Annotated in this window: 50 protein-coding genes and 1 pseudogene (1 of these 51 running past the window's edge); 23 read left to right on the plus strand and 28 right to left on the minus strand. The window is 71.0% G+C overall.

Annotation, left to right across the window (positions count from 1 at the left end; all coding sequences use genetic code 11):
- From QP090_RS17215 to QP090_RS17245, 7 genes are all read right to left on the minus strand, one after another.
- Positions 1 to 750, minus strand: partial view of an MFS transporter gene (locus QP090_RS17215; RefSeq protein WP_285939928.1) — the 5' portion only. Its footprint begins 528 nt before the window's first position; only the first 750 of its 1,278 coding nucleotides appear in the window; it begins with the start codon at positions 748 to 750; its stop codon lies beyond the left edge, outside the window.
- Positions 747 to 2,009 (minus strand): ATP-grasp domain-containing protein, encoded by a 1,263-nt coding sequence (locus tag QP090_RS17220; protein WP_285939929.1) that lies wholly within the window; start codon positions 2,007 to 2,009, stop codon positions 747 to 749. The genes QP090_RS17215 and QP090_RS17220 overlap by 4 nt, the downstream gene beginning before the upstream one ends.
- A gap of 253 nt (positions 2,010 to 2,262) precedes the next feature.
- Complete coding sequence (locus QP090_RS17225; RefSeq protein ID WP_285939930.1) at positions 2,263 to 3,372, minus strand: hypothetical protein; 1,110 nt, start codon at positions 3,370 to 3,372, stop codon at positions 2,263 to 2,265.
- The gene (locus tag QP090_RS17230; RefSeq protein WP_285939931.1) at positions 3,365 to 4,861 is read right to left on the minus strand and encodes an iron-containing redox enzyme family protein; all 1,497 of its coding nucleotides are present in this window, start codon (positions 4,859 to 4,861) and stop codon (positions 3,365 to 3,367) included. Before QP090_RS17230 ends, QP090_RS17225 begins: the two co-directional genes overlap by 8 nt.
- A complete protein-coding gene (locus QP090_RS17235; RefSeq protein ID WP_285939932.1) occupies positions 4,858 to 5,967 on the minus strand; it encodes a 50S ribosomal protein L11 methyltransferase in 1,110 nt (369 codons plus the stop codon). The genes QP090_RS17230 and QP090_RS17235 overlap by 4 nt, the downstream gene beginning before the upstream one ends.
- A 98-nt stretch (positions 5,968 to 6,065) precedes the next feature.
- A complete protein-coding gene (locus QP090_RS17240; RefSeq protein ID WP_285939933.1) occupies positions 6,066 to 6,491 on the minus strand; it encodes a Rieske (2Fe-2S) protein in 426 nt (141 codons plus the stop codon).
- A 200-nt stretch (positions 6,492 to 6,691) separates the two neighbouring features.
- Entirely contained in the window at positions 6,692 to 8,086 is a 1,395-nt protein-coding gene (locus tag QP090_RS17245; protein WP_285939934.1) for an iron-containing redox enzyme family protein, read from the minus strand.
- A 653-nt stretch (positions 8,087 to 8,739) separates the two neighbouring features.
- Here QP090_RS17245 and QP090_RS17250 point away from each other — a divergent pair.
- From QP090_RS17250 to QP090_RS17275, 6 genes are all read left to right on the plus strand, one after another.
- Entirely contained in the window at positions 8,740 to 9,036 is a 297-nt protein-coding gene (locus QP090_RS17250; RefSeq protein WP_285939935.1) for a YiaA/YiaB family inner membrane protein, read from the plus strand.
- A gap of 121 nt (positions 9,037 to 9,157) precedes the next feature.
- Entirely contained in the window at positions 9,158 to 10,060 is a 903-nt protein-coding gene (locus tag QP090_RS17255) for a hypothetical protein (protein ID WP_285939936.1), read from the plus strand.
- A complete protein-coding gene (locus QP090_RS17260) occupies positions 10,057 to 11,949 on the plus strand; it encodes a hypothetical protein (RefSeq protein ID WP_285939937.1) in 1,893 nt (630 codons plus the stop codon). The genes QP090_RS17255 and QP090_RS17260 overlap by 4 nt, the downstream gene beginning before the upstream one ends.
- Positions 11,950 to 12,105: 156 nt before the next feature.
- On the plus strand, positions 12,106 to 14,097 hold the full coding sequence (locus QP090_RS17265) for a WD40 repeat domain-containing serine/threonine protein kinase (RefSeq protein ID WP_285939938.1): 1,992 nt from the start codon (positions 12,106 to 12,108) through the stop codon (positions 14,095 to 14,097).
- Positions 14,098 to 14,100: 3 nt separating this feature from the next.
- Positions 14,101 to 15,951, plus strand: a complete 1,851-nt coding sequence (locus QP090_RS17270) for a WD40 repeat domain-containing serine/threonine protein kinase (RefSeq protein WP_285939939.1) — start codon at positions 14,101 to 14,103, stop codon at positions 15,949 to 15,951.
- A gap of 55 nt (positions 15,952 to 16,006) precedes the next feature.
- Positions 16,007 to 19,408, plus strand: coding sequence for a DUF4132 domain-containing protein (locus QP090_RS17275; RefSeq protein WP_285939940.1), 3,402 nt, complete (start codon positions 16,007 to 16,009; stop codon positions 19,406 to 19,408).
- Between the two features lie 173 nt (positions 19,409 to 19,581).
- Here the strand turns inward: QP090_RS17275 and QP090_RS17280 are convergent, their stop codons facing one another.
- The 6 genes and pseudogenes from QP090_RS17280 to QP090_RS37825 all read right to left on the minus strand — a co-directional run.
- The gene (locus QP090_RS17280; protein WP_285939941.1) at positions 19,582 to 20,208 is read right to left on the minus strand and encodes a response regulator; all 627 of its coding nucleotides are present in this window, start codon (positions 20,206 to 20,208) and stop codon (positions 19,582 to 19,584) included.
- Positions 20,201 to 21,355, minus strand: coding sequence for a sensor histidine kinase (locus QP090_RS17285; protein WP_285939942.1), 1,155 nt, complete (start codon positions 21,353 to 21,355; stop codon positions 20,201 to 20,203). Before QP090_RS17285 ends, QP090_RS17280 begins: the two co-directional genes overlap by 8 nt.
- A gap of 14 nt (positions 21,356 to 21,369) precedes the next feature.
- Complete coding sequence (locus QP090_RS17290) at positions 21,370 to 22,110, minus strand: ABC transporter permease (protein ID WP_285939943.1); 741 nt, start codon at positions 22,108 to 22,110, stop codon at positions 21,370 to 21,372.
- Between the two features lies 1 nt (position 22,111).
- The gene (locus QP090_RS17295; RefSeq protein ID WP_285939944.1) at positions 22,112 to 23,017 is read right to left on the minus strand and encodes an ABC transporter ATP-binding protein; all 906 of its coding nucleotides are present in this window, start codon (positions 23,015 to 23,017) and stop codon (positions 22,112 to 22,114) included.
- 149 nt (positions 23,018 to 23,166) lie between these two features.
- Positions 23,167 to 23,727: an MmyB family transcriptional regulator gene (locus QP090_RS17300; RefSeq protein ID WP_490393322.1), complete on the minus strand. Its 561-nt coding sequence runs from the start codon at positions 23,725 to 23,727 to the stop codon at positions 23,167 to 23,169.
- Positions 23,725 to 23,853: pseudogene (locus QP090_RS37825) on the minus strand (helix-turn-helix domain-containing protein); the annotation flags it as partial. The pseudogene QP090_RS37825 and the gene QP090_RS17300, both read right to left, overlap by 3 nt.
- A 32-nt stretch (positions 23,854 to 23,885) precedes the next feature.
- Here QP090_RS37825 and QP090_RS17310 point away from each other — a divergent pair.
- Positions 23,886 to 24,644: an SDR family NAD(P)-dependent oxidoreductase gene (locus QP090_RS17310; protein ID WP_285940107.1), complete on the plus strand. Its 759-nt coding sequence runs from the start codon at positions 23,886 to 23,888 to the stop codon at positions 24,642 to 24,644.
- Between the two features lie 49 nt (positions 24,645 to 24,693).
- Here QP090_RS17310 and QP090_RS17315 read toward each other — a convergent pair whose 3' ends face one another.
- Positions 24,694 to 25,089 (minus strand): hypothetical protein, encoded by a 396-nt coding sequence (locus QP090_RS17315; protein WP_285939945.1) that lies wholly within the window; start codon positions 25,087 to 25,089, stop codon positions 24,694 to 24,696.
- A 202-nt stretch (positions 25,090 to 25,291) separates the two neighbouring features.
- Positions 25,292 to 25,672: a VOC family protein gene (locus QP090_RS17320; RefSeq protein ID WP_285939946.1), complete on the minus strand. Its 381-nt coding sequence runs from the start codon at positions 25,670 to 25,672 to the stop codon at positions 25,292 to 25,294.
- Positions 25,673 to 25,971: 299 nt separating this feature from the next.
- Here QP090_RS17320 and QP090_RS17325 point away from each other — a divergent pair, with 299 nt between their 5' ends.
- Positions 25,972 to 26,829 carry a maleylpyruvate isomerase N-terminal domain-containing protein gene (locus tag QP090_RS17325; protein WP_285939947.1) on the plus strand — a complete coding sequence of 286 codons (858 nt, stop codon included), beginning with the start codon at positions 25,972 to 25,974 and terminating at the stop codon, positions 26,827 to 26,829.
- Positions 26,830 to 26,893: 64 nt separating this feature from the next.
- Here QP090_RS17325 and QP090_RS17330 read toward each other — a convergent pair whose 3' ends face one another.
- Positions 26,894 to 27,415: a CHAP domain-containing protein gene (locus QP090_RS17330; RefSeq protein WP_285939948.1), complete on the minus strand. Its 522-nt coding sequence runs from the start codon at positions 27,413 to 27,415 to the stop codon at positions 26,894 to 26,896.
- 281 nt (positions 27,416 to 27,696) lie between these two features.
- Here QP090_RS17330 and QP090_RS17335 point away from each other — a divergent pair, with 281 nt between their 5' ends.
- Positions 27,697 to 28,290 (plus strand): hypothetical protein, encoded by a 594-nt coding sequence (locus QP090_RS17335; RefSeq protein WP_285939949.1) that lies wholly within the window; start codon positions 27,697 to 27,699, stop codon positions 28,288 to 28,290.
- A 76-nt stretch (positions 28,291 to 28,366) separates the two neighbouring features.
- Here the strand turns inward: QP090_RS17335 and QP090_RS17340 are convergent, their stop codons facing one another.
- The 7 genes from QP090_RS17340 to QP090_RS17370 are packed head-to-tail and all read right to left on the minus strand — an operon-like array spanning position 28,367 to position 34,089.
- Positions 28,367 to 28,768 (minus strand): PPOX class F420-dependent oxidoreductase, encoded by a 402-nt coding sequence (locus QP090_RS17340; protein ID WP_285939950.1) that lies wholly within the window; start codon positions 28,766 to 28,768, stop codon positions 28,367 to 28,369.
- Between the two features lie 36 nt (positions 28,769 to 28,804).
- Positions 28,805 to 29,878 (minus strand): histidinol-phosphate transaminase, encoded by a 1,074-nt coding sequence (locus tag QP090_RS17345; RefSeq protein ID WP_285939951.1) that lies wholly within the window; start codon positions 29,876 to 29,878, stop codon positions 28,805 to 28,807.
- A gap of 58 nt (positions 29,879 to 29,936) precedes the next feature.
- Complete coding sequence (locus tag QP090_RS17350) at positions 29,937 to 31,262, minus strand: APC family permease (protein ID WP_285939952.1); 1,326 nt, start codon at positions 31,260 to 31,262, stop codon at positions 29,937 to 29,939.
- A gap of 12 nt (positions 31,263 to 31,274) precedes the next feature.
- Entirely contained in the window at positions 31,275 to 32,798 is a 1,524-nt protein-coding gene (locus tag QP090_RS17355; protein ID WP_285939953.1) for a pyridoxal phosphate-dependent decarboxylase family protein, read from the minus strand.
- 54 nt (positions 32,799 to 32,852) lie between these two features.
- Positions 32,853 to 33,173 carry a hypothetical protein gene (locus QP090_RS17360; protein ID WP_285939954.1) on the minus strand — a complete coding sequence of 107 codons (321 nt, stop codon included), beginning with the start codon at positions 33,171 to 33,173 and terminating at the stop codon, positions 32,853 to 32,855.
- Positions 33,170 to 33,748, minus strand: a complete 579-nt coding sequence (locus QP090_RS17365) for a 3-methyl-L-tyrosine peroxygenase-related protein (protein WP_285939955.1) — start codon at positions 33,746 to 33,748, stop codon at positions 33,170 to 33,172. Before QP090_RS17365 ends, QP090_RS17360 begins: the two co-directional genes overlap by 4 nt.
- On the minus strand, positions 33,745 to 34,089 hold the full coding sequence (locus QP090_RS17370; protein ID WP_285939956.1) for a 3-methyl-L-tyrosine peroxygenase-related protein: 345 nt from the start codon (positions 34,087 to 34,089) through the stop codon (positions 33,745 to 33,747). Before QP090_RS17370 ends, QP090_RS17365 begins: the two co-directional genes overlap by 4 nt.
- Positions 34,090 to 34,821: 732 nt before the next feature.
- On the opposite strand from QP090_RS17370, the gene QP090_RS17375 reads away from it, so the two are divergent.
- The 5 genes from QP090_RS17375 to QP090_RS17395 all read left to right on the plus strand — a co-directional run bounded on the left by QP090_RS17375 (position 34,822) and on the right by QP090_RS17395 (position 40,555).
- Positions 34,822 to 35,187, plus strand: a complete 366-nt coding sequence (locus tag QP090_RS17375; RefSeq protein ID WP_285939957.1) for a nuclear transport factor 2 family protein — start codon at positions 34,822 to 34,824, stop codon at positions 35,185 to 35,187.
- Between the two features lie 261 nt (positions 35,188 to 35,448).
- Positions 35,449 to 37,446, plus strand: coding sequence for a WD40 repeat domain-containing serine/threonine protein kinase (locus QP090_RS17380; RefSeq protein WP_285939958.1), 1,998 nt, complete (start codon positions 35,449 to 35,451; stop codon positions 37,444 to 37,446).
- A 250-nt stretch (positions 37,447 to 37,696) separates the two neighbouring features.
- Positions 37,697 to 38,833 carry a sensor histidine kinase gene (locus QP090_RS17385; protein ID WP_285939959.1) on the plus strand — a complete coding sequence of 379 codons (1,137 nt, stop codon included), beginning with the start codon at positions 37,697 to 37,699 and terminating at the stop codon, positions 38,831 to 38,833.
- Complete coding sequence (locus QP090_RS17390) at positions 38,826 to 39,932, plus strand: hypothetical protein (protein WP_285939960.1); 1,107 nt, start codon at positions 38,826 to 38,828, stop codon at positions 39,930 to 39,932. The genes QP090_RS17385 and QP090_RS17390 overlap by 8 nt, the downstream gene beginning before the upstream one ends.
- Positions 39,929 to 40,555, plus strand: a complete 627-nt coding sequence (locus QP090_RS17395; RefSeq protein WP_285939961.1) for a response regulator transcription factor — start codon at positions 39,929 to 39,931, stop codon at positions 40,553 to 40,555. The genes QP090_RS17390 and QP090_RS17395 overlap by 4 nt, the downstream gene beginning before the upstream one ends.
- 18 nt (positions 40,556 to 40,573) lie before the next feature.
- Here QP090_RS17395 and QP090_RS17400 read toward each other — a convergent pair whose 3' ends face one another.
- The gene (locus QP090_RS17400; RefSeq protein ID WP_285939962.1) at positions 40,574 to 41,773 is read right to left on the minus strand and encodes a JmjC domain-containing protein; all 1,200 of its coding nucleotides are present in this window, start codon (positions 41,771 to 41,773) and stop codon (positions 40,574 to 40,576) included.
- 250 nt (positions 41,774 to 42,023) lie between these two features.
- Between QP090_RS17400 and QP090_RS17405 the strand changes: the two genes are divergently transcribed.
- The 8 genes from QP090_RS17405 to QP090_RS17440 all read left to right on the plus strand — a co-directional run bounded on the left by QP090_RS17405 (position 42,024) and on the right by QP090_RS17440 (position 52,985).
- Positions 42,024 to 42,206 (plus strand): thiomuracin/GE37468 family thiazolyl RiPP peptide, encoded by a 183-nt coding sequence (locus QP090_RS17405; protein ID WP_285939963.1) that lies wholly within the window; start codon positions 42,024 to 42,026, stop codon positions 42,204 to 42,206.
- 69 nt (positions 42,207 to 42,275) lie between these two features.
- On the plus strand, positions 42,276 to 45,014 hold the full coding sequence (locus QP090_RS17410) for a lantibiotic dehydratase (protein ID WP_285939964.1): 2,739 nt from the start codon (positions 42,276 to 42,278) through the stop codon (positions 45,012 to 45,014).
- 1 nt (position 45,015) lies between these two features.
- Positions 45,016 to 46,011 (plus strand): thiopeptide-type bacteriocin biosynthesis protein, encoded by a 996-nt coding sequence (locus QP090_RS17415; RefSeq protein ID WP_285939965.1) that lies wholly within the window; start codon positions 45,016 to 45,018, stop codon positions 46,009 to 46,011.
- A gap of 3 nt (positions 46,012 to 46,014) precedes the next feature.
- Positions 46,015 to 47,118, plus strand: coding sequence for a thiopeptide maturation pyridine synthase (locus tag QP090_RS17420; protein ID WP_285939966.1), 1,104 nt, complete (start codon positions 46,015 to 46,017; stop codon positions 47,116 to 47,118).
- A complete protein-coding gene (locus QP090_RS17425; protein ID WP_285939967.1) occupies positions 47,115 to 48,533 on the plus strand; it encodes a SagB/ThcOx family dehydrogenase in 1,419 nt (472 codons plus the stop codon). Before QP090_RS17420 ends, QP090_RS17425 begins: the two co-directional genes overlap by 4 nt.
- Positions 48,534 to 48,549: 16 nt before the next feature.
- A complete protein-coding gene (locus QP090_RS17430; protein ID WP_285939968.1) occupies positions 48,550 to 50,670 on the plus strand; it encodes a hypothetical protein in 2,121 nt (706 codons plus the stop codon).
- Positions 50,663 to 52,612, plus strand: a complete 1,950-nt coding sequence (locus tag QP090_RS17435; protein WP_285939969.1) for a TOMM precursor leader peptide-binding protein — start codon at positions 50,663 to 50,665, stop codon at positions 52,610 to 52,612. The genes QP090_RS17430 and QP090_RS17435 overlap by 8 nt, the downstream gene beginning before the upstream one ends.
- A 19-nt stretch (positions 52,613 to 52,631) precedes the next feature.
- The gene (locus QP090_RS17440; RefSeq protein ID WP_285939970.1) at positions 52,632 to 52,985 is read left to right on the plus strand and encodes a hypothetical protein; all 354 of its coding nucleotides are present in this window, start codon (positions 52,632 to 52,634) and stop codon (positions 52,983 to 52,985) included.
- A 19-nt stretch (positions 52,986 to 53,004) separates the two neighbouring features.
- On the opposite strand, the gene QP090_RS17445 is transcribed toward QP090_RS17440, so the two are convergent.
- The 3 genes from QP090_RS17445 to QP090_RS17455 form a co-directional block, all read right to left on the minus strand.
- Positions 53,005 to 53,622 (minus strand): response regulator transcription factor, encoded by a 618-nt coding sequence (locus QP090_RS17445; protein ID WP_285939971.1) that lies wholly within the window; start codon positions 53,620 to 53,622, stop codon positions 53,005 to 53,007.
- A gap of 110 nt (positions 53,623 to 53,732) precedes the next feature.
- Entirely contained in the window at positions 53,733 to 54,386 is a 654-nt protein-coding gene (locus QP090_RS17450) for a TfuA-like protein (protein ID WP_285939972.1), read from the minus strand.
- Positions 54,383 to 55,789 carry a YcaO-like family protein gene (locus QP090_RS17455; RefSeq protein ID WP_285939973.1) on the minus strand — a complete coding sequence of 469 codons (1,407 nt, stop codon included), beginning with the start codon at positions 55,787 to 55,789 and terminating at the stop codon, positions 54,383 to 54,385. The genes QP090_RS17450 and QP090_RS17455 overlap by 4 nt, the downstream gene beginning before the upstream one ends.
- 435 nt (positions 55,790 to 56,224) lie before the next feature.
- Between QP090_RS17455 and QP090_RS17460 the strand changes: the two genes are divergently transcribed.
- Entirely contained in the window at positions 56,225 to 56,707 is a 483-nt protein-coding gene (locus QP090_RS17460; RefSeq protein WP_285939974.1) for a hypothetical protein, read from the plus strand.
- 49 nt (positions 56,708 to 56,756) lie between these two features.
- Here QP090_RS17460 and QP090_RS17465 read toward each other — a convergent pair whose 3' ends face one another.
- A complete protein-coding gene (locus QP090_RS17465) occupies positions 56,757 to 56,954 on the minus strand; it encodes a hypothetical protein (protein ID WP_285939975.1) in 198 nt (65 codons plus the stop codon).
- Positions 56,955 to 57,340 lie beyond the last annotated feature (386 nt).

Here is a 57,340-nt window from a genome sequence, read left to right on the forward strand (position 1 = left end):
GGCCGAGCTCTGGATGTAGGCGATCGCGGTCAGGAACAGGCCGAGGACGACGAGCATGAAGCGCCGGTCGGCGAGCACGTGCCGGTAGCCGGGGCGCTCCCCGCCGGTCGCGGCCTTCCCGGCCTCGGCGCCGGTGCCCGCGTCGCGGCCGGAGCCGAGCGCCGCGAAGGCGACGATGCCGAAGGCCAGCGACGCGGCGGCGTCGACGTAGAACAGCAGGTCATAGGACGCGTAGGCCAGCAGGAGGGCCGCGGCCAGCGGGCCGACCGTCGCCCCCACGTTGAACGTGAGCCGCAGCATCGAGAAGACCATGACGTGCCGGTCCTTCGGGGTCAGCTCCACGACCCACGCCATGGCCGCGGGCCGGTACGCGTTCGCGGTCAGCCCCGCCCCGCACGCCACCACGACGGCCACCCACACGTTGGGGACGTGCACCAGGGCCGCGGTGAGGACGGCCGTCCCCGCCATCGAGCCGACGATGACCCACCGGTAGCCGACGCGGTCCGCGACCGCGCCGCCGACCGCGGACCCGGAGATCCGGCCGACCATCAGCGCGGTGAGGACGACGCCGCTCTCCCCGACGCTGAAGCCCCGCTTGGTGAGGAACAGCACCAGGAACGCGTTCAGGAACGCGGCGAGATTGCTGATCAGGTTGCCCACGACCAGGATCCGGACCGGCCCGCTCATCTCCCGCAGCGTGGCCAGGATGGTCGGATGCGGCTCGGCCTGCTGCGGCTTCGCCGGGCTCACGGCGCCGGCTCCAGCGGGGTCCCGGCGAAGGTGAAGAACCGTCCGGTGTCGGCGACGGCCGCGCGGCTCTCCGCGAGCGTCCCGGCGACCGCGATCACGTACCCGCTGCGGGCCAGGCTGCGCGGCGGCAGCCGCACCTGCGCGCCGGGCTGCGTCCCGATCTCCAGCTCGACGACGGGCGGCACCAGGAACTCCGGATGCACCCGCGCCGAGGTGATCTCCATGTCGTACGGCGGATAGCCGAACCTCACCGACGCGGCGAGCAGCGGCCCGGGATGCGCCACCTCCGGCGCCCGGCCCGCGACGGCGTCGGCCGCGGCGAGCGGCGCGTTGACACCGGACGTCAGCCGGCCCAGGTGCGGGATCATCCCGCCGCCGAGCCGGGCGTTGATCTCGATGACGTGCATCGCGCCGCGGCTGAGCTTGAACTCGAGGTGGGTGTAGCCGTCGGCGAACCCGACCGCCTCGTGCGCGCGGCGCGCCAGGTCGTGCACGACCGGGTCGGAGAGCAGCGGATCGTTCGCGTCCACGTCATGGCCGACCTCCTCGAACGCGAACCCGCCCTCCCCGAGGACCTTGCGCGCCACGATCAGCGGCGTGCAGGTGCCCCGGTGCAGCACGCACTCGACGGAGATCTCGGGACCCTCGAGGAACTCCTCGACGATCACGTAGTCCTCGAACTGCCGGATACCGCCCATCCGGACCCCGTCGGTGAGGGCGTACGCCTCGTCCAGGTCCTCCGGCCCTTCGACCTTGCGCACGCCCATGCTGCCGCCGAGGTTGCGCGGCTTGAGGATGAGCGGGTAGCCGATCTCGGCGGCGAACGCGCGGGCCGCGTCCAGGGACGAGACGGCCTTCGACATCGGCTGCGGGAGCCCGGCCTTCCGCAGCGCCTCGCGGGTCGCGCTCTTGTCGCGGCAGCGCGCGACCGCGTCCGGGGTGAAGGTGGTGAGCCCGAGCGCGCCGCTCAGGTGCGCCGCGGTCTCGACATAGACCTCGTCGTAGCAGTAGACCCCGGCGACCTCGTGGTGGTCGGCCACCTCCCGGGCCGCGGCCGTCAGCTTGTCCAGGTCGAGGCAGTCGACCACCGTGTGGCCCTCGATGTAGGGGTCCTCCCAGGTGGGCGGGGCCGGGTTCAGCAGCCACAGCCGGTACCGCGCCGACACCGACTCCAGGATGTAGGCGCGGTAGACCCGGTAGCTGCTCGCGACGAGGAGGAGGAGCGGGCGGTCGTCGCCCGCCGGCGGGCGGTGTGGCATGCGGACCTCGATCGAACTCGGAGGGGCGGAAGTCGGTGGGACTGCGCGGATGGGACTGCGCGGCCGGCGCCGGCCCTGGGCTTGGGCCTGTCTCAAAGTGCCTCGGCCGTCGCGCGAGCGCGTTACCTGGCCGGTGGGGCGATGCCGGAGGCGAGCCCCACCGGCCAGATCGCGAAGCGATGTCGCGCTCGCCCAAGCACGGTCGGCGTCCGAGCCCTGGGCGAGGACGCCGGGCCGGGCTTTGAAACACGGCCTAGTCGGCGAAGTAGTCCTCCAGCCCGCCCCGGCGGCGGACGTCGAGGGTGGCGCAGTGGAAGCCGCCGCCGAACGTGTTGACCGTGCGGAACGGCACCGGGATGGGGGTGAACCCCTCCTTCTCCAGCAGCCGCAGCAGCTCGGTCTCCTGGGCCTCCACGAAGATCCGCTCCTGGTCCAGCATCAGCGTGTTCATCGCGATCCAGCGGCTGCAGAAGTACATCGTCTGGTCGGTGGGGATGGCCGGCTCCGGGCAGGTCAGCACGTCCCAGCCGGCGAACATCTCCGGTAGCTCGGGCACCCGCTCGGGGTTGACCAGGACGCGGCCGGGGCGCAGCGGGACGAACGTGGCGTTGAGGTGCATCGGGTGGTCGTCCACGAACGCCACCTCGTGCAGCCGGAACTCGTCGCCGAGCAGCCGCCGCGTCCACTCGATCCCGAAGCCGTTGGTGACGTGGCTGCGCTGCACCAGGATGTCGCGGCCGAACCGCATGAAGTCGCCCGCGTCCAGCAGCGGCTCGAACTCGGTGATCACCGAGGTCCCGGCCGGGAACGGGTCGTCCGGCGACGGCGGTCCGTCCGGCTTCGCGGCGGCGTAGCCGGGGTTGTAGGAGGCGTCGGTGAGCTCCGGCTTCGGCGCGGCGACCCAGCGGGCGCCGCGCCGGAAGTAGTCCTTGAAGAGCGTGCGGAACGGCTGGGTGGCGAAGTAGTACGACCGCCATGCCATCGTCGCCTCGATGATCCGGTCCCCGGCGACCAGCGCGATGTCGCGCGGGAAGGTGTGCGAGGACCCCCCGGTGGACGACCACTCCGCGGTGCCGAACGGGCGGGACTGGTCGACCGGGTCGGGGCGGCGGACCGTCACCCCCTCGCCCTCCAGGATCGCGACGAACCCCTCGAGCTCGGTGTGGGCGGCCTCGATCTGCGCGGCCGGGAACGCGCCGCCGCCGCCGCGCCGATAGAAGTCCCACGCCTCGGGCGGGACGGTCGCCTCGACGGCGGGGTGCCACGGCGGGACCGCGGCGCCGTCGATGACGCCGACGATCACCTCTTCGAGCGGGTCCCACTCGTTGTAGGAGTGGACCGGGAGCGCGTCGGTCTCAGTCATCGTTGGAGGTCCTCTCGATGGTCCGTACGGTCACGCGGGCCTCGCCGGAGGCCGCCTTCAGTCCGTGCAGCCGGCTCTTCGGCACGAGCAGCACGTCGCCCTTCCCGAGCCGGTGCGGGTGCTCGGTCGCCCACGCGTGCACCTCGACCTCGCCGCCGGTGACCTCGACGAGGGTGTCGGTGTCGCGGACCCCGGTGCTGAACGGGTCGCCGGGCCGCAGCGTGCGGGCCGCGGCGTCGTCGCCGGCCGCGGACGCGAGCCTCGCCCCGGCCTCGGTGTAGGTGTCGAGCGCGTCCGCCCAGGCGATCTGGGCGCGGAAGTCCTCGTCGCCGAGCCGCAGCAGCAGCTTGGTGTCCTCGATCCCGCGCACCAGCTCGGGAATGACGATCTCGCCGTGCGCGCGGGCGAGGCCGAGCAGCAGGTTCTCGTAGGTCATGCGTCCGTGGTGGACGTCGATGTGGGCGTGCTCGTCGCAGTACTTGGCGTCCACCCGGTCGCCGTAGACCGCGCGCAGCATCACGCCGGTGTCGGCGAACCCCTGGGCAAAGAGCCATTCGAGGTAGGTCACCGCGGCCATGTAGCGGAACATGCCGCGGTGGTCCTCGGTGAGCCAGTTGAAGTAGTTCACCCCGACCAGCGAGCTGGGCAGGTAGAAGTTCCAGTAGGCGTGCAGGTCGGTGCGCAGCCCGACGCTGGCCAGCATCTCCTTGAAGATCGTGCTGTGCTTGGCGCCGTAGACCCCGTACCCGAACTCGTCATTGAAGATCTTGAAGAGCTCGGACTGCTCGACGCCGTAGGAGCCGCCGAGGTTGCGCGCCATCGCCGACGCCTCGGTCAGCGCGTCCAGCGCGAGCTGGATCAGGTGCAGGCCCGCGGCCTCCTCCGGGTGCCCGCATTCGGCGATGAGCCGCATGGTGCCGGCCATCGGCGCGCCGGCGTCGACCGCGGGATTGCCGCTGGAGGCGTCCGCGGGCGCCCCCGCCGCGCCGACCTCGGTGAGGAAGTACTCCTGTAACTCCTCCAGGGTCCGCACCTGCGGCGCCGGCACGGCGTCGTCCAGGAAGGAGAACGCGTAGCGCTCCAGGCCCGGCCGGACGACGTCGCGCAGCCGCCGGACCTCGTCGCCGTAGAAGAGGTCGAAGTCCGCCTTGGCGGTGGCCAGCCCGGCGGGCGGCAGAAGGATCATGTCGCTCTCGTAGGCGTTGCACAGCACCCGCCCGGCGATGAGCTGGCCGCTGCCGAGGAACTCCGCCTCGGTGGCCGGGACGGAGAAGTCCCGCGCGCCCGCCCCGGGCGGGCCGATCGGCCGCTGGAAGGGGTTGCCGGTGATGTAGACGTCCGGGGTCGGCTGGAAGATCCGCTGCTCGCAGTACGCCGCGAGCGCGGCGGACACGTCCGCGGCGGGGGCCGCACCGGTGGTGACCATGCCGGTGGCGGCCATGCCGGCGGGGGTGGTGCCGGTGGTGATCGGGCCGGTGGTGATCGTCATTCGGCCGCCTCCTCTGCTTCCTGGCGGACGCCGCCGACGGACACGCCGAACCGCACGCACTCCCCGTCGTGCACGGCCTCCAGCGTCACCGGCTCGCCCGGCTGGACGTGCGGCGGGACGGGCAGGACCTGGATCGCCTGCTTCCAGTGCGAGCCGCGGCCCGGGGCGTTGGTCAGCGTGATGCCCGGCATCAGCTCCATCTCGAACCAGAACGCGAGGGCGTGCAGCTTCCCGGCCGCCGTGGGCCTTACCTGGAACTCGGCCCGGCGCGGTTCCGCGCCGTCGGTGTAGAAGTCGAAGTCGAACACCGGAAGCGGCTCGGAGAGCGTGCGGTGCTCGTGCCGGTCGAGCCGGGAGTCGAAGTACTCCAGCGTCGACAGCCGGTTGAACGGGGCCAGGTCGAAGCCGTACAGCTTGCCCACGTGGTTCTTGCGGTGCAGCGGAGCGCTCTCGACGAGCTGGACGATGATCCGCGCCCGCGACGGCATGATCGTCGCGTCCGGGGTGAGCAGGTGCTCGCGGGCGTGCGCGATCGTGCCGAGGATGCCCTCGCCGAGCAGCCCGCAGTCGACGATCTCGGTGACCAGCAGGCCGGCCCGCCGGGGCAGGTCCGCCGGCACTGACATCCGGGTGGACATCTTGGAGACGACGCCGACCGCGTCGTCGTACCCGGCCACGCGGACGACGCGGGCGGTGGTCTCGGCGACGGAGGGCTGGCCCTCGCAGGCCACCACCTGCCGCGCCCCGGCGCGGGCGGCCATCATGGCGAGCAGCCCGGACCCGGCGCCGATGTCCAGCACCAGCGACTCGGGGTCCGCCGCGACCGCGCGCCGGATCGCCACGTCGTACAGCTCGGCGCGCTCCTCGTCGTGCAGCATCTCCCAGTGCCAGCGGGGCACCGCGCGCCGGACGGCCCGGCCGTGGCCGACCAGCGCCTCCTCGTTGTGCCGGTCCAGACCGAGGATGAGCTGGTATGCCTTGGCCGCGTCCTCGTAGCGGCCCTGCTGGTGCAGGTCGCGGCCCCATCGGAGGAACTCGGCGAGCTCCAGGGTGCCGGCGGTGTCCGGTACCGGTTCGATCAGGTCGGATTCGCGTGTCGTCTCCACAATCGTGCCTCCTCGGCTCGGGACTGGCGATGAGTCGGGGCTGGTGACCGCCGGCGCCTCCGGCCGGCGGTGCGGGGACGCGGGGGAGGGGACCGGAGTCATGGGCACGGGGTTCCGGTCGTGGCGGCGTCGCCGGTGGCGGCGCCGGTCGTGCGGGTGTTGGGGCCGCCCGTGCCGTCCGCGCACGGGGCGTCCGGCGGCAGGTTGGCCAGGACCTCCTTGCGGATGACCGAGACCGGCGCGTCCTCGCCCTCCGGGAGCAGGACGACGGCCTCGTCGCCGCTGAGCACCATCGGCAGGCAGGTGCGCTGCACCGCGGCGACACCGACCTTCGTGCCGTGCCACGGGCAGCTGAGCCGCCGTCCGTCCGGGGTCCGGCGGGCGAGGCTCAGCGGCCCGCCCCGGTGCGGGCAGTAGTCGCGGACGAGCAGCCGCCGCCCGTCCGCCTGGAGGATGAAGTAGCGGTCGTGGCCGACCATCACGGTGTTGTGCCGGCTCAGGTCCATGACGATGACGCGGGTCATCGGCTCCTCTTAAATGTCGTTCGGACGATGCTGGGAGTCGTGCGCGCGGGTCATGGCGGGGGGCCTGGACGAGCCCGTGACCTGGGAGCGGGAAGCGGGAGCTGACGAAGGGGCGAACGCGGCAGGGGCATGCGGTGCGGGCGGCGCGCCCTGGACGGAATCGCCGGGCCGCGGGGGCGCCCGGCGGGGGAGCGGGCCGGTCAGTCGCTGGGGGTCACCGTGTGCAGACGACAGACGGCCTCGGGCGACACGGCCTTCACGCCGTAGAGCCGCCCGGCGGGGATCAGCAGCGCGTCGCCGCGGGTCAGCCGCTCGGCCGGGCCGGTGGGCGTCGCGATGAGGTCGGCCTCGCCGCGCTCGATCTCCAGGACCATGGCGTCGTCGTGGCCGCGGGTGCCGAAGGGGCTCTCGGGCGAGAGGACGATCCGGCCGGGCGGCGCGTCCGACGTCGGGGCCGCGCCGGCCAGCTCCCGGTGCCGGGACAGGTCGTCCGCCCACCGGATCTGCGCCGCGGTGTCCTCTTCGAACCAGCCGCCGACAAGCCTCGCCTCGGCGACGCCGCGCAGCAGCTCGGGGACCACGCGCGGGCCGTGCCGGTCGGCGAGGGCCAGCAGCACCTGTTCCTTGGTGATCCGGCCGTGGTGCGCGTCGATATGCGCGTGCTCATCGCAGTAGTGCAGATCGACCGCGTCGCCGAAGATATCGCGGAAGACCTTCACCATCTCAACGAACGCGGGTGCGAAAATTGCCTCGGCATACGTGACCGCGCCCGCGTACCGGAAGAATTTCGCATGGTCGCGGGACAGGTAGTAATAGTAGTTGTTCGTCGCCAGCGGACCGGCGAGATAGAAATTCCAGTAGGCGTGCACATGGGTGGCCATCGCGCGGCTGCGCAGCATTTTCGCGAAGATGGTCGTGTGCTTGGCGTCGTAGACGCCGTAGCCGAACTCGTCGATGAAGATCTTGAACAGCGCGGACTGCTCGGGCCCGTAGGCGCCGGCGAGGTTGCGCGACATGGCGGACGCCTCGGTGAGGCCGTCGAGCGCGAGCTGCACCAGGTAGAGATCGGCGGCGCTCTCCCGGTCGCGGGCCTCGGCGATGGCCTTCAACGCGGGCGACGGGCCGGCCCCGGCCTCGGCCACCACGTGCTGGAAGTAGGCGTCGAGCGCCTCGCGGGTGGTGGCGCCGCTGACGTCGACGGCGTCGTCGAGGCAGCCGAAGGCGAACCGCTCCAGCTCCGAGAGCGAGCCCTCCCGGAGTCCGCGTAACTCGGTGCCGTAGAAGAGGTCGAAATCGTCGTGCAGCTCCGCGAGCCCCTGCTCGGGCAGCAGGACCGTCTCGGCCTCGTAGAAGGTGCCGAGCAGGCGGTGTGCGGCGAGCGAGCGGTGCGCGGACCACTGGCCGGCCGCCGGTGGCCGGTCGAAGTCGGACTCCGCCAGGGCGTCCGGGACCAGCATGCGGCGGTAGGGATTGGGCTCGTGCAGGACCTGGGCGTCACCTCGGAACAGCGGATGGCCGGCGAACGCGCGGACCCGCTGCCCCAGTGTGCCGCCGACTTCCTTGTCGGCCGATGATGCCTGGGACTGGAGTGTCATCTAATTGAACCGTTCACCTGACTACTTCATGGGGTCGGGTGCAGCAAGTGCCTACAGCGCCGATTGTGTCGGCAAGGAACGCAACGGAACGGCCGAAGAATTTGTTGGTCGGGGCGACAAACGTCGCACGGTGGAATGGATCTCTCACCTGCGGTGAGAGCCGAGGTCTTCGGCTGCGGGGCACGTTAACAAAGGGTTCTGTGTTGATCAATGATCGATTCGGTGGCGGTCCGGTCGATGACCATGACACATCGGCCGCCGCCCGCCGGGCCGGGCGATCCGGGCTCCGGCGCCCCCGGTCACCGCCGTGCCCGCGGGAACGCGCCCTCGACCGTCCCGGCACCCGAGTTGACCTCGGTCTTTTGAATGCGCCCCAAGCTCGCCGCGGCGCCGCGACCACGGCGGGAGCGGATCGCAACCGCCGCATGACAGCAGGTCGGCGCGATGGTCAGGAGGAGTGGCCACCGTGCTCAACTCGTGACCGTATCCGGCCGAACGGGACCGCGTTCGCCCTGATCGTCCACCTGCGAGCCGTTCGGTCAGGTGGCGTCCGCGGACAGTGGCCGGCCGGTCACACCCGGGACGAACTACTCACCGCCGCTTGAGCATCCGTGCTCAGGCGCGTTCCCCGCGCGGCCCGCACACTCGATGGCATGACGACACCAGCACCGGTCACGTCCCCGGGGACCACCGCGTTCCTCCTCCAGGCCGCGATCTCCTTCGCCGTCTCCAGCGTCGCCGTCGCCATCGGCGTCTTCTACCTGCCGGTCAGCGGCTGGGTCCGCGCCTTCCTCGCGCTCGGTCTGCTGTACGTGATCACCTCCACCTTCACCCTGGCCAAGTGCGTCCGCGACAAGCAGGAGGACCAGACCATCCACAACCGCGTGGACAAGGCCAGGCTCGACAGGCTGCTGGCCGAGCACGACCCGTTCGCGCAGCCGGTCCCCTGACCCGCTCCCGGGCCGGGGCGACGGCGGGTGGACGGCGGTCGGGCGGCGGCCGTCGCGAGGTTCTTCCAGGTCGACTCGCGGCGCGGCTCGAGTGTCAGTGGCCGGTATTACGATGCGCCGGATGGAATCTGCGGCACTTGAACAGAGACTGCGGGATCATCCCGGTGACCTCGCCGCCTGGCACGCCTATGGCGATCGGCTTCTGGAGCAGGGCGACGCCCGGGGCACGCTGATCCGGCTGGAACAGCGCCGGGCCCGCGTCCGCCCCGCCGACCGGAAGGCCCTGGAGCGCGAGATCGCCGCGCTCGCCGAGAAGGAGCAGCGGGGCTGGGACGCGGCGCTGCCGCAGGGCGTCACCGTTCTGGAGCGCCGGTACGGATTCGCCGCGAAGGTCGCCGTCGAGTGGTCCGAGGACGCTCCCGCGCTGATCGAAGAGGCGCTGCGCGGACGCTTCGTGACCGCGCTCCAGATCACGCCGCCCGTCGGCGACGACGACGTAGAGGAGGACTGGGAGGAGGCATGGGCGGAGCACGACGGTGAGCCGTTCCCGTCGCCGCCCGTCGAGGCCGGCGCGTTCGCGACGCTCGACCTCGGCCGGCTCGTCGAGCTCGACCTCTCCTACTTCCCCCTCGGTACCCCCGGCGCGGAGGCCCTCGCGGCGGCGACCGGAAAGGGCCGGATCGAGACGCTCGACCTGCGGTACTGCGGCCTCGGCGACGCCGGCCTGGCCGCCCTGGCGGCGGCCCCCGACTTCGGCGGCGTCCGGCGCCTGCGCCTCCAACGCAACAGGCTCAGTGCCGAGGGCGTCCGCCCGCTCTGGAGCTTCGAGCGGCTCACCGCGCTCGACCTCCGCTACAACCGGATTGGTGAGAAGGGGACGGAGACCCTGCTCGCGGCGCCGTTCATCGGCTCGCTCACCGAACTGCACCTGATCCGCGCCGACGTCACCGCCGCCGGCGTGACGAGACTGGCCCTCGCCCCGCAGCTCGCGCCCGCGCTGCGCAACTACTGGAGAAGCGTGTGAGCACCGAACTCCGCGACCGGTTCTTCGCCCTGTCGACCGGCCGCGCCGAGGCGGGCGAGGTCGCCCGGTACTGCGCCGAGGTCGACGCCGTCGACGCCGAGCCCGTCGCGACGCTCGACGGGCTCGCGATCTCCTGGCACCCGACCGTGCGGCACAAGGCGGTGCGGTTCGTCGACGCCGAACGGATCGAGGCCGGCGCGCGCGAGCTGTTCGCCCGGCCGAGCGAAGCCGCGCCGCACCTCGCCGCCGTCTTCGTCGATCCGCGCGAGCTGTCGTTCCGCACCTACGAGAACGTCCTTCCGCTGGACCACCTGTTCGAGGACGCCGGGCTCGAGTTCGAGCTCACCGACCGCGAGACGCTCGCGACGGACGCGTACTCCTTCTCGCTGGGGCTTCCGGCCGCCGCCCGCGCCCGGCTCGAGCGCCTCGACTCGCTGGGCCTCTACGTCCCCCCGCTCAACGCCGCATCGCGTGGCGGCGATCGCTTCATCTTCCATTCGGCCCTGCTCGCCGGCGCGCTCACCGAGGCGGTCACCGCGGCGCTGCCGCAGCTCGACGGTTTCTCGCACGTGAACCCCGTGTTCCGCTGCAACCGGTTCGAGCCGGACGACGCCAACTTCCACCGCCACCTCGACACGCCCTACTACGACGCCGCGCGCGGGCACGTCTCCCGCTACACCGTGCTGCTCTACCTCACCGGCGGCTCGGCCGCGCCCGTGCTCGACCTCGCCGGCGGGGCCGCGCTCGAGGAGATCGGGCCTTTCACCTGTGTGATCTTCGACCAGCGGTACGAGCACGAGGGCGCCCCCTACCGCGATGGCCGGAAGGTCTTCCTGCGCACCGAACTCATCTTCACCGATCCGGACGTCACGCACGATCCAGAGATCGGCGCGCTGTTCAGCAAGGCCTGCTACTGGACCGGCGAGAGCGTCTTCGCCCCCGAGCTCGCCCGCCACGCCGACGCCTGCTACGACAAGGTCGCCGCGGCGCACTGGACCGGCCTCGTCCCCGGCGCCCCCCGAGAACCCTTCGTCCACAAGCGGTTCCGCGGCGTGGACTTCGTCGCGAACGGCCACGACTTCTGGTTCGCCAAGGACGAGGGGGTCTCGCTCGCCGAGTGCGCCGCGATCACGCTCCTCGACTACTTCAACTGCAAGCTCGGCGACACCCCCTTCCGCGCCCTCTGCGACGCGGACGTGATCGAGGCCGACGGCACCGCCTGGATCTCCGGGTTCCTCCAGGACAGGCGCGGCGGGTCGGCGGTCACGCCGTTCGACAAGTCCGTCCTCTTCCCCGAGCCGGAGGAGAGAGACGACCTGTGCTGCCCGTTCCATGAGGGGCCCCGGTTCGACGCCACCCGCAACGAGGAGATCGTCGGCCTCTACACGCGCGCCCAGACCTTCGCGAAGGCGCACATCACGCCCGCGCCGATCCTGATGCTCGGCGAGGAGGTGATGCTCGACCCGGACAGGTTCGTCGTCCAGGGGAACCTCATCCACGTCCTCGGCAAGGAGGCGCTCACCCCCGTGAACTTCGCCGCGTGCTGGAACTCCGGCGGCTTCCCTGAGAACTACATCGAGGTCGGGGCCGATGTCGGCGTGGTGCACCTGCTGGTCCCGCCGATCGTCTTCACCGAGTCCGCCACCGGCTACCACCTCCAGTTCGACTTCTTCCGCAACTCCTGGATGGTGAAGCACCGGCAGGCGACGGTTCCCGTCCCCACGATCAACGACCAGGACCCCGAACTCGTGGAAGACGATCCCCAGTCGCCCTGGTTGGACGCCGTCGACCCCGCCCTGGTCGCCGGAGGCCGCCGCGAACGCACCGCCGACCTCTGGTGGGCCGGCGACTCCCCGCTGATCGACGAGCTCTACGACTCCGCCGGCTGAACGCGCCCCGCGTTCACGGCCGAGGGGCCGCCGGGGCCGGCCGGGGCGGCGACACCTCCTTCATGCACTGCGTCACACTCCGTTCGGGGCGCTGTCGAGAGAACACCCATGTCTGCTAGAAATCGGCGAGCCCCCGAGCCCAATGACGGGTGATACATGGAACCCCTGCACCCCGGCGATCCCCGGCAGATCGGCCCCTACCGGCTGGAAGCCCGGCTGGGCGCGGGCGGGATGGGCCAGGTGTTCCTGGGCATCTCGCCCGGCGCCCGCCGCGTCGCCGTCAAGGTCATCCGCGCCGAGCATGCCGAGGACGAGCGGTTCCGGCGGCGGTTCGCCCGCGAGGTCGAGGCCGCCCGCAGCGTCGGCGGGTTCCATACCGCGCAGGTCGTGGACGCCGACCCCGACGCCGTCTCACCGTGGCTGGTCACCGCGTTCATCCCCGGGCCGTCCCTCCAGCAGGCGGTCGCCGAGCGCGGGCCGCTCGCTCCCGAGGCGGTCCGGGCGCTCGCGGCGGGGCTGGCGGAGGGCCTGGCCGCGATCCACGCGTGCGGGCTGGTGCACCGCGACCTCAAGCCCGGCAACGTCATCATGGCGGAGGACGGGCCGAGGATCATCGACTTCGGTGTCGCCCGCGCGACCGACGCGACCGTGCTGACCTCGCACAACGTGGTCGTCGGCACCTACGCCTACATGGCGCCGGAGCAGGTGCTGGGGGAGGCGGCCGGACCGCTCGGCGACGTGTTCTCGCTCGGCTGTGTGCTCGCCTACGCCGCGACCGGCCGCGGGCCCTTCGACGCCACCGCCATCCCGGCGATCGTGCACCGCGTCCTGTATGAGGAGCCGGACCTGTCCGGGGTCCCCGACGACCTGCGCGCCCTCGTCGCCGCGTGCCTCGCCAAGGACCCCGAGCGGCGGCCCACCGTGGACACGCTCATGACCGCGCCGCGGCGCATCGCCGCCCCGGCTCCGGGGCCGGCGCGCACGCCCGTACCGGATGACGCCGCCGGCACGCACGCCAACGCGACGCTCATCGCGACCCGGCAGCAGGACGCCCCGGCCGCCGCCCCGGCCACCGCGCCGATCGGCCCGGCACCGGTCGGCCGCCGGGCGCTGCTCATCGGAGCGGGGGCCGTCGCGGCCGTCGCCGCCGTGGGCGTCCCGGCCGGGGTGTACCTGGCCCAAAGAGACGGGGAGCGGAAGGCCGCCGTGCCGCCCGCGGCCCCGCCCCGCCCCAGCGGCCTGATCTCCCCGACCGGATCGCTCACCGCCGAGAACGTCAAGACCCTGACCGAGGTCGCCATCACCGCCGACGGCCGGACCATCGCCGCCGGCGGCCTGGACAGCACGATCACGCTGTGGGACGTCGGCACCGGCCGCGCCCTGCGCACCATCGACAAGACGGGCTGGGTGAGCGCCCTGGCGTTCAGCCCGAACGGCGAGTTCGTGGCCAGTTCCGCCAGCAACGCCGGCGCCCTGCTCGTCTGGGACGCCGCCACGGGCCGCATCCGGGTGAACGTGCGGACCGGCCAGTTCGGGCTGAACTCGGTGGCCTACAGCCCCGACGGCCGCACGATCGCGGGCGTCAACCCCGACGCGCGGCTCTTCGACGCCGCCGACGGCCGCACGCTGGCGACGTTCGACCTCGGCCACAGCGGCGTCAACGCGGTGGCCTTCAGCCCGGACGGCAAGGTCATCGCGGTCGGGACGGACGGCTTCTACAAGAAGTCCCCCGGCAACACCGTCCAGCTTCTCGACGGCCGGACGCTCCGCAAACGCGGCCAACTCGTCGGCCACACCGAGAGCGTCACCGGCGTCGCGTTCAGCCCCGATGGCAAGCGGGTGGCCAGCAGCGGCGCGGACCAGACCGTACGGATCTGGGACGTCGCCGAACGCCGCGCCGTGCGCGTCATCAAGGCCGGCGAGGCGTCGGTGAAGGACGCGAGATTCTCCCGGGACGGCACGGCCGTTCTCGGTGCCTGCTCCGACCGGACCGTCCGGATGTGGAACCTCGCCACCGGCGCGCTCACCGCGACGCTCGTCGGCCACTCCCAGGCCGTCGAGAGGATCGCCCTCACCCCGGACGGCGGGACCGTGGCGGGTGTGGGCGGCAGCAAGTCCGACGGCTCCGTGACGCTCTGGAAGGTCTGATCCGTGGATCCGCTGCGCCGTGACGACCCCCGGCAGGTCGGCCCCTACCCGCTGGAGGGCCGGCTGGGCGCGGGCGGCATGGGCGAGGTGTTCCTCGGCGCCTCGCCGAGCGGACGCAAAGTCGCGGTGAAGGTCGTCCGCGCCCAGTACGCCGCCGACCCGGCGTTCCGCCTGCGGTTCGCCCGCGAGATCGAGGCCGCCCGCAAGGTCGGCGGGTTCCACACTGCGCAGGTCGTCGACGCCGACCCCGAGGCCGTGTCGCCCTGGATGGTGACCGCGTTCGTCCCCGGCCCCTCCCTGCGGCAGGTCGTGCGCGGCCAGGGGCCGCTCGCGCCGCACGCGGTCCGCGAACTGGGCCGGGGGCTGGCCGAGGGGCTGGCCGCGATCCACGCGTGCGGGCTGGTGCACCGCGACCTCAAGCCCGGCAACGTCATCATGGCCCCCGACGGCCCCCGGATCATCGACTTCGGCATCGCCCGCTCGACCGACGCGACCGCGCTGACCTCGACCGGGGCGGTCGTCGGCACGTTCTCGTTCATGTCCCCCGAGCAGGTGCGCGCCGACGTCACCGGCCCGGCGAGCGACGTGTTCTCGCTCGGCTGCGTGCTCGCCTACGCCGCGCTCGGACGCGGCCCGTTCGACGCGGCGACCATCCCGGCGATCGTCCACAAGATCGTCGGGGCGCCGCCGGACCTGGCCGGCCTCACCGCCGATCCGCATCTGCACGACCTGATCGCCGGCTGCCTGGAGAAGGCCCCCGAGCGGCGGCCGACCGTCCAGGACGTCCTGACCGGGCTGACCGCCGGTCCGCCGGGACGGCCGGGCCGGTCGCGCGGGCCGTCCCGCCGGGCCGTCCTGCTCGGTGGGGCGGCCGTCGCGGCGACCGCCGCCGTGACCGTCCCGGCGGTCCTGCTGTGGCCCTCGGACGCGCCCGCCGCCAGGCGGCGGAACGCCCCGAAGACGCCGATCGGCACGCCCACCGCGGTCACCCTGCCGAGTTCGGAGGTCGCCGTGTCGGACCTGGTGTTCTCCGCCGACGGCAGGACCCTGTGGGGTGCGGGATTCTCCTCGATCCTGCGCTGGGACCTGTCCACCGCGCAGGTCGTCTCCCGTAAGACGAGCGACACCAAGACCTACCGGCGGCCCATGGTGTTCAGCCCGGACGGCAAGACCCTCGCCACCGGCGGCGAGGCCGGGGGCGTCCACCTCTGGGACGTGGCGTCCGGGCGGGTCCGCAAGTCCTTCGCCAAAGCGCGGAACGTCGAGATGCTCGCGTTCAGTCCGGACGGCCGGTCACTCGCCGTCAGCGACGGAAATGGACCGCAGTACGTCCAGATCTGGGACACCGTCACCGACAAGTCCGTCTCGATGAAGACCGACTACTACGCCGACGTGCTGGCCTTCTCACCGGACGGCGGGACGCTCGCGGGCGTACGGGGCCTGTCCGGGCGCTTCACCTTCTGGGACGTCTCGACGGGCAAGGGCGCCGAGAACTCGGCCGAGAGCGCGAGCGAGATCCCCAGCCTCGCCTTCAGCCCGGACGGGAAGACCATCGCGGTCTCCAACGGCACCTACTGGGCGATCGAGCTCCGAAGCACGTCCGACGGCTCGCTGGACACCACCCTGAAGGGCGTCGACGGTGCCGTCCAGGCCCTGGCGTTCAGCCCGGACGGCGACACCCTGGTCAGCGCCGACGAGAAGAACGTCCGGCTCTGGCACGTCCCGACCCGGCGCAACACCGCGACGCTTCCCGGCGACGCCGACGATGACCAGGTCGTGGTGTTCGCCCCGCACGGGCAGAGCTTCGCCACGACGGGCGGCTCCGGGACGACCCGCCTGTGGACGTTCGCCTAGCGTTCTACACCGTAGGGCGGCGGTTTGTCGGATGCCTGCCCTACGGTGTGGCGCCATGAGCGATGAACGCCCCCCGGCGCGGGACGAGGACGTCCTGGTACTTCCGTCCGAGTTGCGGCGGCGGCTGCACCCGCGGCGAGGCGGCCACCCCGGCCCGGCGATCAAGATCGACAAGACCGCCGCGGAGTGGCTGCTGGAGCAGCGGGAGCACGTGCCGGACCCCGCTTCCCGGATCGCCACGGGCGCGTCCGATCCGGATTGGGCGGCCGGCGCGCGGCGCTATCTGGCCGGCGAGGCCGACCCGGTGGGCGCGGCGGCGGTCGCCCTGATCCCGTGGAAGATCCACTGCACGGCTCCCGGCAGCGGGGACGGCTACGACTGGGCCTGGGAGGGGAGTCCCGCGACGGGAAGGTGGGTGAAGAAGTGGGCGAAGAACCGCGGCCTCACCGATGAGCGCGCCTTCCCACCCCCGGAGGGTGGCGAGGAGGACTGGGTCCGGGGCGACTACGGCGGCTGGTCCAGAGGGGGGACCGTCTCCGATTCGCTGAAAAAGCTTCAGCGCGGGTTCGTGGACGCCTGGAGCGCCGAGCACGGCGTGGTGTTCGCGGCGTGCGCGCTGGTCGAGCTGAGCACGGCCGCGGCGACCTGGGTCGGTGACGCGAAGGTGCGGTTCCAGGCCGGGAAGAAGCTCTGGCTCGGCCAGGAGGCCGGAAGGCGCATGCGCACCCTCCTGGCGGCGGCCGACGACGGCGACTACCGGGAGGCGGTCGAAAGGCTGGCCGAGCACCGTCGGACCATCCCGCAGAAGGCTGTCGTGTCGTATCTGGTGCCGACGCGGCAGGACTGGCGGTGCCACGTGGACGACGGCCCGATCGAGCCGTGGCTGAGCGTCGCGCTCGGCGAGCCGAAGCGGCTGGCCATGGACAACGCTCTGGCCTGGGAGGACCACCCCCTGGACCTGCTCGTCACGCTGGCCGACACCTTCGGGGCGGACGCGCTCCCGCTGTTCGTCCAGGGCCTGGACGGCGACATCGAGCCCGCCGAGCGCAAGCGGCTGCTCACGGTGATCGGCCTGATGCCCTTCGACGAGGCGTTCCAGGCGCTGGTCGACCGGGCGGACGAGCAGCACGTCGGGTCCGCGCTGACCACGGCGATGACCAGGTTTCCCGCGCGAGCGCTGCGGATGCTGGCCGCGGCGGGCGCCACCGGGGCACTCACCGCTCACGTCCGGGCCCATCCGGAGCTGGCCGCCGCGATGCTGCCCGATCTGCCGGCCGGGCCCCGGACGGCCGTCGAGGCGGCCGTCGCGGCCGACCCGCGGGTCCCGGACGCGGAGCCGGACGACCTACCCGAGCTGCTGGTCCGGCCGCCGTGGACCCGCGAGGCGAGGAAGCCGGTCGTCATCGCGGGGCTGGAGCCGCCCGGCGGCCAGACGATGGCATGGGCGCCGGACGAGCGGGCGGCCTGGTCCACCCCCGTCCTCCCGTACTGGGCGAAGCCCGGTACCGACTGGGAGACGGTGGCCGAGCGGCTCCGATCCGAGGGCCGGAGCTGGTACAGGGAGGTCGAACTGCTGCTCCTCGGGCCCGAGGAGGTGTCCCGGCCCTTGCTCGCCGGCTGGGAGGGCAAGCCCTGGTGGGACTCCGGTGATGTGCCCTGGGCGAGGTGCGTGGTGGCCCGGTTCGGCACGGACGCCTCGGAACTGGCGTTGCAGGCCGCGAAGGCCGACCCGGCCGGCTGCGGGGAACTCCTCCTCCCGTACTTGAACGCCGAGATCGCGGCGCTGACGGCGGGCTGGCTGGCCCGGAGGAAGTCGGCGCGGCAGGTGGCGGCCGACTGGTTCGGCCGGCACGGAGTCGACGCCGCCCGGATGCTCTTCCCCGCCGCGCTCGGCAAGACCGGGCGGGGCCGGAGGGACGCGGAGGGGGCGCTGCGGCTGATGGCCGGCCGGATCGGCGCCGAGGAGATCGTGGCCGCCGCGCGCGACCTCGGTGCCGAGGCGGCGGACGCGATCGGGGCGCTGGTGGCCGACCCGCTGGAGTTCCTGCCGGACCGGATGCCCGCCATGGGTGACTGGGTCGGGCCCGGCGCGCTCCCGCAGATCCTGCTGCGGGGCCGCGAGCGGGCGCTCCCGGTCACTGCGTCCGGGCACGTGATCACGATGCTGGCGATGTCGTCGCCCGGCCAGATGTACGCGGGCGTCGGCGCGGTCCGCGAGGTGTGCGACGGCCGTTCCCTCGCCGAGTTCGCCTGGGCGCTGCTCGAACGCTGGGAGCGGCACGGCGCGCCGGCCAAGGACGGCTGGGCGCTGGACCAGCTCGCTTGGCTCGGCGACGACGGAACGGTGCGCGGGCTCGCCGCCGCCATCGGTGCCTGGCCCGGAGAAGGAGGCCACCAGAAGGCGGTCAGAGGGCTGGACGTGCTCGCCGCGATCGGCACCGACCTTGCGCTCATGCACCTGAACGGCATCTCCCGCCGGGTGAAGTTCAAGGGGCTCAAGGCCCGCGCCCAGGACAAGATCGGGGAGATCGCGGCGAGCCGCGGGCTGACGCGCGAGCAGCTCGCCGACCGCATGGTGCCCGACTTCGGGCTCGACGACGACGGGAGCATGACGCTCGACTACGGGCCGCGCCGCTTCACCGTCGGCTTCGACGAGGCGCTCACCCCGTTCGTCCTCGACCAGGACGGGCGGATGCGCAAGACGCTGCCCAAGCCGGGGGCGAACGACGACCCCGACCTCGCCCCGGCCGCCTACCAGCGCTTCGCCTCGATGAAGAAGGTGGCGCGGACCGCCTCCGCCGACCAGATCCGGCGGCTGGAGACCGCCATGGTGACGCGGCGGCGGTGGACCGCGGCCGAGTTCGGTGACCTGTTCGTTGCGCACCCCCTGGTCTGGCACATCGCCCGCCGCCTCGTCTGGCTGGCCGAGGACGAGGCGGTGACGGCGTTCCGGGTCGCCGAAGACCGCACGTTCACCGACGTCCACGATGACGCGTTCACGCTGCCCGGCACGGCGACCGTCGGCATCCCCCACCCCCTGGAACTGGGCGGCGACCTCGCCGCCTGGCGCGAGGTGCTGGAGGACTACGAGATCGTGCAGCCGTTCCCCCAGACCGAGCGGGGCACGCACGCGTTCACCGAAGAAGAGCGCCGAAGCGGGCACCTCGCCCGCTTCGAGGGCCTCACGGTGCGCACGGCGCGGGTCCACGCGCTGCGCCACCGCGGCTGGGAACGCGCCCGCCACTACGAGCTCCTCCGCGCGCTGCCCGCCGGCCGGCACGTCCAGATCGACCTGGACCCGGGCCTGGCCTCCGGAGGCCAAGACGACGAGCCGGAGCAGCGGATCGAGACCGTCCAGCTGATCGCCGGGACCCACTTCGGCGAGCTGGACCCGGTGACCGCATCGGAGATCCTCGCCGACCTCACCTCACTGCCCGACACGCCCCCTGGCGGGTGATTCTCCGATCAGTCTCTTGTGGCGCCGTCGGGCCAGGTGACGTGGACGGGCTTGTCGAGGTCGCGGGCGCACGGGGTCATGTCGCAGGGATACTCCGATGCGTGCGAGATTCCGCTGGCCGCGCGTCCGGAGAGTTCCGGCGCGGTGTTTGCGGGCCGGGACGCCGAACACGGTCAGGGCAGCAGGCGCCTGTCGTAGGCGGTGGCCACGGCCGCGGCCCGGTCCTTGACGTCCAGCTTCGCAAAGATGTGGGTGAGGTGGGTCTTGACCGTGGCCTCGCTGATGAAGAGCTCGGTGGCGATCTCCCGGTTGCCGGTGCCGCGGGCCACCAGGCGCAGGACCTCCAGTTCGCGGGTGCTCAGGGACTCGCTGCGGGGCTCGCGCACGCGGGAGACCAGGCGGGAGACGATGGCCGGGGACAGGACGGTGCGGCCTTCGGCGGCGGCGCGGACCGCGTCGAAGAGGTCGTCGCGGGGGGCGTCCTTGAGGAGGTAGCCGGTGGCGCCGGCCTCGATCGCCGGGATCGTGTCGGTGTCGGTGTCGTAGGTGGTCAGGACGAGGACCTTGCAGGGGAGGCCGCGGCGGGTGAGCTCGGTGATGGCCTGCACGCCGCCTCCGCCGGGCATCCGGAGGTCCATCAGGACGACGTCGGGGCGGAGCTCTTCGGCGAGGACGACGGCCTCGCGGCCGTCGGCGGCCTCGCCCAGCACCTCGAAGCCGGTGGTCGCCGCGAACATGCCGCGCAGGCCGTCCCGGACGACGGGGTGGTCGTCGACGATCAGCAGGGTGATGTCAGCCATGGCGGATCAACGGTACGCGGGCGGAGACGGCCGTGCCCCGGCCGGGTTCCGATTCGATCTCCAGGGTGCCGGCGACGCGTTCGGCGCGCTCGCGCATGGCGGTCAGGCCGAAGCCCCGGGAGGGGCGGGTGAAGCCGCGGCCGTCGTCGCGGATGTCGAGGGTCACCTCGTCGTCCATGTAGGAGAGGGTCACGCCGACGCGGCTCGCGCGGGCGTGGCGGGTGGCGTTGCCGAGGGCCTCCTGGGCGATGCGCAGGAGGGCGGCCTCGATCTCGTCGTGCAGGGGGTCCACCGGTCCGGTGACGGTGAGGTGGGCGCGGCCGTCGGTGATCTTCTTGAGGGCCTCGGGGAGCGTGTCGTGCTCCAGGTGGGTGGGCGCGAGGTCCTGCACGGAGCGGCGGGCCTCGCGCAGGCTCTCGCGGGCGAGATCGGTGGCGCGGCGGACGTGCTCGTTCTCCTCGGTGGCCTGGAGCTGGGTGATGATGCCCGCCAGGCCCTGGGCGATGGTGTCGTGGATCTCGGCGGCCAGGCGGCGGCGCTCGTCGCTGACACCGGCTTCGCGGGCCTGGACGAGGAGCTGGGCCTGGAGGCCGGCGTTCTCGGTGAGGGCCTGCTCCAGGCGGGCGTTGGTCCGTTCGAGTTCGGCGATGGTCTCCGCCTGGACCCGGGCCTGCTCGGCCTCGCTGTCGGCGAGGCCGCCGAAGATGTGGACAAGCGCGTAGTTCAGGACGAAGAGGCCGCCGAAGATGCCCGCCTGGCCGGGGCTCTCGGGCGGCAGGCCGCCCGACTCGGCACCGGACATGGTGATCGCCGTGATGAAGGTCCCGGCCCTGGCCCAGCGGCGGGTCAGGTAGTGCTGGGAGTCGAAGTACCCGAGTGTGGCGTAGATGCAGAAGAAGGGGTTCAGGCAGGAGAGGGCGAAGGCGAGGGCGGTGCGGGTCCAGAAGTAGACGTGGCCGGGGATCCTGTCGGTGATCTGGAGGATCTGGAGGGCCAGCGCCGTGAGGACGAGGGTCGCGGCCGTTCGCTGCTCCGCGGGCGACATGACGAGATCCGGGATGAGCAGTGCCAGGAGGGTCGCGAGGGACAGGAGGCCGAACGGTCCCCACCGATAGAACCGTTCCCATTGCTCCTGGACTGTCGTCATCAGAGTAGTTTGTCCTATTCCCAGCGGAACCAGCGAACGGCGGCGGCGATCAGGACGGCGGCCCACGCGGCGGTGACGCCGAGGTTCGTCCAGTCGGGCCAGCCGCCCTCGGCGGCCTGGTTGAGGGCCTGGGACGCGGCGCCGAACGGGAAGTACCCGACGATGCGCTGGAGCAGGCCGGGCATGGCCTGGACGGGGGTCCAGAGGCCCGCGAAGAACATCATCGGGAAGAAGACGGCCGAGCCGACCACGGTGGTGGCCTTGGAGGTGGGCGTGACCGCGGTGACCGCGGCGCCCAGCGCGAGTGCGCTGAGGGCGCCGAGCAGGAGCGCCAGCAGGTAGCCGGGAAGCTGGCCGGGCAGCGCCACGCCGAAGGCGAGCCGGCCGACCGCGACGACCAGCAGCGCCGAGCCCAGGGCGGCCGCGAAGTGCAGGACGATCTGCGCGGCCAGCAGCGAGGCGGGCCGCACGGGCGTGGTGGACATGCGGCGCAGGATGCCGCGCTCGCGGTAGCCCGACAGGACGGGCGGCAGCGCCTGGATCCCGGACATGATCATGGCGAGCAGCACGTTGACCGGAACGTACAGCTCGATCATCCGGCTCCCGCCGAGATCGGCGTTCGGCTCCCGAAACGACGGGATGAGGCCGAGGATCGTCAGCAGGACGGTGGGGAAGACGATGATCCAGAACAGGCTGAGCGGCTCGCGGACGAAGAGCCGGAATTCTGCCTTGAGGACGGCGGTGGACGCGGACACGTCAGTTCTCCCGGGCTTCGGTGAGTTCGAGGAAGGCCTCGTCCAGCGTGGAGTCGGTGACCCGTAGCTGGTGGGCGGTGATCTGGCGGCGGGCGAGCAGGGAGATGACCGCGTTCACGGTCGTGTCGGTGCCGTGGATGGTGAGGCGGCCGTTCCGGTGCTCGAACGTCTCGGCTTCGGGCAGGCCGGCCAGGTCCCCGTCGTCCAGCGGCCGGGACGGGGCGAACGAGATCACCGTGCCGCCGGCGCTGCGGCGGATCAGGCCGGCGGGGGTGTCGAGGGCGGCGACGCGGCCCTGCTTGAACACCGCGATCCGGTCGCAGAGCCGCTGGGCCTCCTCCATGAAGTGCGTGACGAGCAGGACGGTGACGCCCGAGTCGCGGACCTCCTCGATCAGCTTCCAGGTGTCGCGGCGGGCCCGCGGGTCGAGGCCGGTGGTCAGCTCGTCCAGGACGACGACCCTGGGGCGGCCGATGAGGGCGAGGGCGATGAACAGGCGCTGCTTCTGGCCGCCCGACAGCTTGCCGAAGCGGGTGGTGAGCTTGCCGGTGAGGCCGAGGCGTTCGGCGAGCTCGCGCCAGCCGGCCGGGTCCGGGTAGAAGGCGCTGTAGAGCTCCAGCGCCTCCCGTACGGTCAGCTTCTCCTGGAGTTCGCTCTCCTGGAGCTGAACGCCGAGGATCCCGGTGAGCTCCTTGCGGTCGGCGCGCGGGTCGAGGCCGGCGACGCGGACGGTGCCGGCGTCGCGTTCGCGCAGGCCCGCCACGCATTCGACGGACGTGGTCTTGCCGGCGCCGTTCGGGCCGAGGATCCCGAAGATCTCCCCCTCCTCGACGGCGAACTCGACGCCGTCCACCACGGGACGGCCGCCGTAGGCCTTGCGCAGGCCGCTGACTTCGATGATCGGCATGGTTCGAGGATCGCTCCGGGCGGTGCCCGCGCACATCGCCCGACGCGCTCGTCCCGCCATCAGCCGATCGGTTGACCCCGCCGTACGACCACGGCGGCGGGCGAGGGGGCGGGGCCGGCGAGAGGAGCGGGACTCCCACCGGGCGATCGTCAGAGAAGCCGGGCGAGGGCGGCTTCGGAGGGGCTTCCGGGGGCCGCCTGGTAGACGATGATCACCTGCTGCTCGGCGCCTCCGACGGTGAGCGCCTGCCGCCGCAGGACGAGCTCCCCGGCGACCGGATGCGCGAACCGTTTGAGCTCGTCGCGGGACGGCTGCGCGTCGTGCCGCGCCCAGAGGGCGCGGAAGCCGTCGTCGGCCTCCAGCTCGGCGACGAGCCGCGCGGTCCGGGGATCGCGGGGGTCGGCCTCGGCGCGCAGGGCCGCGGCGGTCTGCGCGGCGATCTCCGGCCAGTCCGGGAGCAGCCGGCGGACCTCGGGGGCGAGGAACATGTCCAGGGCCAGGTTGTGCCCCGGCTCGTACATCGGGGCGAGCGCGCGGGCCCGCTTGTTCGCGGCCAGCACGTCGAACCGCCGGTTGCGCACGTAGGCCGGGCTGTCCACCCACGCGTCGAGTAGCTGGTGCACGTCCGGGGCGACCTCGGTCTCCGACGGCCGCACGGGATCGGGGGCGGCGAGCGCGGACAGGTGCGCCGAGGCGCCCGCGTCCAGCACCAGTGCCCGCGCGAGCGCCCGCAGCACCTGCGGTGAGGGGTGCCGGTCGACGCCCTGTTCCAGCCGGGTCAGGTACGGCTCGCTGATACCGGCGAGCCGCGCCAGCTCGTCCCGGCGCAGTCCCGCGACCCGCCGCCGGCCGGGGGCTTCGGCCGGACCTGGGCCGAAGCCGCCCTCTCCCGCGGCGACCGCGTCGCCGCCACCGCGCGCCGCCCCGAGTCCCTGCGCCCCTCGTCGACGCCTACGGGGACGGCGTCCTCCCGCTCCGCCTCGACGTCACCGACCGGGAGGCCGCCACCGCCGCCGTCCGGCACGCCGCCGACGCGTTCGGCCACCTCGACGTGGTCGTCAACAACGCCGGCTACGGCCTCTTCGGCATGGTCGAGGAGACCACCGAGGAACAGGCCCGCGCCCAGCTCGACACCAACCTGCTCGGCCCGCTGTGGGTGACGCAGGCCGCCCTGCCGTTCCTGCGCGCCCGGCGGAGCGGGCACATCGTGCAGGTGTCCAGTCTCGGCGGCCTCGCCGCCTTCCCCACCCTCGGGCTGTACAACGCCTCCAAGTGGGCGCTCGAGGGCATGAGCGAAGCGCTCGCCCAGGAGGTCGGCCCGCTCGGCGTCCACGTCACGATCGTCGAACCCGGCCCCTACGGCACCGACTGGTCCGGCTCGTCCGCGGTACACACCGTCCCCATCGCCGCGTACGAGCCGATCCGCGAGGCCCGCCGCGCCGGTGCCGTCGCCCGCGCGCCCCAGGATCCGCGGCCCACCGGCGACGTGATCCTCGAACTGGTCGACTCCGGCGAACCGCCCCTCCGGCTCTTCCTCGGCACCTACCCCTACCCCGTCGTCGAAGCCGCCTACCGGCAGCGCCTCGCCACCTGGGACGCGTGGCGACCGCTCGCCGCCAAGGCCTGACCCCGGGCGGCGACCGTTCGTGATCGGGCCGGTCGAGCCGGGCGCCGGGTCAGTTACCGGCCGGGAGGTCTCCGTCCCAGTCCTCGGCCTGCCGCGCGACCTCGACGAGCCGATCGATCCGGCGCCCGTCGACCCGCGCGAACACGTGCGATTCGAAGACGAGCGGCGGTCCTTGCAGGGGCACCATGCGGAAGAGGTAGCGGCCGGCGATCGCGTCGTCCGCCCTGATCTCCTCCAAGACCGTCAGCTCTCCACCACCGAGGACCAACTGCCGCATCTCGCGCACATGGGGAACGTATGCGGATCGGTCGTACACCTGGCCGTTGATGCGCTGGACAAATGTCGGCGTCACCAGCCGGTCCAGGGCCTGCTCCAGAGTTTCGGCGCTTTCGTCGCCGTAAAGAAGCTCGGACAGCACTGCGGCCAGATCAATTTCTTCGCTCATAGTGAATGTCTTCCCTGTTCAGTGGGCATCGCTAATGCTCCCCACCCGCCGGAGGCGTGCGGGCTCGGACTCGGGACGGGACACCGCACTCTTCCCGCCGCCGTCGACGACGTTAGCGGGATGGCGGAAGACTTGGCAGTGTTAGATTTTCCTGACGGCTATCGCTGCTGGTGGACGACCCGCGGCCCGCCGGGTTCGGCGGTCAGCGGCCGAGGTCCTGAAGTGCCCAGCTGTTGCCGTCGGGGTCCTGGAAATAGGCGTACGAGACGGTGGGCTTTCCGGGTGCGGACATGTCATTGACTTCGCTGATGTCCAGCCCGCGCTTGACGAGCTCCTCCCGTACGGCGCGGATGTCGGACACGACCAGGTGCAGGTTCTGGATCGAGCCGGGCGCGGTGCCGACCCACCCGTCGCCGAAACCGATCGAGCAGGCGGAGCCGGGCGGTGTCACCTGCACGATCCGGAGGTCACCGCCGGGGCTGATGTCGTGGTCCAGGTTGAAGCCCAGTGTCTCTGTGTAGAAGGCGATCGAACGGTCCGTGTCGGACACGGGGATCGGCACCATCTCGAGCTTGAACTCCACGGCAGGACGTCCTTTCGTATATGCGGTCATTCGCTAACTCTGCACGCCGATCCGCTTCCCCGAATCAACGCCGGCCCAGCAAATCACGCTATCCCCGGCAGTGTCATGCAAATGCGCACTCTGTCGTTGTGCTGGTTTCGGGCACCCGAATTGAGGGGCCGTTCATGAAGGTGCGCCTTTGTAGTCGGGCATGGCCAGGGTCGGCCGTGCGGGGGGTGATGCCGAACATGATGCTGTAGAGGTGCCGCTATCGGTCGCCGCAGTACAGGCTTGGACTGCTGTCGTGCCAAGGAGGATGCATGCTTCCCGACATCACCGAAGAGAAATGGACGCGGACCCGCGTCGCGCTCCGACGGACCGGCGACGACTTCGCGGAACTGGTGTCCTCGGCATCGGACTCCCGCGCCAAGGCCACCGTGCACTGGTCCGTCGCCGACACCGCCGCGCATGTGCTGACACTGGCCCGGTCCTGCCGTCACCTGGTCGACCACGCAGGGGGCCCGCCACCGTTCAGCGGGATGGACGACCTGCTGCGCACGACCGTCGTCGACACCATCGCCCAGTTCAACGAGGAACTGCTCAGCCAGTTGAGCGAGCGGGAGCCACACCGTCTCGGCGGAGAGATCAAGGCCGAGATCGCCCGCATACTCGCGGCGACCGAGAGCGGAGACCCGGCAGCGGCCGTCGACTGGGTCGGCGGCTCCCGGGTTCCCCTGGCAGGCGTCCTCGCCCATCTGCTCAACGAATTGCAGATCCACGGCCGCGACATGGCCCTGGGCCTGCGCGTGCCATGGACGGTCCCGCCCGAGGAGGCCGCCGCCTTCTTCGACCTCTTCCTCATCGGGGTCACCGAATACGGGTACGGACATCTCCTTGACGGCCACGGCCCGGCCCCGAAGGGACGGATCGCCGTGGAGTTCCGCTCCCCCTACACCGCACCGGCCGCCATGGTGCTCACCGACGGTTTCTGCACCGTCGAAGAACCCGGCGGACGACCTGACGTGCGGCTGAGTTTCGACCCCGTCGTGCTCAACCTCATGCTGTTCGGCCGCATCGGCAAGGCACGTGCGGCAATGACCGGCAAGGTGGTGCTGCGCGGCGGGCGGAGGCCATGGACGTTGCCCGGATTTCTACGCATCGTCCGCCTGCCATCCTGAGGCTCCCGAGCAGGGGAAGGGGCTCGGGCCTGGCCGGGGGCTGGGCTCGGCCAGGCCCTGCGGATCAGAAGAAGTGGATGAAGTTGTCGACGGTGTCGGCGGCGATCGTGCGCTTGGTGTAGGCGAGGGGCTTGGAGTAGTTGTACTCCTCGACCACGATCTTCGTGCCGTCGATCGAGGCCACGTAGGCGATGTGGCCGTAGGTGCCGCTGTTCCAGACGGCGATGTCGCCGACCTTGGGCTTGCCGTCGACCTTCATCCCCGCCTTCTTGGCGGCGTCGTCCCAGTCCTTGGCGTTGCCCCAGAGGACGTCCTTGTAGGCGTTGGTGAACTTGATGCCGAGTCGCTTGTTGATCCGCCAGGCGACGAAGGACGTGCACTGGCCCGTCCAGAAGTTCCAGGGGTCGCGCACGTTGGGGGTGCTCTTGTAGGGGTAGTCGTCCTTGATCGTGCGGTCGCACGGTTTGTCGCAGGCCGCGGCCTGGACGGGGCCGGGCGCGGCTGCGGGCGCGGTGGCGGCGGACGCCATGGGGGAGAACAGGCCGCCGGCCATGACGGTGGCGGCCGTGATGACGGTCCAGCGCATATAAGGCTCCTTCGAGGGGGGTGCGGACGCGCCGGTTCGAGATGTCCGGCGAACAAGATCATTTTAAGCCGGATTCGCGAACCTTGCCCTTGGGGGACGGAGCGGTCGGCTCTCGCAGGGCGTGCCGCCGCTGTCCCCGTCATGAGGCGGGGCCGGGCTTCGGTCCCTTCAGATCGTCCGCGCGTGCGGGCTGCGCCTGGCCGCTGCGCCCCTCGGCGGGACCTGCGAATTCAAGCGAATCGGCGTGCGGGTGGTGATCGCGCCGCTAAGGTCCCAGACCCATGATCAATTGGCGCCCCGCGATCGAGGGGTTCGACCCCACCTTCCCCGCCCCCCTCGACGCGATCGACCCGGGCCTTCTGGGCGGCGGCCTGGCCGCCGAGGCACGTGAGGACTTCGAGATCGCCCTGCGGGGCTCCCTCCAGGACGTCGAGTCGAAGCTCGCGATGGGGCCCGGCGCCCACATGATGAACGCCACCGGATCGCTGACCGGCATGGACGGCACCCGTGAGCTCCTGTCCGACCACGAGGTCGACTACGCCTACGACGACGCCGCCGTGGAGACCGCGTTGGCCGGCATGTCCAGGAAGGTCGCCGGGCGGGCGGCCGAGCTGCGGTTCGCGTCCTTCACCTACTACGTGCGGATGGGCGAGCCGGGCAGCCCCGGGCCACAGCGGATCACGATCCGCCGGTCGACCGAATGGCAGAACAAGGACGCCCCCAAGCCCGCTGGAACCCTGGAGGCCGTCTGCGTCGACATGGAGCACCGATCGGGCGTCGCGCTCGCGGTCTTCATGCCCTACGACCACCGGGTCGGCCGCCTCCACCTCGGCGATCTCGTCGGCGGACCGTCCCACCGGCGCTTCTGGGGCTGATGTGTCGACCGACATCTACGGAGCACGGGTCCGCTGCCTTTCGGTCAGCCCCTAAAAACCCGCACCAGCCAGAGAATCAGCTCGGCCTGTCGAGTTCGCGGGTCACGATCTTCGATGCGGTCATTCGCACGATCACTCGCTTGTTCTCTGCCGCGTCCTGGAACGGACCCCCGGTGTAGCGAAGGCTCAATTCATCGATGAGCGACTTGTCGGGATCATCCTCGAGTAGTGCGCGGCCGCGCAGCTCGACGTAACGATCGGGATCGTTCCTGGAGTAGACGAGCAGGCTGATCCGGGGGTCACGCAGCAGGTTCGTATGCTTGCGGCGACCGGCGACCGTTGAGAACAGCACGTCGTCTCCGTCGGTCTTCACCCATACGACGGACAGCTGAGGCTGCCCGTCAGGCTCGATCGTCGCCACGGTCGCGTGCTCCTGAGCGTCGATCAGGGCACGTACGGCGGTGGCCAGGCGGTTCATCGATCTTCTCCTGGGGCTCGATGCTCACAGCCGGCGTCAGGTGGTGAAGGCGCGGGCGACGGCGAGGAACGCGTCGTTCTCCTCGGGGGAGCCTACCGAGACGCGGGCGCCCTCGCCTGGGAAGGATCTGACACCGACCCCCTGTGCGTCGCACGCGGCGGAGAACTCCGTCGTCCGCTCCCCCAGCGGCAGCCAGAGGAAGTTCGCCTCGCTGGACGGAACCGTCCAGCCGCTGGACATCAGGGCGTCGCGGACGCGCTCGCGTTCCTTGACGGTGTCCGCGACCCGTGCCAGCAGTTCGTCGGTGGCCGCCAGAGAGGCCACCGCCGCCGCCTGGACGACCCCGTTCACGCCGAAGGACAGGGCGGTCTTGCGTGCGGCCTGGGCCACCACCGGGTGGGCGACCATGAATCCGGCCCGGAGCGAGGCCAGCCCGTAGGCCTTGGAGAAGGTCCGCAGGACCACGAGGTTGGGCCGGTCGCGGTAGAGGTCCAAGCCATTGGCCACGTCATCGTCCCGGACGTACTCGCCGTACGCCTCGTCGAGCACCACCAGGCAGTCTGCGGGCACCCGGTCCAGGAACGCCTCGAACTCGGCCCGGCCGACGACCGTGCCGGTCGGATTGTTCGGGTTGCAGACGAAGATCATCCGGGTTCGTTCGGTGATGGCTCCGGCCATCGCCGCGAGATCATGCCGCTCCTCTCTGAGCGGCACCGTGACGGCGGTGGCGCCCGACAGCGCCACCAGCACCGGGTAGACCTCGAACGATCGCCAGGCGAACAGCACCTCGGCGCCGGGTCCGGCGACGGCCTCCACCAGCATCTTGGTGACCCCGACCGAGCCGCAGCCGATCGCGACATGCTCCGCGGGCACCTTGAAGGTGGCGCCGATCGCCTCGATCAGCGCGCCGCAGTTGAGGTCGGGGTAGCGGTTGGCTTGCAGAGCCGCCTGATTGATCGCCTTCAGCACCGAGGGGAGCGGGCCGTTCGGCGACTCGTTGGAGGCCAGACCGAACGAGCGGCCGTCCGCCGACATCGCGACCTTGGAAGCCTTGAAGGCATCGAATCGGTCGAGCACGGAGCGGAAGCGAGGGGTGTTTTCATCGGGCACCGTTGTCCTCCAGAGCGAAGCGGTGATGCCGGCAGAAGGCCGGTCAGGACCCACAGTTTCAGGATTCGTTCTCCTGCCGGACTCGGCGCGTGGCTCCGTTGCTCATCCATTCCTTGACTTTCGGCACGGTGAGCACATAAGCGAGGATGGCCAGAGCCGCCGCGTACACGATACTGATGCCGAAGAACGGCAGAATGCAGGCCGTCACGATGATGAGCAGGATGTTGCAGCGCCGGATCGCACGCCCTTCCAGCAGCCGGTGAGCGGCAAGGAAAGTCGCCAGGAATATCAGTAGGAAGGTCGCCGAGGTCGCGGTGATCAGCCACATCTCGGAGCTCCGGGTCAGCGCCAGAAGCCCGACGGGTACACCGTAACCCGGTATGAGGAACAGAAGGGCGCCGTAGGGAACGCTGTTGCGGCCCGAGACCTTTGTCAGAACCGCCGGGAGCATGCCTTCCCGAGCGCTGGAGAAGATGACCCGCGATGTTCCCAGCACCCAGGCGTTGGTCGCCAGCAACAGCAGCACGATGGCCACCACGTTGCCCACCTGGGACATCTCACGGCCGCTGGCCACCTGGAGCAGTGTCGCGAAGGCCGTGATCTGCTCTCCCTTCGCGGCCCCGGGGGGCAGGACGAGGGTGACCGTCACCGCCATCGCCAGATAGAGAGCGCCCACCCCGAAGACGGCCAGGAAGATCGCCCTGGGAAAGGTCCGGTGGGGATCCACGACCTCTTCGGCGACGGGGGCGGCGTTCTCCCATCCGATGAAGCCGAAGAAGCAGATGATGAGCGCCTGCCCCAGAGCCAGCCAGCCGTGCGGAGCGACCGGGTCGAGGTTCGCCGCGTCCGCCTCGGGCATGGCGATGACCATCACGATCACCAGGAACCCGATCAGCGTGGCCAGCACCCCGGTCTGGACCCTGGCGCTGATCTTCACGCCGAGGAGGTTGAACAGGATGGAACCGATCATGATCAGGTACCCGATGAGAACGATCTGCGGGATACCGGGTGTGTCGTCCCAGATGTTCAGCAGGTAGCGGGCGGCGGCCAGACCGAGGACCGGGTTGGCGATGATCAGCGCCAGCATGAGGAGCGCGGCCACCCAGTGCGCGACCCTCGGCCCGAAGGCCTCCTCGACGAACTCGGCGATCCCGCGAGAGGTCGGGTGTCGAACCGACAGCCGGGCGAAGATCAGGGCCAGCGGATAGGAGTAGACGATCAACAGTGCCCATGCCGCGAGTGACAGCGGCCCGGCCACCGCGGCGGCGTGTCCGGGGAGAATCAGCACGCCGACCCCGATGACGGACGTGATGTAGTGGGCGACCAGTCCGGGGACGTGCAGGCTCCGTTGAAGATTGGCCGGTTCTCGCTGCGTGGTTGCCATTCTGTCGCCGCTCTAGATCGCTGAATCGTCGCGCGGCCCGGCCGGCGATGTCATCGCCGCGTCCACGCACTGGGCGTACCGCCGCGTGGCGATCTCGGTGAGCCGTTGCCACAGGCGTTCGACGTCGGCGAGGGTCGTGTGGATGTTGCCGATCGACACCCTGATCACGTAGCCGTCGTCGAGCACCGTGTGCGACACGAACGCGGCGCCCGACGCGTTGAGATCGTCGACGATGTCGGCGTTCAGCATGTCGAGGAGCTTGCGCCGGTCGCTTTCGGTGCTGTCACGGAACCCTTCCGGCTCGAACCGCAGGCAGACCAGCGGATAGAGCGAGGTCACCGGGCATCGCCAGTCGGGGTGCAGCGCCACCTGGCGGCGCAGCCACTCCGCGAGCCGCACGCTGTGCTCGAGACGGTCGGCCAGGCCCTGGCGGCCGAACGACCTGATGATCCACCACAGCTTGAGTGCGCGGAAGCTCCGGCCGAGTTGCGGCGACAGGTCCATGAAGTCGACGATCTCGTCGTCCTGCGGTGAGGTCAGGTACTCGGGCACCAGCCGGAACGTGCGAGCCAGCGCGCCGCGGCGGCGGCAGTAGAACGCGGTCGCCTCCATCGGCACGTACAGGCACTTGTGCGGGTTCACCACCAGTGAATCGGCCTTGGTCAGGTCCTCGACCGTGTCGGCCAGCGACGGCGCCAGGCGCCAGAAGCCGCCGTAGGCGGCGTCCACGTGCAGCCACACGCCATGCCGGGCGCACACCTCGGAGAGCTCCGGAACGGGGTCCGCCGCACCGATGGAGGTCGTGCCCACTGTGGCGACCACCGCCACGGGCTTGACGTTGTCGGCGAGGTCACGCCGAATCGCCTCGTCCAGCGCGTCGGGCGGCATCCGGCCCTGCTCGTCCGAGCGCAGCTTCACCACGTTCGCCAACCCGAGGCCAAGCGTGATCGCCGCCTTCTCCACCGAGCTGTGCGCCTGGTCCGAGGTGTAGATCCTCAGCACGGGAAGCTCGCGCCCCGCCGTGCCCAGGACCCGCACGTCGTCGCCCAGCGCGGCGTCCCTGGCCGCGGCCAGTGCATAGAGGGTGGCCAGCGAGGCGCCGTTGACCAGGACGCCGTCGGCCTCCTCCGGGTACCCGGCCAGCTCTGCGATCCAGCCCAGCACGACGCGTTCGAGCGCGGAGGCGGCCGGCCCGCTCTTCCACAGCATCGCGTTGACATTCAGAGCCGCGGTCAGCGTCTCGGCCAGAATGCCGGGGAAGCTGGCACTGTTGGCGAAGTAGCCGTAGAAGGACGGGTGATTCCAGTGCACCACGTGCGGCATCACCTGCTCGCGCGTGTCCTCCAGGATTCGCGCGAAGTCCTCGCCCGTCTCCGGCAGCTCGGTGCGCAGCGATTCCATCAGGTCCGCGCTTGAGCGCGGAACCGTTATGGGGACTTCACGGATCGACTCGAAGTGGTCGCGGATCACCGCGAGCAACTCCCGGCCGTGCTCTTCGAACTCGGCCGGGAGCCAGTCACGTGGTTCGTCGGTCATTCGCCACCTGCGGCTCTCGTCGTCGCCGGACGGGCCTCACCCTCCATGTAGGGCTCATCCCTCCATGTCGTGGGCGTGCGGCACCTCGGTGAGGTAGGCGATATCACGGGGTGACTCGCAGTACTTGGCCTCGAATTCAGAGATGAACTTCTGCTCGCTCGCGAGCAGCTCCTCCGCTTCGGCAGAGCTGCGCCACGGGTACATGACCAGCACCTTGGTGGGTTCCGTGTCGTACTGGAGGAACGTGGCATGGCCGAGGAAGGCGGGATGCCTGTGCGCGGGCGGCCCCACCTCGTTGTCCATCGTCTGCATGAGCTCGTGGACCCGGTCGGTGAACTCGTTCTTGATGCGCCAGGTCTCGATGACGGTGATCATTTCTGTGTCGCCTCCATCATGGTGTCCGATTGGTCGGTGTCGGTAAATTTCTGGGCTGCGAAGTGCTCGCTGAGCAGGGACGGTCCATCCGGCACGAACTGCTGGCAGACGAACATGTGGTTCTTGCGATTGCGTGCCTGTGCCGCCCGCAGTCGGGCAGCCGACTCGTTGACCGCGTCCGGCGCACTGCCCGCACGTTCGATCTCCTTGAGCCTTCGCCGCAGCTCGCGAAGCTGGCCGAGCATCTGCTCGTGTTCGAGGTTGAGGGTTCCGGAGAAACCGGGGCTCGCGAACGGCGGGGCCATCGACGGACGGATCAGCGTCTCGTACAGCTCCGCGCTGAAGTCGGCGGCGTACCGCATCGTCGCGGTCGCGGCGTCGTAGAGGACTCCGAGTCGATCGAGTGTCTGTGACAGCTCGGGCCAGTGGCCGGCCTCGAGCGATTCGCGGGCGTCACCGAGACACGTGTTCATCACGGCCAGGTTCAGGTGGAACGCCTGATGCCCCAGTTTCCAGCGGATCACGGCATCGTCGGCCCCGGGCGGTCTCTGCCCGAGAGTGTCGGGAGCGGTCACCGGTGTGCCCCCGCGGCACCGTGGAGATCGAGCCACTTCTCCAAAGTGCCGTGCGCGACCACCAGGAAGCCGGCCAGCATGTCACAGCGATCCTGGGCCGAAAGCCCCGTCGCCTCCAGATCGTCAAGGACCCGTCGCTGGACCTCCACGCAGGACTGCGACCAGGTCGCCAGCTCCGGCCGTTCGCGCACGAGGCGGAAGTAGCTGTCGTACTCCGCTGGGGTGGAGGACCCCGCTGCCGCATCGGGCATCCTGCCGTCATCTGGGAGGGATATCGGGCTGATAAGCCCGTAGTCAGGAGGCGCGGTGGTCTCGCTTGTGGTTTGTCCGTCTTGGCCCATGCTGAAATCTCCTGATTGCGGGGTGTCCGTAATTTGCACGCTCTCCGGCGGGCGATAGCCCGCCCCGTTGTCGCCTCCTCCTGCTGTGGACGCGTATCGAACACTGACCTGCGATGTCAGATCCTCACAGCAGGGTGCTCCATGATCGGATCGTAAACGGCAATTGCACCGCTCCACGGTACTTCGTCTCATGGGGTGATCAATTTTGTAACCTCACCATCCCGTCATGTCAATCTGGCAAGAGGGAAAGTTCAAAGGCGATCTTGACTGTGGCTGAAACTTGGCATTGACGCAACTGGCCACCCGTGCTACAAGCACCCACTTCTTCCTCGCTCCGGCCTGGAGTCATGGGGAACAGAGAGCCTTTTTCGGCGTGCCGCGGTCTCGCGGAGTTGCAGGCTGTGGATGGCTTGGCGATGTTGCCGGCGCGGTAGGGCGCACCGTCCTCGACCTTGCTGTGATCTCGTACCCGAAACTGCCGCTGAAAAAGGCTCGGTGAGCCCCTCCATCCTGCATGAACGCCAAAATGGACCGGTGCATTCGGCTTCACCTCCTGTTCTTCCGGGGGTAAAGGATTAAGCCCGGCAAGAGCACTTGCGGACAGCCGAAATCCGGCACTCTGTGCACGTGGAAAGGGGGCCGTTGTCGTCCTGGACCACCGTCTCCAGTCCTGGCCGGGTCTGGACATTCGACGGGTATCGCGGAAAAGCTTGATCGGGTAGCTTAATGATCATGACTACTGAGACGGTAAGGCAGCTGGACCGGAAGCGGTTCGAGGCGCTTCTCGCGCAGGACGCCGACGCACTGGCGGAGCTGTGCCATCCAGAGTTGATGCTCACCCACACCGACGGGGCGCCCGAGAACTACGAGTCGTACCTCCGCAAGATCAGGGAAAGCGCGTGGGTCTTCCAGCGCATCGACCACCCTGTCCACCGGATCTCCCTTGTGGGCGACACCGCGGTGGTGCTCGGCGAGATGGACGCCGACTTTACCGTGGGCGGTGCGGTGAAGCATTTGAGCAATATCACGCTGGCGGTCTGGGTACGCGAAGACGGCAAATGGAGAATGCTGGCCTTTCACCCCACGCCTAAGCAGTGACCACCATGCCCGGCGGAAGGTCCCGGTCAGCCCTACAGCACTGACGATCCGGTGCCTCAGAACCCGCGGGTACGGCGGGCTGCCGGACTGCTGGATCTCCGCTCTGTCCAGTTCGGCCTGGGCCACGGCCCGTTCGGTCTCGGTCTCGGCGATCCTCCGCGCGATGGACGGGGCCATCCCCGCCCTGATCGTCTGCGGTGGCTGCCGCTACCGTCAGCGGTGCTAGCTGACGCGCAATGTCCGGTTCGCTATCTTCGTTCCATGCACGGTGAACCCGGGGAGACCGTCGCCGGCCGCTACCGGATTCTCGGGCTCATCGGGCGCGGCGGCATGGGCCGAGTGTGGCGCGCGTATGACGCCGAGCTCGATCGCGAGGTCGCCGTCAAGGAGCTGCTGCTGTCCGACGCGATCGACGACACCGAGCGCCGCGAGTGGTACGCCCGGGCCGCCCGCGAGGCGCGCGCCGCTGCCCGCCTGCACCATCCCGGCATCGTGGCCCTGTACGACCGGGTGATCGGCGACGACGGCCGCCCGTGGTTGGTGATGGAGCTGGTCGCGGGGCGGTCGCTGGACGACGTGCTGCGTACCGGCGGGCCGCTGCCCGTACGGCGGGTGGCGGACATCGGCCGTCAGATGCTGGACGCGCTCGCCGCCGCACACGCCAAGGGCATCGTGCACCGCGACGTCAAGCCGGCGAACGTGCTGCTGGACGGCGACCGCGTGGTCCTCACCGACTTCGGCATCGCCGCGCTGGAGGGCGACGCCACGCTAACGAAGTCCGGCGTCCAGCTCGGCACCCCCGCGTACATGTCACCGGAGCAGGTCCGCGGCCACTCCGCCACGCCGCGGTCGGATCTGTGGGCGCTCGGCGCCACCCTGTACGCCGCGGTCGAGGGCCGCCCCCCGTTCCAGGGCCCGACGCACGGCGCGGTCTTCGTCGCCATCGCCACCGAAGACCCACCGCCGCCGATCCACGCCGGCCCCCTGACGGACGTCCTCACCGGCCTCCTCAACAAGGATCCCGACGCCCGGCCTACTCCTGAGTCCGTCCGCGACCTCCTCATTCCGCACGCCGCGCCACCGCCCGCCGCGCCTCCCGAGTCCGCGCCCGGCCCATCCGGTGAGCCGTCACCGAAGCGTTCCGGGTCAGCGCCGCATTCGGTGCCGCCCGGCTCGTACGGCGGCACGGTCCGGGCGGGCACCGAGGTCCTGCACGGGACCGGAAGCCGCCTCCGGCGCGGGCGAGTCGTGGCCATCGTCGCGGGCACCGTCGTCACGCTCGCCGTCGTCGTCGGCATCGCCGTACGGGCCGGGACGGGTGGCGCCTCCGTGCCCCCGCACGTTCCGACCGCCATCCCGGCCGACCGCCTGCTCGACACCGACTCGGGCGGGGTCTGGGGCGTGGCGTTCAGCCCGGACGGCAAGATGCTCGCCAGCGCCGACGACGAAGACGCCGTCCGGCTGTGGGACACCGCCACGGGACGACAGACCGCCGTACTGACCAGCGGCACCGACGACCCCGACAAGTCCCGGCATGTCGTGGTGTTCAGCCCGGACGGGAAAACGCTGGCCACCGAGGACGACAACGGCAGCATCCAGCTCTGGGACGTCGCTTCCAGACGGGTCGTCACCACCCTCAGCAACCCGAAGGGCGAGAGCGCCACTTCCGCGACGTTCAGCCCGGACGGCACGACCCTCGCCGTCGCCTCCTTCTGGTTCGGGGACAACGCGGCGATCAGGTCCGGTGTGCGGCTCTGGGACATCGCCACCCGGCGGAACACCGCCACCACCCCGACCAAAAGCAGCTTCATCTTCGAGATCGCGTTGAGCCCGGACGGCCGGACGCTGGCGTACGGCGACGGCGACCACATCCGCCTTTGGGACGTCACCGGACGCAGACTGAAAAGCCCGATCAACACCCATCGCGATGTCGACGCAGTGGCCTTCAGTCCCGACGGGAAGACCGTGGCCGGTGCCGGCGCCAAAGTCAGCGTCGAAACCTGGGACGTCGCCACGCACGAGCCCGGCGAACGCTTCGCCGGCGGCACGAGCGGCAAGGTCGTGTTCAGCCCCGACGGCCGTTACCTGGCCGCCTGCGACGAGGAGCACGGCCCGACCGCCACGGTCTGGGACGCGCGAACCGGCAAGGAGGTCCACGCGTTCGGCTCGCTGAGAGGCTTCTCGGTGGCGTTCAGCCCGGACGGCAAGACGCTGGCCGGTGGCGGTTCGGACGGCCGCATCCACCTGTGGCGGCTGTGACGCCCCACTCCGACACGGGCTCGGGGCGGCTGCTGCTTCGCGTGTACGCCTCGTCCATGGCGGGCAGCGGGGAACCGACCGGCAAGCCTCATCGCATCGTCATTGGTCCACAGTCGAAGACTGTCCCGGGGAGCAACCGCGCCCGCCTGGAAAGGTTCCGGGCGGCCGGTGCCGGAAGTGGACAGTTGATCTTGTTCTGCGGGTGGCGTGGGGTGGGCATACTGCGAACGCAAAAGATCTGATCTTGTGGATGGGACGGATGCTCGCACGGGGGACGGCCGGGCCGTCGGATTACGCGCTCGCGCATACGGTGCTCCGCTTCACGGTCGCGCTGCGCTGCGGCGGCGTGTCGGCAGCGATCATCTCAGTGGCGATCGACAGCGGGGCCGGGGTCTCACGGGAAGGGCAGGGGTGGGCGCTCGGCGGGCTGGCCTGTTGGGCGGCGTTCTTCACCGTGCGGGCACTCCGGCACGGGCTGACATTCCTGCTGGTGGTGGGCGACACGGTGGTGGTGGCGCTGGTGCTGCTCGCGCAGAGCCGGCTGGTGCCCGTCGCGGCGGTGGTGGACGAGACCACTTGGGCGATCATGCTGGCCAGCACCGCCATCTACGTGGCGCAGCTCGCTGTTCCTCAGGTGGCGGGGCTGGCGTTGGCCGCGGTGACCATCGCCGCGTACATGGCCGGAGTGCCGGCGTCGACGAGCCAGGTACGGGTCCTGTTCGTCCAGGCGCTCGTGGTGAACGCCCTCATGTGGTTGCTCCGGCGTGGTGGGAACCGGGCGGACACACTGGTCGCCCATCGTGACCGGGATCGGCGGCAGGCGATGGCGGAGGCCGCACGCCGGGCGGACGAACGCCTTTACCGGGCGGAGATGCACGACTCGGTGCTGGCCACGCTGACCATGGTCGCCTCCGGGGCGGTCCGGGGCGGGTCGCCTGTGCTGGCCCAGGGCGCGCACCGGGCGCTGGCGGTGCTGGAGGAGTTCTCCGGTCCTGGGCTTTCGGACGAGACGGTCGAGTTGGGGCCGTTGCTAGGACGGGTCGCCTCTGAGGCACCGGTGGCCGTTGAGTGTTCGTTCGCGGAGCCCGTCGGTGTGCCTGAGCAGATCTCGGTGGCGATTGCCGGTGCGGTCGGAGAAGCGCTGAGGAACGTCGCCGCACATGCTGGAGTGCGTTGGGCTTTCGTGTGCGCTGAAGGGGATGGTTCGGGAGCGACCGTGGTGGTGGCCGACCGGGGGTCGGGTTTCGACCCGGCGAGGGTGGCGGTGGGGCGGCGGGGGATCAGTTGCTCGATCATCGAGCGGATGGTGCTCGTGGGCGGCACGGCCTCGGTGGAGTCGCGGCCGGGGGAAGGGACCACGGTCACCCTGCGGTGGCCGCATGGCTGAGGTGTCGGCCGCGGCTCCGTTCGCGATCAGATTCCACCGGGCGTATGACGTGGCCACGGTCATCACGGTGGTGCTGTGGCAGGTGGGGGCGGCCGGTTCGGCGTTGGTCGTCTACCACGGCCAGTACCGCTCGCCCGGCGGCGCGGTGGTGATCTGGGCGGTGCAGCTCCTGGTCATCGCGGCGGGGGCGGGGCTGTTGTTCCGGCCGGCCAAGGGGACGACCGTGGCCGTCCTGCTGGTGATCGACCTGGCCACGGACCTGGCGATGGCGGTCAACTGCCCGGCGGGCGAGCTTCTGCGGATCAACTGGGCGCCGGCCACCACCGGCCTGATCGGTGTGCTCCTCCTGCTGCACCGCCGCGTCCGCGAGGTGGTGCTGTTGCAGGCGGTGATCGCGGCGATCACGCTTGCGGTGCTGGTGGCCACGGACGACCTGGACCGGTACGGCGCGGCCGGCTTCGTGACGCTGCTGTACGCGTCCGGCAGCATCCAGCTCGCGATGATCACCGGAGCCGGCGTGTTCCGGGCCAGTGGGGGGATGGCGGCCGCCGCGGCCGCCGAACGCTGGGAGACCGCGCGGCGCGAAGCCGTCATCGCCGAGGTCTCGGCGGCGCGGCAGCTGCGCTACCAGGAAGCCCGCGAGATGATCACGCCGGTCCTGCGCGGGCTGGCGGACGGGACGGTGGATCCCGCCGAACCGGCGGTGCGACAGCGGTCCCGAGCGGCCGAGGCCATGCTCCGGCAGTTGCTGGCCGAGCAGGAGGACATCCCCGATCCGGTCGTCCGGGTCCTGCGCCCGGGTGTCGACGAGGCCATGCGCCGGGGTGTCGCCGTCGATCTGGTCATGGTCGGAGCGGCGCCCGCGCTGGACGAACGGACGGCCGCCGCGCTCGCCGAGTATCCGCTGGCCGTGCTCGCGCGCACGCGGGAGCACGCGCGTGTCACCGTCGTCGTGGACGGAGCGGGGGCGGTCAGCGTCTCGGTGCTGGCCGACGGTGCCGCCTGGGTACCGCGGTGTCTGATGACCGGCGAGGTGAGCGTCACCAGCGACCGTGACGGGGAGCTGCTCTGGTTGGAGGTTCGTTGGAAAGGGCCGTGACCATCGCCGTCATCGACGACCAGGATGTCGTGCTGTCCGGGGTGGAGATGTGGATCTCCGCGGACCCGGAGCGCCGGGTCGAGATCGTGCACACAGGGGCCGATCTCGGCGGGCTGGACGCCGGCCCCGCGGCCGACGCCGACGTGCTGGTCATCGACCTGCGCATCGACGGCGAGCTCGTGCTGGACCAGATCGCCGAGCTGACCGCGCGGGGACGCCGGGTCGTGGTCTTCTCCCAGCACGCGGACGCCGAGACCGTCTACCGCGCCGAGATGGCGGGCGCGCTGGCGTACCTGACCAAGGAGACCAGCGAGGGCCGACGCCATCTCATCGAGGCGATCCTGGCGGTCGCTGCGGGGGAGACCTACACCACTCCGGCACAGGCCGGCGCGATGCTCGGCGACGACCGGCCGAGGTTCTCCGAGCAGGAGCTGCGAACCATGCGCCTCTGGCTCGGCGGTCTGACCCGGGCGGGGGTCGCCCGGCAGATGGGCATCAGCGAGCACACCGTCAAGCAGTACCTCGAAAGGGCGCGGGAGAAGTACGCCCGGGCGGGACGGGAAGCCACCACGCGGGTCGATCTCTACCGGGAGGCTCGCCGGGACGGCATCTTCGTCGACTGAACCGGGGCGGTGGCCGTGTTACGAGGCGGGTTCGGCGATGCCCTCATCTACCAGCGTGCGCAGCAAGCGCCGGGCCACATCGGGAGTCGTCGTCGTGGCCAGTTCTCCGGACGTCAGCGGGACGCCGGGGCGGTCGATCAGCCGCAGCACCGCTCCGGCGGCCGGGTCGGGGATCCGCAGGTCGCGGTCGCCCAAGTGCAGCACGACGCCGTTGTCGGACTTGGTGAGGGCCAGCACCGCGCCGGGGACGCCGGTCACCGAGTCCACGTCGGACGCGGCGACGGCGGCGGCGACAGCGGGACGGCGCGGTCCCGACTGGGCGCGCAACTGGCCGGCACGGAGCTTCTGCGCCGCCTGCTCGACATCGAGATCGGCCAGCCAACGGGCGAAGCGTTCGGCGGTATCGCCGACCGGGCCGTCCAGCCCGCGTTCGTTGAGACCGGGCGGGAGCGCGACCCGGAACTCGGGATCTTCCGCCGCGAGGTCGAGGAGCCGCTCGAGCGCCCAGTGCCGGGTGAATTGGAGAACTCCGAGGCTGACGTGGAGTGACGTCCCCGATTCCGCGTATCCGTTGTGAATCCAGCCACGAGGAACCCATAGGACGTCGCCGGGCGAGAGTCGGATGCTCAGAAACGGGGTGCCCTTCTCGAAACGCTTCCGTTCCGCGGCGGGAACCGGAATTCTCCCCCACCGGTGCCGGGGGAGCGGATCCTGGAAGGCGGGAGCGTGTAGTTCCCAGGTCTTGTGCCCGGCGGTCTGCATGATGAAGACCGCCTCGGTGTCCCAGTGATGGGCGAATCCCTGGCTTTCCGGCGGGGTCAGGAACGCGTGTGCGTAGAGGGGGTGCCCGAGTTCGGACGACAGCAGCCGGGTGAAGCGGCCGAGGGGTCGCCAAGTCCGGTGCAGCCCCATGAGCAGCAGCGTGTGCCCGGTGCGCAGCCGCTCGCCGATCCGGCGGGCGTCCAGGTTCCCGGCCGCGCCCGGGAACGCGGTCATGTCGGGGAGCATCAGGCTGCCGGGCTCGGCCATCGCGTCGTCCTTGGCCATCGTGATCGAGGAGGCCGGCAGGCCGTGGTCGCCGATGAGCCGGTCGACGTCCCCGACGCCGAGCAGCGCCGTCGCCGCCACCGGGTCGCCGTGGTGGACCTCGGGGACCTCCGGCCATTGTTCGGCGAATGCTCCGGGCCGTGCAGTGAGGTGGGCGAGGGCGCTTTCCATATGGTCTCCGAGGGCCGTGGTCTCGTGGTCCGTCCCAGGGCCATGATGCGGCTGCCGGTTATTCATGACAAGAGCGGTCAGCCGGGCAGATGCGGCTGCGCCGTAAGGTGTACACCGAGTCGTAGACGTTTTCCGAAAAGGTGTATCAACTCTTTTCTCTCATTCTTTGCCTGGTCATTTTCGGGTCTCCGTCTTAGCTTTCAAGGGGAAGATCTTCCGGCCGCGTCAAAGTCAACGAGAAGGAGCAGCAATGAACAGTCCGGATGAGCTCGACTTCGACCTGCAGGACGTCCCGATGGACGTGTTCGACCTCGCCGAGAGCGGGCTCACGATCGAGTCGCTGACCGCGGGCCACGGGATGCCCGAGCACGGCGCGTCGCTGCCGTTCTGCTCGTGCAGCGCGACCTGCAGCTGCTGCCCGAGCAGTAGCTGACCGAGGAGGACGTCCGTGCCGCCGGCCTCCGGGCCGGCGGCACGGGCCGGCTGGAGGGCTGGAGGGGTCATGAGCGAGAACGTCAGCGCGGTGCTGGACCAAGGCGTCGTCCTCTCGAGCGGCGCGCGGGTGGACGCGCCGCCGGTCCTGCGGGTCGCGGGGCTGCCCGCCGCGGTCCTGACCGGGCTGCGCATGGAGGAGTCCTTCCGGGGAGCCGGGGAACAGGCACGGCTGCGGCGATGGCTGGCCGAGGAGGGCGCGGCCCTTTCGGATCTCCTGTTCGCCGAGATCGGCGCGTTGGGCGACGGCGGGTCGGGGGAGGGCGCGTTGAAGCCGAGGCTGGTCGGCTTGCGCCGGGCGGTCTTCCGGTCGCGGCGACCTCGTCCCGAGGAGTGGAATCCGGCCGTCGCGGAGCGGCTCGCCCCCGTTGTCGCCGACCGGGTCGACGCATGGCTGTGCGGCCTGGACACGCTGGAGAGGCTGACGGGGGAGCTTCCGGGAGTCCTCGCAGCCGAGATCCGGGACAAGGAACGGCTGCTGCGTGCGGCGGCCGGGCGTCCGCGCTTCCGCCGGGCGCTCTCGCAGGCCAGCCCGGCGCTGTCGGCGGAGCTCGACAAGTGGCTCGCCGACCCCGGCCGGAGGCCGCGCCCGCAGACCATGGCGCGGCTGGCGCAGTACGTGGCCAGGGCCGCGGCCAAGACCAGCCCCTACAGCACGTTCACCATCAGCGGCGTGGGCTCCTGGAGTCGCGACGCGCCAGTGGACGCCTTCGCCTCCGGTGTTCCGGTCAGGGGTGTCCTTGAGCTGGACGGCTTCCTCGTGCTGAGCCTCGTGCGGGAACTGCGAGAGACTCCGGCGCTGAAGGCGACCATGCAAGTGCGGGTCAACCCGAGTGTGGTCGAGGCCGGGGACCGGGTGATGTTCTCCGGTCCGCCGCCTCGCGAGCCGATCGTGACCATGGCCGCGACCCCGGCGGTCCGGGCCTGCCTGATGTTCCTCGGCGAGGGTGGCCCGTACACGCTGAGCGGTCTCGAGGCACGGCTGGCGGCGGCGAACAGAGGGCGGAGCGACAGCGTCCGGCGGTTCCTGGACGCGCTCGTGAAGGCGGGGTTGCTCATACTCGACCCGCCGATCGCGGACGAGGCGCTCGACCCGCTGGGTGAACTGGCCGACTGGACGGCCTGCGGCGGGGACGCGCTCGTCGATGTGGTGCCTCTCCTCGACCGGCTGCGCCGGGAGGTCGCCCTGCCCGTCCCCGTCGAGGACGTCGACGGGCACTGCGCCCGCCAGGAACGCCTCCGCGCCGCCGCGGCCGACCTCATCACCCGGGTCGGCCTGCCGTTCCAGCCGGTCGCCGAGATGAGCAAGGCGATCTTCCACGAGAACGCGGTGTTCGCCGGCGCTCCCGTGGCGTGCTCGGCGTCGCGCTGGCGGCCCGCGCTCGACGACCTGGACGTGGTCCGGCGGTGGCTCGCGGTCTTCGATCCCGCCCTGCCGCTGAGGCTCGCGCTGGGCGGCTACTTCCGGGAACGCTTCGGCAGCGCGGCACGCGTCCCGTTCCTGGAACTCTGCCGCGCCGTGCACGAGGAGATCGCCCGCGCGGACGCCCCGGACGAGGGCGGGTCGTCCCACGGGCGGGAGGTCGCCCGGTTCTTGCGCGCCTCGCCGTTCGCGAACGGGAAGGCTCTGGCGGAGAGTCCGCTGGCGCGGCTGAGGGAACTCGGCCGGATCCAGGAACAGGCGCGCAGGGAGATGCTGGGTCCGCCATCGCCGGATGGCGTCATCCGTACCCCGGCCACGATCCTGCGGGCCGTCGCGTCCGGCTGGCCCGACTGGATCGCACCGCCCGAGTCGCTGGGCTGCTACGTGCAGGTGGTCGAACGGGAGCGGGGAATCGCGCTCGCGCTGAACGTGGCGCACGCGGGGTTCGGCCGCGGGCGGAGCCGGACCGAGAGGCTGACCGCCATGGCGGGCGCGGTCCTTCCCGAAACCGGCGGGCCAGGCCCGTTCGGCCGGGAGGAGAACGGGGCCAGGCCGGTGTACGCGGAGTTGAGCGGCACGTTCGGCTCGGCGCTGAACGCCCGCGCACCCGGCACGCGGCACGAGATCGACTATCCGTTCACCGTGAGCGGCCGGTCCCGGGACGACCGGCTGCCGGTCGGGGACCTGGAGGCGCTGCACGATCCGGAGACCGATCTGGTGAACGTCGTCTCGGCGAGGTCGGGCGAACGCGTCGTCCCGCTGCACCTGGGCATGATGGCCGACGTCCTGCTGCCGCCGATCGCTCAGTTCCTGACCTGGGCGTTCGGGGTGACCTACTACTTGCACCCGAGCTTCTCCCCGCTGGCGACCGACGATGAGCAGGGCGTTCCGGACGAGCCCGCGGTGCAACCGAGGGTGGAGGCCGGCCGGGTGATCCTCCGCCGGGCCCGGTGGCGGGTGCCCACGGCGTTGGTGCCGGCCCGCGAGCCGGGCGAGGACGACGCGGCCTACCTGGTGCGGCTGGTGGGCTGGCTCGGGGACAACGGGATCCCCGACCGCTGCTTCGTGCGGATGTGGACGGACGGGCTCTGGAGCGACGACCCGTCCGACAACAAGTGGGGCAAGTGGGTGCTGGACAAGTCTCGCAAACCCATCTACATCGACTTCGCCAACTGGCACCTGCTCGCCGTATTCGAGCGGATGCTGCGCTCGCCCGGTCCCGTCATGGTGTTCGAGGAGGCGCTGCCCGCCCCCGAGGACGCCGCCGGTCCCGTCGGCGAGCGCGCCGTGGCCGAGTTCCTCGTCGAGATCTCGGCGGGTGGGTGAGATGGACGAACGCGACTGGATCAGCGCGCACGCGTTCCACCAGGGCGACCAGGACCGGCTGATCGTCGAGGCGGTCGGCCCGCTGGCGACGGGGCTGGCGGAGGACGGTCGGATCAGCGGCTGGTTCTTCCTGCGCTATTGGGACGGCGGCCCGCACGTCCGGGTACGGCTGCTGCCCGCACGGTCCGAGGACCGCCCTCTGGTCACCGAGGCCGTGGAACGGCGTTTCGAGGAGTTCTTCCGCGCCCACCCCTCCACGCCGGTGATGACCGAGCGGGACTACGCGGAGGGTGCGTCGATGCTGGCGGCCTGGGAACGGACGGAGCCGCTCTTCGATTCGCTCCAACCCAACGACACGCTCGTGCACGTCCCCTACCGGCGCGAGCACGGACGGTACGGGCACGGCGCGGCGATCGAGGCGGTGGAACGGCATTTCGCGGAGTCGAGCCGGCTGGCGCTGGATCTGCTGCGGCAGGGCGGCCCGCCCGAGCGGCGGTCGACGGCCGCGTTCGCCATGCTGGTGCTGGCGTGGCTGACCTGCGAGCCCGACCCCGGCCGGTTGCGCGACTGGATCAGCTCGGGGACGCGGCATTTCGAGAACGAGGATGTGTCGCCGAACCTCGCGCCGCCCGAGCCGTCCGTGCGGCGGCTCCGAACGGCCGTGTCCCTCGCCCGGCGGATGCGCGCCCTCGCGGCGCTGGCCGATCAGGACGCCGGACGCCCCGGCCCTGGCGCTCTGGTCGATTGGACGCGTTCAGTCGCGGCGCTGCGCGACGTCCTGCGGCATCAGGCGGAGCGGGGCGCGCTGAGCCCGCCGGGCGCCGGCTGGGAAGGTCCGGGCGGGATCGTCACGGCCGAACCCGGCACCTCCGTCCTCACGATCCTCGACCTCTGCGCGCACCTGGTCTGCAACCGCCTGGCCGTCACGCTTCCGGAGGAGATCGCGCTGCGGCGGCTCGCCGGGGCCGCGGTCTCGGAGCTCGCTGAAAGGACCTGACCGATGCGTTCCCACAGTTTCCGGATCCACTACCACGAAGGCGGCGACCGGCTCGTCCTGGAGGGGATACGCCCGGTGCTCCGGCGCATCGCGGGCGAGGTGGACCACGCCTACTTCGCCCGGCACTGGATCCGCGGCCCGCATGTCCGGCTGAACGTCCAGTGCGAGCCCGGCGTGCTGGAGGCTGTCGCGCGTCCGGCGGTCGACGAGGTGCTCGGCGGATTCCTCGCCGAGCACCCGTCGCGGGCTCGCCTGAACCTGGACGAGCACCTGCCGATGCACCGGCGGCTGGCGGAACTCGAATCGGAGACCGAGGACCTTCTGCCCTGGCACGCGGACAACTCGATCCACCTCTACGCAGGTCCCGAGCCGTCGCCGGAGGACGAGTCGTCCGCGCGTCTGCTGGCCGACTTCTACACCGCCACGAACGAACTGGTCTTCGCCGCACTCGACGACGTCGCGTCCGGGGCACGAAGGCTCGGCATCGCGTTCGACCTGATGATCTGCACTGCGCACGCCCTGTCCGGCGTCGGGCTCGCGCGGGGCGGGCTCTCGTTCCGCTCGCACGCCGAGGCGTTCCTCCACGGATATCCCGAAGGGCACGGCCTGCGCCGGGCTTGGGACGAGCACTACGGACGGAATGCCGCGGTACTTGTGGACCGTGTCCGTGCCGTCGTGTCCACTGTGGACGGGACGGAAGGCTCATCGGCACCTGTTCCGCACGTGCGTAGCTGGAACAGGGCCCTCGGACCATTCCGCGCCAGGGCCGAACGGATGGCCGCGTCCGGAGGTCTGGACGAGCAGGCCCCGCCGCCCGGCCTCGACGTCGCCGACCTCACGCAGGTGAGCCCGTTCCACCGGGAGCTGTTCGCCAGCGCGGGCTGGCAGGAGCAGACCGATGCCGCCGGCTGGTTCCTCTGCTACAAACTGCTGCTCAACTACACCTACCTCCACCTGACCCGGCTCGGCGTCACTCCAACAGAACGCTTCCTGCTGTGCCACCTGGCAGCGTCCGCGGTGGAGGAGGCGCACGGGATCTCTGCGCTGGACCTGGTCCGGACCCTCGCCGATCCGTCGCTGCCCCCCGCCGAGGAGGTGGCGCGATGACCGGGCAGCCGGACTCCGAGACGTTCACCGAACGGTTCTCGCTGGTCCCCGGCGTCTACAGCGCGACCACGTCCGACGGCCTGCTGCGGCTCGTGATCGGTTCGCGCGGTGCGGGCATCGGGACGGCCGAACCGTGGAGACTCGACATCCTCCGGCGGCTCGCCAAGGAACCCTGCACGGAGCGGGAACTCGAGGCTGCGGGCGCGGGGCCGGACGCCCTCGCCGAATTCGTCGGCGCGCTGCGGATCGGCGGATGGCTGGAGACCGAGATCTCCGGACCCGGCGGAGCAGGCCCGCACTACGCGCTGCGGCCGACGCGGCGCCCGTCCTCGCCGAACGGTCCCGTCCCGGACGGTCCCGTCCCGGACGACCTCGTCCTGTCGCGGTTCGCGATCGCACACCGGGAACGTGACACCGAGGGCCTGGTCGTGGAATCCCCCTTGGCCTGGGCCAGTGCCCGCCTGCACGACCCCGCACTGCTCGGCACGCTCACCGGTGCGTCGCCCTCCACCCCGAGCCCGGCGGCAGGGACCTTGGCCCACCGGTTTCGCGGCGACCTGTTCCGCGCCGGTCTGGCGGTGCCGGCCGCGCTGCCGGAGGACGAACCCTTCGACCGGCGCCAGTGGAGCCCGCACGAGTTGTGGTTCCACTGGCGCAGCCGGATCGGCGAGCGTGACAGCCTGGGCCGGGGCTACGGCCGGACCCGCTGGGCGGACGGGCTGTACGCGCCGGTGCCCGCCCGGCGGGAGCCGTACCAGAGCCCCGCCATCGACCTGCACCGTCCCGATCTGGAGGCGCTCCGGAGCCGCGACCCGGCACTGACCGCCGTCGTCGAGGACCGCCGATCGATCCGCGCCAACGACGACGACGCGCCGATCACGGCGCGGCAGCTCGGAGAGTTCCTCTACCGCTGCGCACGCGTCCGCGAGACACCCCGCCCAGACGGGAGCCCGCAGCTCAGCAAGCCCTATCCGGCCGGCGGCTCGGTCTACGAACTGGAGCTGTACCCGGTCGTCCGCCGAGCCTCGGGGCTGGCGCCCGGCGTCTACCACTACGACGGGCACGATCACGCGCTCCGGCTGGTGCGCGGCCCGGGGCGGGGCATGGAGCGGCTGCTCGCCACTGCCCGCCACGGCACGTTCGAACGTCTGAACCCGCAGGTGCTGATCGTCGTGACCGCGCGCTTCGGGCGGCTGATGTGGACCTATGAGCAGATGCCGTACTCGCTCATCCTCAAGCACGTCGGCGTCCTCTACCAGTCGATGTACCTCGCGGCCACCGCGATGGGGCTGGCTCCCTGCGGGCTCGGCGGCGGTGATTCCGAGACGTTCAACGAAGTGACGGGTTCCGGTTTCACGGCCGAGAGCGCCGTCGGCGAGTTCATGCTGGGCAGCCGTCCCGCCGATGGATCCTGACGTGGAGACGGAGAGCATGGGACTGCTTCTGCGCCCCGACGCCCACTACACGAAGTCGGACGGCGGCCTCTACCTGCTCACGCACGAGGGACCCGTCTTCCTGCCGGGACGTGCCGTCCACCCGCTGCTCACCCGGCTCGCGCCCTATCTGAACGGCGACCGCTCCCTGGACGAGCTGACCGCGAACCTGTCCGGCGAGCGGCGGGAGATGGTGCGACGGCTGGTCGTCGCGCTCATCGACAGAGGCGTGGTGCGGACCGGGCAGCGCATCACCCCGGAGCTCCCTGTACCCGCCGAGCCCCTGGAGACCCCGGGCGGCTCGGCTTACCGTGGCGAGGCAGGCTTCCTCTCCTACTTCCGGGACTCCGGCCACGCGGCATTCCAGGAGTACCGGAACGAACGAGCGGTGGTCGTGGGGCAGGGGGCTCTGGTGCCCGCCGTGGCCGCCGCCGCGCTGCGCTCCGGGCTGGCGTTCGTCCACCTAGTGACCCCCGATCAGGGTGACGCCCTGCTTCCCGCCGTCGAAGAGGGGCGTCGCGATCCGGAGCAGCGCGTCACCCATGCGACGCTCGGCAGTGCAGCCTTCGGGCCGGAACTCAAGAGCGCGACCCTCGTCCTGCACGCCGCCGGCGGTTCAGCGGATCCCTTGGCCGCTGACCGGGCAGTGCGGTTGGAGCGACACTGCGCGGCCGAGGAAGTGGATCTCGTCCAGGTATTCGCATTCGAGGGCGCCTACTGGTGCACCTTGTCGGGCCCGCGCCTCGGCATCGGCCCTGCCTGGCGATCGGTCGAACTCCGCTGTACCGCGCGCCGCCCCCATCAGGCGAGGGACGAGAGCTCCGCCCCGCACGCCGTCGCCACCGTGGTCGCCGCGCAGGTGGTCGCCGCGCAGGTGGTGCGCCGCGCGTTGCTGGCGCTGTCCGGGGTCGCGGCCCCCGGACCTGGCAACGTCGCGCGGTTTGATCCGCTGACCATGACCCGCCGGGAGCACGCCGTCGTGCGGCACCCGTTCGCCGCCGAGGCCGAGGTGGAGCCGTCTACCGCTTCGGCGTTCCGGGCGGCCGTCGCGGCGAGACATGCCGCTCCGTGCCTGGACGAGGCAGAGTTCTCCCGGCGGGCGGCCCAGTGTGTGGGCGAGCACCTGGGGGTCTTCAGCCCTCCGGCCGAACGCGACTTCGTCCAGCTTCCGCTGCGCGTGTGTGAGATCGAAGTGTCCGATCCGGTGGGGCTGCTCGGCAGGGAGACGCCCTTGCCGCGCGTGATCGGTGCCGGGCTCGCTTTCGAAGCGGCACGCCTCGATGCGGCGCTCGCCGCATGCTCCGCTCATGCCGTGCTCATGGTCGATCCGCGCCGACTGGTCGATGCAGAGGAGAGGCCCGCCTTCGAGCCAGGCACCGATGCTCACCTCGCGCTTTCCCTCCTCAGAGAAGGGGAGGCGGACGCGCACGTGCACGGCTACGCCCTCACCGGTCGTGGCGAGGTTCGCCTCGTGCCTGCGGAAACGGTGTTCCCGGCGCTGCGCCCACGCGCCGTCCAGGACGCGGGGGAAACCGGCCCGCCTTGGGTCGTCCCGACCGGGCTCGCCTCCGCTTACACGTGGAGCGACGCCGTGACAACGGGCGTACTCGCACACGTCCGGCGACTGGCTCTCCAAGAGTCTGCGGAGGCGTGCGGGCCGTCGCCTCGTGTCGAGTTGGAGAACGTCCCGCTCGACGCGGTCGGCACTCGCTACCTGTCCATCCTGGCCGCCCTGGGAGAGGAGGCCGCCGTGTACGCCATCGGACGGTCCCTGCCCGCGTTCACGATGCTCTGCCAGGTGGGCGGTTCGGTGCGCGGCTGCGCCAGCGGCCTCTCCGCGCCGGACGCGATCCGCGACTCTCTCGGTGCCGCCATCCTCACCTACCAGGCCCGGATGCACGGGCAGCCCGCCTACGCCCCAACGCCCCCCACCCCTGAGCCCGTTCACCTCGGGGGAGGCGGCTCGTACCGTCCCGACCTTGGCCGGGCCGGTCTCGGCGCAGTGCTGAACGGTTTGGCCGAACGGGGTCACGCACCGGTCGCCGTCCCCCTCGACCACGATCCGGAGATGAGCGCCGTGATGCCCAACACCGTCCACGTGGTGATGACCGATGGCTGAGCCGCGACTGATCGGAACCGGACTGCTCGCGGACGGCATCGCCCGGGCAACGGCCCGCCGCACCATGACCCGGCCGGACGAGCGCGTTGTCGTGAGCGCCGCCGATGCGTGGGACGTCGGGGATCGGGCCGAGATACGCGCCGAGTGCGCGAAGGACGGGGCGTACTGGCTGCCGGTGCGCACCGAACTGGGCAGAGTGGTGATCGGCCCCTCCGAACGTCCCGGGCGGCCGGGCTGCGTCGACTGCGCGGAACTGCGCCGGCGGCACAACCGACTGCACGCCGCCGCGCACGACGCCGTGGTCACCGGCAACCTCGACGTCCTCGCCGGGCAGGCGTCGACCTGGCTCACCGGCGCGGCGGCCGACGTCGTCGCGGCGGTCGTCGTCGACGAGATCGGCAGGCTGGAACAGGACCCCGCGTCGGCGCGCACGTCGGGCGCCCTGCTCTTCGTCGACCTGAAGACCCTCGAAGTCGCCAGGCACGCCTTCCTGCCCGACCCCAGATGCGTGGTGTGCGGCGGCCTCCCGGCCGACACCCCGGACGCTGCGGGCCTCGTCCTCGAATCGAGACCGAAGACCGCCCCCGGCAGCTACCGCATCAGGAAGGCGGACGGGCACCGCGACGCGCTGACCGCCGCGTACGTCGACGCCGAATGCGGGCTCATCCGCCTGCTGGCCAGGGACGACGAGGCGGGTTCGGTGATCGCCGCCGCCTGGATGGGGCTGCGCGACGGGGCGACCGAGGGCGGGTACGGCCGTACTCGCAGCTACGAGAGCAGCGAACGTGTCGCGATGCTGGAGGCGCTGGAGCGGCACGGGGGAATGGAACCCGGCGGACGGCGGACGGTGGTGCGCGGCACCTACGCCGAACTGCGCGACCAGGCCCTCGACCCCAGGGAGCTGGGTCTGTACCCAACGGAGCGGCACCGGAGCGCAGGTTTCCGGTACGAGCCGTTCGAGGTCGACCAGAAGTACAACTGGGTGTGGGGACACTCGTTCCGGCGAGGCGGACCCATCCTGGTGCCCGAGGCCTACGCCTACTACCGGCTCCACCGGACCGAGGGAGAGCGGGCCCCCTTCGTCTACGAGATCTCGAACGGTTGCGCGCTCGGCGCCTGCCGTGAGGAGGCGATCCTCCACGGGATTCTCGAAGTGGCCGAGCGCGACGCGTTCCTGATGACCTGGTACGCGCGCATGGCGGCGCCCCGAATCGACCTCAGCTCGGCCGGCCGCCGTGTCGTCCCGCTCATCGTCGAGGCCATGCGCGCCGAGACCGGGTACGAGGTCATGGCGTTCGACATCAGCGTCGAGCAGCGGATCCCCTGCGTATGGGCCATGGCGGTCGACCCGTCGGACGACGCTCAGCGTCCCAAGGCGGTGTGCGCCGCCGGCTCGCATCTCGATCCCGAGACCGCCGCGGAGAACGCCCTCAGCGAACTCGGGTCGATCCTGCCCGATCTCATGCGCCGGTACCCGGACCAGCGGGAGCAGGCTCGCCGGATGGTGGACGCCCCGTCCCTGGTGACCGAGATGTCGCACCATTCCCTGCTCTACGGCACGCGCGAGGCGTTCTCGCGGCTGGACCACCTCGTGTCATCCCCCCGCACGGTCCGGTTCGCCGACATGCCGGGCCGCGGCGCGGGGCCGGGCGAGGCGTTCCGGAACGCCGATCTCAGCGACGACCTCCGCGAACTGGCCGGCCGCTACCTCTGCGAGGGACTCGATGTGATCGTCGTCGACCAGTCGACGCCCGAGCACCGCGCCCGGGACCTGTCCTGCGTCAAAGTGATCGTTCCAGGGACGCTGCCCATGACGTTCGGCCACGAACTGCGCCGGGTGGACGGCCTGCCGAGGCTGCATGAGGTCCCGCGCCGGCTCGGGTACCGCGACCGGCGGCTGTCGCCACGGGACGTCAACCCGCATCCCCATCCATTCCCCTGAAGCGCACGAGGAGCCCGACATGTACCTCCAGTTCGTCCTCTGGGACCTGAAGCGGTCGAGCGTCACCGTCGACGACCTCCGCGGCTACCTCCGCGACTACGCCGTCGACGCGTACTCGAAGCTCGCGGGGATGCGCCTCAAGATGTGGTTCGGCGACGAGCGGCGCCAGGTCTGGGGCGCGGTCTACCTGTGGGACGGTGCCGCGCACATGGACGGCCCCGCCCGGGTGACGCGGGCGATCGAGCTGATCGGGTACCCGCCCACCTCGGTGAGCGTCTTCCCGCTCGAAGCGATCGCCGAGGGCGTCAGCGCCCACCCGGACCTGACCGCGCTGGGCCGCGCCTTCGCCCCGATCCCCTCGGCCGGAACCTGAGCCCGGTCAACGCGGACGGTCAGTGCTGAACGGTCCGCGGCGCCTCCCGCACCAGGTCGAACTCCTGGGCCTTGCGGACGGCCTGGGCCCGCGAGCTGACGTCCAGCTTCGTGTAGGCGTTGGTCAGATGGCGCTTCACGGTCGCCTCCGTGATGAACAGCCGCCGTGAGATGTGCCGATTGCTCAGGCCGGTCGCCACCAGCCGCAGGATCTCGATCTCCCGGTTGGTCAGCGCCCCCGCCTCCTGTGCCGCCGGGCGCAGCCTCCGCACCGCCTCGACCGGAGCCGAGAGGACGAAGACGTCGTCGCCGCGGTGCACGGCGTGGATGGCCCAGACGAGTTCGTCGAGCTGCGCCTGCTTGGCGAGGCAGGCGTGCGCCCCCGACGCGAGGACCCGGCCGAGAAACCGGTGGTCGGCCGAGTCGGTCAGCACGATGACCTTCGACTTCGGCGCGGCGTCCAGCACGGCGCCGACCAGCGTGTCGGGTGCCCTCTCGACGGCGTCGATGATCAGGATCGTGGTGCGCCACCGCCCGTCCGGGGCGGCACCGGGCGGCCCACCGCCGTCCACCAGGAAGCTGGGGACCTTGCCGAGCAGCTCGGCGAGCCCGTGCCGCAGCAGCGGCACGGTACTCACTATCTCGATCGAGAACGTTCGCGTACCTGTTTCCAGCAATGGTGCTCCCCTGATCGGCGACGGCGGTCGGCCGCTCCCACCGCCGACCGCCGCCGCTCCCCGTTCGGCCGTCAGCGGATCTGCCGGAGCAGGGCCACGGCGTCGTCCCTCTTGGCGTCCGGCGCGTCACCGGCCAGGAACTCCCGCAACGCGGTCAGCTCGCGTTCGGCCACGTTCTCCCGGACGGCCGGCAGCCGCAGGATCCGGTCGTAGCCGCGGTCCGGGAAGTACAACGCCTTCGCTCCGGCCAGCACGACGTCCGCTCCGGCCGGCGAGACGACCCCGCCGGCGACCGCCGCGGCGACCGCGACCCGGATGTTGACCATCGGCTCGCACAGCGCCCGCAACGAGTCCGGGTCGAACGTGATGGCCACCTCGTCGTCGGCGTCGATGGCCCCCGACCGGTACATCTCGAACACCTGGCCCACCCCCGCCATGCCGTCCTCGGCGAGTTCCGCCGCGCGCAGTGCGCCCATGCTGGACGAGCCGAGCACCCGCACCGGCGCCGGGTGCCGGTCGATCGCCCGCAGCACCTCCTTGGGCGAGATCATCAGACCCTGTAGGAACTGCCCGTCCACGATCCCGATCACATCCGGCGGATCCGGCTCGGCGAGCAGCGTGTCGATGTCCCCGCGTTTGACCGGCGGGCGCAGCTCCACCTCGGCCAGCCCCGCGACCGTGTCCGCGTCGATGCTCGGGCCGGCGAAGACCACGGCGCGCGTCATGCCCCCGCTCCCGCCCGCTGCTTCGGCGCGGCCAGCGACGCCAGCGCGGACTCCCAGCACGCGCCCGCGCGCGGCCCGAGCCTGCTCTGGTCGATGGCCCAGGATTCCAACCCCGGAACGATCACCCGCACCACGTGCACCGGGAAGCCCGGCGGCGTCAAGTCCACCACGATCACGCGTTCGAGTCCGTTCTCGCGAAGCCGCCCCAGCATCAGCGCGACGTCGTCCATCACGTCGTCGCTCGGACGGCTCGGCACGTCCGTGAACCGCCGGGGGACGGCGGATTCGCGCCACGGCCACACCGACCGGTCGGCCTCCCCGGCACGGGACACGTGATGCGCCCAGTTCCCGATCTCCTCGCCGGGCAGGCTGATGTCCTCCCGCATGCCCTGGATGTCGACCGCGCGGCTCTGCGCCAGTTCGGTCAGCGCCCGGATGACCGCCACCTCGGCGTCCGGGTGCGTCCCGTATCCCGAGTGTCCCGGCGAGAAGCTGTCGGCGACGCTCTCGCTCACCACCGCGGCGAACGTCGGGATGCCCATCTCCGAGGTGATGTCCCGGACGACGAGCGGCAGGTCCGCGTCCCGGACGCGGTCGGCGAACCAGCGCGCCGCCGCCGGGAGCGATTCCAGTTCGACGCTCGGGGTGCGGTCCTCCAGCAGCTCCTCCGCGCCCGCCGGCGTGCGGTCGCCGAGCCGGTCCCGGATCATGTGCCGCAGCCGGTTGCTGACCAGGTCCGCCATCGTGAGGGCATCGCGTTCGATCACCTCGCAGAGGGCGTGGCAGACGGCCTCCTCCAGCGAGTTCCCCGACGCCAGGCCGTTGCTGGTGTTGACGGCGAAGCACTGCGGTTCGTGGAACGCGATGTAGTACCCCGCCAGGCAGAGCGGCACCAGGACCTCCTCGTCGTTCAGCAGGTCGAAGCCCGCCGTCCACGAGACGGGGCGGGCAGGCCGGTACGCATGGCCCGGCGCGAGGTTGTGGTCCGCTGGGGCCAGTACCACCCGCCGCCCTTCCAACTCGGCGTACGAGGCGACGACCTCGGGCGTCCTCGGCTGCCAGGCCGCGAACCGCTCCACCGCCTCCATGATCGCCGAAGTCCGCGCGTCCTCATCCGTGCGGCCCTTGCCGTTGTAGACCGACAACAGGTCGTGCGACCGAGGGACGATCGCGTTGTGGACGGGGATCCCGATCCGGTCCAGCCACGTGATGTCGGCGACCCGCCGTACCCCGACCGTGCTCAGCAGCGGAGCGACCCGCTCCAGGGTGCGGGCCGTGGTGACCTCCCGAGTCGGCCCGATCTTGGGCGCCCGGTCGCGCAGCCTCACCGTCCCGCCCGCCCGCCGGATGCCGCCCTGACGATCGGCCAGCCAAGTTCCGAACAGCCCTCGCGCATATGTCAACACCCTTTCCTGAGGGACGCCCCGTCGCGCACCGCAGCCCCGTCGCCGGGCCGGCCGCGGTGTGTGATTCAAGTCTCACGGTCGGGCCGTCCGGTGTCATGACGCCCGTTCGGGGGTCAGCCGGCGCCGGGCGCCTGACCTCGATGCGCCTGCCCGATGGCGGCGCCACCGTCGAGGTGGCTCGCCTTCAGGCGGACGGCACGTGGCCATGGGTGATCGACCAGCCCAGCCTTCTCGGCTGGCATACCGCGCGGTCAAGGCCTAGGTCGGGAGTCTTCGATCCAAGCTCCGGGCCCACGAACCGGGAGCAGCTTGTCATCGCGGTCGGCACCACGGGGCTCATCGCGTCGACGCGGCACGGCTGAATGAGAGACTGGAGCCATGTCCCGGCACGGCAAGCAGTCGTCGACTGACCATCGGTCGAGAGTGGACACGGTGGGCTCCGAGCGCCACACGAGGCTGCGACGGAAATACACGAGCCTGGGGATTGGTGAGTTGGTCGCGGCAGCGGTGTTCGTCACCATTGCCGTCAGCGGCGTATTGCCCGTCACCAACATCGCCCCTTCTCTGTGGTCGGCGCTGTTGCCGTTGCTCGTGATCCTCGTGCAGGCCGGCGCGTACTGGCTTCTGGCCCGTCGCTGGGCAGGTCGAGCACCGATGCCGGGCCGTATGGCCGCCACCTACCGAGCTCTTCGGGTCCTCGACCCGATTCTCCTTGCAGCGGGGCTGATCGGGGTCATCGTGTGGTTCCCGACCGGGGCCGGCACGGTGCTCGTCGTCGCGGTCTGGCTCTTCGGGGTCGTGGAGTACCTGAACTACTTCGTCGTCCGACTCTCGTACCCGGTTCACCAATGGCCCTCCCTGGTCACGCAGTGGCGCATTCCCCGATTGATCAAGGACCTCAGGCAGTCCGAATAGCCTCATCTCGCGCTCACGTTCGCGGTTGGGCGGATCGGAACTGCGGAGTTCACAGGTTTGTGGTCCATTCGTGGCCGAACCGGGCGACGCAGTCCTGGAACAGGTCGGCCTTGTCGAGTGGATGGGCCTTGAGGACCATCTGCGCAAGGGCGCCGGTCTGGTCCAGCAGATCGGTGATCTCGTCCCGCGAGGCGGATGCGGCCTTCACGCACCCCGCACGCAACGCGGCAAGCCGGTCGACCAGCACCAGACGCCGATCTGCCCCGGGCAGGTCATCGCCGCTGCCGAAGAGGTCGGCCCAGATCGTTCCTGAACCCCCACATGTGCGGTCGCTGCGTGTCCGAGGGGGGATCAAGCCCGTTACCCCAACTCCGATCCCCCTGCCCGCCGCCGTCCTACCGTTCCCGACGCCGTGACCCCGGTGTCATGTGCAGGCGGTTCGTATCCGCAGCTGGCTGCGCGAACTCGCCGACGGCGGGTTCACGATCGGGTCGAGAGGATCGGACCAAGGAACAGCGGTGGACGGGCCAGAGCGCGTGGATCTTCACGAACCGCGCGGCGCGTTTCTTAGGCCGGTTCGCTGAGACAGCGCGCGAACACGCCAGTTAACAGCGATGAAGCACGTACAAGGCG

The organism is Actinomadura xylanilytica, from assembly GCF_030283145.1.
Lineage (GTDB): Bacteria > Actinomycetota > Actinomycetes > Streptosporangiales > Streptosporangiaceae > Spirillospora > Spirillospora xylanilytica.

Bases quoted from the DNA above. Each gene is read 5' to 3' on its own strand.
- QP090_RS17285 (WP_285939942.1), bottom strand. From the start codon at position 21,355: ATGACGACAGTCCAGGAGCAATGGGAACGGTTCTATCGGTGGGGACCG.
- QP090_RS17350 (WP_285939952.1), bottom strand. From the start codon at position 31,262: ATGGCAACCACGCAGCGAGAACCGGCCAATCTTCAACGGAGCCTGCAC.
- QP090_RS17405 (WP_285939963.1), top strand. From the start codon at position 42,024: ATGAACAGTCCGGATGAGCTCGACTTCGACCTGCAGGACGTCCCGATG.
- QP090_RS17240 (WP_285939933.1), bottom strand. From the start codon at position 6,491: ATGACCCGCGTCATCGTCATGGACCTGAGCCGGCACAACACCGTGATG.
- QP090_RS17335 (WP_285939949.1), top strand. From the start codon at position 27,697: ATGATCAATTGGCGCCCCGCGATCGAGGGGTTCGACCCCACCTTCCCC.
- QP090_RS17380 (WP_285939958.1), top strand. From the start codon at position 35,449: ATGCACGGTGAACCCGGGGAGACCGTCGCCGGCCGCTACCGGATTCTC.
- QP090_RS17375 (WP_285939957.1), top strand. From the start codon at position 34,822: ATGACTACTGAGACGGTAAGGCAGCTGGACCGGAAGCGGTTCGAGGCG.
- QP090_RS17230 (WP_285939931.1), bottom strand. From the start codon at position 4,861: ATGACGATCACCACCGGCCCGATCACCACCGGCACCACCCCCGCCGGC.
- QP090_RS17440 (WP_285939970.1), top strand. From the start codon at position 52,632: ATGTACCTCCAGTTCGTCCTCTGGGACCTGAAGCGGTCGAGCGTCACC.
- QP090_RS17415 (WP_285939965.1), top strand. From the start codon at position 45,016: ATGGACGAACGCGACTGGATCAGCGCGCACGCGTTCCACCAGGGCGAC.
- QP090_RS17390 (WP_285939960.1), top strand. From the start codon at position 38,826: ATGGCTGAGGTGTCGGCCGCGGCTCCGTTCGCGATCAGATTCCACCGG.
- QP090_RS17255 (WP_285939936.1), top strand. From the start codon at position 9,158: ATGGAATCTGCGGCACTTGAACAGAGACTGCGGGATCATCCCGGTGAC.
- QP090_RS17410 (WP_285939964.1), top strand. From the start codon at position 42,276: ATGAGCGAGAACGTCAGCGCGGTGCTGGACCAAGGCGTCGTCCTCTCG.
- QP090_RS17340 (WP_285939950.1), bottom strand. From the start codon at position 28,768: ATGAACCGCCTGGCCACCGCCGTACGTGCCCTGATCGACGCTCAGGAG.
- QP090_RS17245 (WP_285939934.1), bottom strand. From the start codon at position 8,086: ATGACACTCCAGTCCCAGGCATCATCGGCCGACAAGGAAGTCGGCGGC.
- QP090_RS17355 (WP_285939953.1), bottom strand. From the start codon at position 32,798: ATGACCGACGAACCACGTGACTGGCTCCCGGCCGAGTTCGAAGAGCAC.
- QP090_RS17435 (WP_285939969.1), top strand. From the start codon at position 50,663: ATGGCTGAGCCGCGACTGATCGGAACCGGACTGCTCGCGGACGGCATC.
- QP090_RS17295 (WP_285939944.1), bottom strand. From the start codon at position 23,017: ATGCCGATCATCGAAGTCAGCGGCCTGCGCAAGGCCTACGGCGGCCGT.
- QP090_RS17265 (WP_285939938.1), top strand. From the start codon at position 12,106: ATGGAACCCCTGCACCCCGGCGATCCCCGGCAGATCGGCCCCTACCGG.
- QP090_RS17325 (WP_285939947.1), top strand. From the start codon at position 25,972: ATGCTTCCCGACATCACCGAAGAGAAATGGACGCGGACCCGCGTCGCG.
- QP090_RS17225 (WP_285939930.1), bottom strand. From the start codon at position 3,372: ATGACTGAGACCGACGCGCTCCCGGTCCACTCCTACAACGAGTGGGAC.
- QP090_RS17420 (WP_285939966.1), top strand. From the start codon at position 46,015: ATGCGTTCCCACAGTTTCCGGATCCACTACCACGAAGGCGGCGACCGG.
- QP090_RS17425 (WP_285939967.1), top strand. From the start codon at position 47,115: ATGACCGGGCAGCCGGACTCCGAGACGTTCACCGAACGGTTCTCGCTG.
- QP090_RS17275 (WP_285939940.1), top strand. From the start codon at position 16,007: ATGAGCGATGAACGCCCCCCGGCGCGGGACGAGGACGTCCTGGTACTT.
- QP090_RS17400 (WP_285939962.1), bottom strand. From the start codon at position 41,773: ATGGAAAGCGCCCTCGCCCACCTCACTGCACGGCCCGGAGCATTCGCC.
- QP090_RS17330 (WP_285939948.1), bottom strand. From the start codon at position 27,415: ATGCGCTGGACCGTCATCACGGCCGCCACCGTCATGGCCGGCGGCCTG.
- QP090_RS17250 (WP_285939935.1), top strand. From the start codon at position 8,740: ATGACGACACCAGCACCGGTCACGTCCCCGGGGACCACCGCGTTCCTC.
- QP090_RS17220 (WP_285939929.1), bottom strand. From the start codon at position 2,009: ATGCCACACCGCCCGCCGGCGGGCGACGACCGCCCGCTCCTCCTCCTC.
- QP090_RS17360 (WP_285939954.1), bottom strand. From the start codon at position 33,173: ATGATCACCGTCATCGAGACCTGGCGCATCAAGAACGAGTTCACCGAC.
- QP090_RS17450 (WP_285939972.1), bottom strand. From the start codon at position 54,386: ATGACGCGCGCCGTGGTCTTCGCCGGCCCGAGCATCGACGCGGACACG.
- QP090_RS17430 (WP_285939968.1), top strand. From the start codon at position 48,550: ATGGGACTGCTTCTGCGCCCCGACGCCCACTACACGAAGTCGGACGGC.
- QP090_RS17315 (WP_285939945.1), bottom strand. From the start codon at position 25,089: ATGAGCGAAGAAATTGATCTGGCCGCAGTGCTGTCCGAGCTTCTTTAC.
- QP090_RS17280 (WP_285939941.1), bottom strand. From the start codon at position 20,208: ATGGCTGACATCACCCTGCTGATCGTCGACGACCACCCCGTCGTCCGG.
- QP090_RS17385 (WP_285939959.1), top strand. From the start codon at position 37,697: ATGGGACGGATGCTCGCACGGGGGACGGCCGGGCCGTCGGATTACGCG.
- QP090_RS17370 (WP_285939956.1), bottom strand. From the start codon at position 34,089: ATGGGCCAAGACGGACAAACCACAAGCGAGACCACCGCGCCTCCTGAC.